This is a genomic window from Streptomyces sp. NPDC002577 (genome assembly GCF_053594815.1).
Genome location: NZ_JBSFWK010000005.1, coordinates 228661 through 284543, shown reverse-complemented (window position 1 = coordinate 284543; position 55883 = coordinate 228661). Strand labels below are relative to the sequence as shown.

Here is a 55883-nt window from a genome sequence, read left to right as displayed (position 1 = left end):
TGCAGTGTGGTTTCTGCGTACCGGGCATGGCGATGACCGTCCACGACCTGCTCGAAGGAAACCCCGCACCGTCCGAGCGCGAGACCCGCCAGGCGCTCTGCGGCAATCTGTGCCGCTGCTCCGGCTACCGGGGTGTCCTGGACGCCGTACGCGAGGTCGTCGCCGAGCGAGAGGCGTCCGCCAGGGCCGCGGAGGCGGAGGCAGAAGCGGAGGCGGAGGCGGAGGCCGAAGCCCAGGCAGAGGCAGACGCGGAAGCCGCGGCCGGCGCCGCGGAGGTGCGCATCCCGCACCAGGCGGGCCCGGGCGCCGGCGGCGTCAACCCGTCGGCACACGAGGCGCAGGTCCGGTACGACGACCAGGCGCAGGGCCCGTACGACGAGCAGGCACAAGGGCCGTACGACGACCAGGACGGAAGCACGGCATGAGTAACGACGCCGCAGCCGCGACCGCCACCACCCCTGCCGGCACGAGCGTGAAGCCCGCCGCGAACCCCGAGGCGCGGCAGCACGGCATCGGCGCCTCGCTCGCCTCCGCGCACGGCCGCGCCAAGACGGAGGGCACCTTCCCGTTCGCGGCCGACCTGTGGGCCGAGGGCCTGCTCTGGGCCGGCATCCTGCGCTCCCCGCACCCGTACGCCCGTATCGTCTCGATCGACACCACCCACGCGCGCGAGATGCCCGGTGTCCGCGCGGTCGTCACGCACGAGGACGTGCCGGGCGCCGCGGTGCACGGCCGCGGCAGCACGGACCGCCCCGTCTTCGCCTCCGAGGTCGTACGCCACCACGGCGAGCCCATCGCCGCCGTCGCCGCCGACCATCCGGACACGGCCCGGATGGCCGCGGCCGCCGTCATCGTCGAGTACGAAGTACTCGACCCGGTGATCGACCCGGAGAAGGCCTTCGAGGCCGAACCCCTGCACCCCGACGGCAATCTGATCCGCCATATCCCGCTGCGCCACGGCGACCCGGAGGCGACGGGCGAGATCGTCGTCGACGGCCTGTACCGCATCGGCCGCCAGGACCCCGCGCCGATCGGCGCGGAGGCCGGGCTCGCGGTGCCCCGCCCGGACGGCGGCGTCGAGCTGTACGTGGCCTCCACCGACCCGCATGCCGACCGCGACACGGCGGCCGCGGTCTACGGCATCGAACCGGAGCGCGTGAAGGTCGTCGTCACCGGCGTGCCCGGCGCGACCGCCGACCGCGAGGACCCGGGCTTCCAACTGCCGCTCGGTCTGCTGGCGCTCAAGACCGGCTGCCCGGTGAAGCTCACCGCCACGCGCGAGGAGTCCTTCCTCGGGCACGCGCACCGCCACCCCACCCTGCTGCGCTACCGCCACCACGCGGACGCCGAGGGCCGCCTCGTCAAGGTCGAGGCGCAGATCCTGCTCGACGCGGGCGCGTACGCGGACACCTCGTCGCAGGCGCTCGCCGCCGCCGTCTCCTTCGCCTGCGGGCCGTACGTCGTCCCGAACGCGTTCATCGAGGGCTGGGCGGTCCGTACGAACAACCCGCCGTCCGGCCATGTGCGCGGCGAGGGCGCCATGCAGGTGTGCGCCGCGTACGAGGCGCAGATGGACAAGCTCGCCAAGAAGCTCGGCATCGACCCGGCGGAGCTGCGGCAGCGCAACGTCATGTCGACCGGCGACGTCCTGCCGACCGGCCAGACGGTCACCTGCCCGGCCCCGGTCTCCGAACTCCTCACCGCCGTACGGGACTTCCCGCTGCCCCCGCTGCCCAAGGACTCCCCGGAGGACGAGTGGGTCCTGCCGGGCGGCCCGGAGGGCGCGAGCGAACCGGGGGCCGTGCGCCGCGGCGTGGGCTACGGCCTGGGCATGGTGCACATGCTGGGCGCCGAGGGCGCCGACGAGGTCTCCACGGCCACCGTGCGGGTCCAGGACGGCGTCGCCACGGTCCTGTGCGCCGCCGTCGAGACCGGCCAGGGCTTCTCGACGCTCGCCCGGCAGATCGTCCAGGAGACGCTCGGCATCGACGAGGTGCACGTCGCGTCCGTCGACACCGATCAGCCGCCTGCCGGGCCCGGCTGCCGCGGGCGCCACACCTGGGTGTCGGGCGGTGCGGTGGAGCGGGCGGCCAAGATGGTCCGTACGCAGCTTCTGCAGCCCCTCGCGCACAAGTTCGGGATGTCGACGGAGCTGCTCCAGATCACCGACGGCAAGATCACCTCGTACGACGGGGTGCTGTCCACGACCGTCACGGAGGCGATGGACGGCAAGGAGCTGTGGGCCACGGCCCAGTGCCGCCCGCATCCGACGGAGCCGCTCGACGACTCCGGCCAGGGCGACGCGTTCGTCGGTCTCGCGTTCTGCGCGATCCGCGCGGTGGTGGACGTGGACATCGAACTGGGCTCGGTGCGCGTGGTCGAACTGGCCGTCGCGCAGGACGTGGGCCGCGTCCTCAACCCCGCCCAGCTGAAGGCCCGTATCGAGGCGGGCGTCACGCAGGGCGTCGGCGCGGCGCTCACGGAGAACCTGCGCACCCCGCGCGGCCTGGTCCGCCACCCCGACCTGACGGGCTATGCGCTGCCCACCGCGCTCGACGCCCCGGACATCCGCATCGTGAAGCTGGTGGAGGAGCGCGACGTGGTGGCGCCCTTCGGTGCCAAGTCGGTCAGCGCGGTGCCTGTGGTCACCTCGCCGGCGGCCATCGCCTCGGCCGTACGGGCCGCGACCGGACGCCCCGTGAACCGGCTGCCGATCCGGCCGCAGGCCGCGGTGGTGACGGACCGATGACCGCACCGGAGCCTCCTCGGTACGAACCGCCGCCCAGCGTCGGGAAGTTGCTGGTGTGGATCCTGGTGTTCGTACTGGCGGCGATCGCCGTCGTGCTCGGTGGCGTGTACCTCACGTGATGCGGGGACCTCTTCCGCCGTCTGGTGCAGTCGACCCTGGCGGGAGGGGAGGAGGCGCGGGTGGGGTGACGGCGCCTGGGCGGGGCGTTGTCAGTGGTGGGTCGTAGGGTTCTTGAGCAGGGGGGAACGGCCGTGGGGCGGCCGTGGCCGGATGCCGTCTGCACGGGAGCATGGGGGAGTCATGAGCAAGACCGTTACGACCGCTAGGACGACCGCTATCACGTCCGCTATGACGACTGCTGTCACGACCGATGGGAGTGCTGCGACCGACGTGATCGCCGAGCTCGAAGGACAGCTGCGTCAGGGCTCGGACCTCGCGCTCGACCTGCCGCAGCGGCTCCTGGAGGAGGAGTTCGGGCACGGCGCGGTGATGCGCTTCGAGGACGTCGACTTTCCGCGGGCCCTCACCCACGAGCCGACCCGCCGCTTCCTGAAGGACGTCGGACTGCCCGAGGACGGCTTCGTGTTCCAGCTGGACACGGACGTGCCGCTGCCGACGCTCGCCGAGTACTACGCGGACGACCGTCTCGGCGCCGACACAGATGCCGTCCTCCCGGAGCGGGCGTCGCAGCTGATCCGCCTCGGGCGCCTCGTCGAGGGCACGGACCTCGTCGTCGACGGACCCACCGGCACGATCCTCGGCTGGAGCGCCCAGGACGGCACTCCCCGCCCGCTGGACGCCGACATATCCACGCTCGTCTGGACCCTGTGGCTGATGCACCGGGGTGACGGTGACGAGTCCGGGAGCCGCTTCGATCTCTCGTGAGCGGCCTACTCGGGGCGGCGACCCCAGCAGGTGATGAGCGGGGCGGTGGTGACGTCCAGCTCCTCTCCGCGGAGATTGGCCAAGTGCTGGTCGATCTCGGCGTCGGTGGCCAGCCCGCCCGCCACCAGCTGCTCGCGCAGCTGACGCACGGTCGCGGCCTCCAGCTCCCGGCAGGGCGGAGAGGTGAGGGGAAAGTAGCCCTCGGCCCGGACATCGCGCAGCCCGGCGCCGCGCAGCAGGGCAGGCAGGGAGCGGCCGAAGGCGAGGTCCGCGCCGCGCTGGGCGAGCAACGCGCGAAACCCGCGGCGGATCCGGTTCGCCAGCTCCTCGGCCGGACCGCGCTCGTCGGGGCAGGCGAGGGGCTGGAGCGCCGGGTCGGCGTCCTCCACCACCAGCCAGCCGCCGGGCCGCACCGCTGCGGCCATCCGGCGCAGCGCCTCAGCCCGGTCGGGCAGGTGCACCAGCACCAGTCGCGCGTGCACCAGGTCGAAGCCGCCGGCCGGCGGCTCGTCCCGGACCACGTCGTGACGCATCACCTCGACCGGGCCGGTGGTGGCGGTCAGGCCGGTCAGCCAGGAGGTGTCGATGTCCGTCGCCAGCACCTGCCCGGTGGGCCCGACTCGCCCGGCAAGCGCAGTGGGCACCGAGAGCCCGCCCGCTCCCACCTCCCAGCAGCGCCACCCTGCCGCCGGCCCCAGTCGGTCGAGGTGGTCGAGCGTCCAAGGATCGAAGAGCTCCGCAAAGGCGTCGAAGCGCCGACCGGCCTCGCGTTGCCGGTTGACCAGCAGGTATCCGTCCTCAGCTGTCATGCGCCTCATCCTCGCACTCGACCGTCGCCGGTCCCTGACGGCCCCACTCGCCGCGCGATGAAGACGGACGGTCAAGGCGTCAGAAGCCGTGATCGGTCACACGGTGGGACGCCATCGATCACGCATGCCCTGGACTCCACGCGGGCGGCCACCGATCTCGTGTCCGCCCGGGCATCGCCGAGTTGCGCCATCGCACGTAACAGGGGGTTATCCCCACCTCCGATCCGGATGATCACCCCATCGCCGCGCCCCTACCGCTTCGACATGCTGAACCTGCCTGCGCAGAGCGGGGGTTGAAGGCTCTGCGTCACGGGCCACCGTCATCCGCGGTGATCTTGCCGGCTGTCAAGGAGGAACACGTGATCAAGTACAAGCGTTCGCTGGGTGGGGCACTCACTCTGGCCGTGGCAATCGGTGCCGTGGCAGGCGCGCTGCCGGCAGGCGCCGCCACCGCCGCGACCACGGCCGAGTCCACCGCCGCACAGCCCGCCACCACCGGCGACGACGCGCAGCTGCGTGCGCTCATGCACCGGCTGACCACGGCCGACGGTGCGCCCGGCGCGCTCCTGCAAACGCGGGATCGGCACGGCTTCAGGGTGCTGACCAGCGGCGTCGCGGACGTGAACAGCAACGCCCCGGTGGCGCCCGACAGCAGATTCCGGATCGGCAGCATGACCAAGCCCTTCGTGGCCACGGTCGTGCTCCAGCTGGTGGGAGAACATCGCGTCGCCCTCGACGCGCCCGTAGCGCGCTACCTGCCCGATCTCCTCCGCGGCCACGACAACGACGACCGGAAGATCACCGTCCGTCAGCTGCTCCAGCACACCAGCGGCCTGCCCGACTACCTCACCTTCCTCAGCCCCGCGGAGATCCTCGAGGACCCGCTCGCCCACCACGACACCCGCGACCTGGTCAACCTCGCGCTCGCCCAACCCCGGACGTTCAAGCCCGGCGAGAGCTGGCGCTACTCCAACACCAACTATCTGATCGCCGGGATGCTCATCGAAAAGGTGACCGGCCACCCCTACGGCGAGGAAATCCGCCGACGCATCATCGAGCCGCTGCACCTGCGCCAGACATCTGTGCCGGGCGACGCCACCGCGATCAACGGCCCGCACCCGCGCGGCTACGTGCGCCCCGGTGAGGGCGCGCCGCTGATGGACCTCACCGCGATCAACCCGTCGATCGCGGGAGCCTCCGGCGAGATGATCTCCAGCGCCGGCGACCTCAACCGCTTCCTCGGCGCACTGGTTGGCGGCAGGCTGCTGCGCCCGGCCCAGCTCAAGGCGATGATGACGACCCACCCGACCGGCGACAAGGGCCGGGAGTACGGCCTCGGTCTGGAGAGCAAGGAGCTAACCCCCTGCGGCGGCGTGTACTGGGGCCACGGCGGCGACATCTTCGGCTACCAGACCGCGGGCGGCGCCACCACCCACGGCAGGCAGGCCACGGTGATGGCCAACGTCGACCCGGGCGGCACGGACGCGCAGGACGACGACATGGAGGCCGCCGTCCAGACGGCCCTGTGTGAGGGCCGCCCCTCACACTCCCGGTAGCGCAACCCCTCGATGACGGAGGCAGCATTGATGCCGGCCGCCCCGCCGCAACGCGCGCCGCCGTCACCTCGGCGACGCGGCGCCAGACAGCAACCGCATTGACGAGATTGTCCCGCCGGGAACCGACGTCCTTCTCCACCAACTGCTGGGCCAGCGCCTCGGCCAGGCGGGCCGCGATCTTCACCAGCGACGACGCGATTCCCCTCCCGAACGGCGCGACCCCCTCGTGCCCGGGATCGAAGGAACCCCGCCGCCCGCGGCGCGGCCGAAGCGGGAAACCCCATCCCTCCCGTGTCGGATGATCTACGCTCCAGCCTCCCGCCCCCGACCAGGGCAAGTACGCCACCGGTCTCCCATGCCAGTACCACTGACCTGCAGGGATTCAGGTTGTGCAGTACTCACTCAGTTACGGCAGGCGTCGGTGTCACCTGTCCCGTCTCAGATGATCTGGTCCATGGCTAGGGCCGTGACCTGCGGTGACCAGAAGAAGAGAGATGCCAGGTCGGCGGAATTCTCAGTTGGCCCCGCCCGGGTTCAACTGCGTGCTCGCCGACTCCGAATCATCTGAGACGACGAGTGAATAACTGAGACGGAAACTGAGACGGACGAACGAAGGGGCGGCACCCTGCGAGGGTGCCGCCCCTTCGTTTTGCCTGTTCAGGTGATAGAAGCCGTGATCGGAATCGAACCGACGTAACCCGCTTTGCAGGCGAGTCCCTAATCCACTCGGGCACACGGCCTTGTCTCGAACTCGATGCCTCCAACTTGATGCCTCGAACTCGATGTCTCGACGGTAGGCGGCCGGTCACGGCGGGCTCAAGGGATGCGCACGGTCTGCAATGGGACTGCCATACGGCGTTCATGGAGCGACACATTCCGGAAGGGAGGGGGATCGGGATGGGCGGGATGGGTGCGGTCGAGAAGGTCGTAGGACCAAGGAACCAGCCGGTCATGGTCTCCAGACAGGAGCCAACCCGGGCTGTGACCCTTACTGTTGCCGCCATGACCGTCCCGGAACCGCGCGACACCGACGTCGCCCAGGCTGTCGTAGCCGCTGCAGACGCCGCCGCTGGAGACGCCACTCCGGCCCGCGCCGCTACGGCCCGCGCCGCTACGGCCCGCGCCGCTACGGCCCGCGCCGCCACGGCCGGTGCCGTCGGTGGGGGAGGCGGAGACGGCGGGGCCGAGGGTGTGCTCGGTCGCGCTCACCGGGCCCTCAGCGTCGGCGTCGTCTCCGTCGTCCTGCTGATCGCCTTCGAGGCGACCGCGGTCGGCACCGCGATGCCCGTGGCCGCGGCGGACCTGGACGGCGTCTCGCTCTACGCGTTCGCGTTCTCGGGGTACTTCACGACGAGCCTGTTCGGGATGGTGCTGTCCGGCCAGTGGGCCGACCGGCGCGGGCCGCTGGCGCCGCTGACGGCCGGTATAGCCGGGTTCGCGGCCGGGTTGCTGCTCTCCGGCACGGCGGGCGCGATGTGGCTGTTCATCCTGGGCAGGGCGGTGCAGGGGCTCGGCGGCGGGCTGGTGATCGTCGCGCTGTACGTGGTCGTGAGCCGCGCCTACCCGGAGCGGTTGCGGCCGGCGATCATGGCGGCGATCGCGGCGAGCTGGGTGGTTCCGTCCGTGGTCGGCCCGCTGGCCGCAGGAGCGGTGACCGAGAACCTCGGCTGGCGCTGGGTGTTCCTCGGTATCCCGGTACTCGTCGTGTTTCCTCTGGCGCTCGCCCTGCCGCAGATACGGCGCAAGGCGTCAGGGCCCCCGGAAGGGGCCGTCCCTGCGCCCTTCGACGGCCGGCGCATCCGGCTGGCGCTCGGCATCTCGCTCGGCGCGGGGCTCCTCCAGTACGCCGCCCAGACCGCGTCCGGCCGGCGGGTGGAGTGGTGGTCGCTCGCCCCTGCCGTGGCGGGTGCGGCGCTTCTGGTCCCGGCCGTCCTCGGCCTCCTTCCGCGCGGCACCTGCCGTGCGGCCCGCGGCCTGCCGTCCGTCGTGCTGCTGCGCGGGGTAGCGGCCGGGTCCTTCATCGCGGCCGAGTCCTTCGTACCGCTGATGCTGGTCACCCAGCGGGGGCTGTCGCCCACGCTGGCCGGGATGTCGCTCGCGGCGGGCGGTGGGACCTGGGCGCTGGGCAGCTGGGTCCAAGCGCGGCCGCGCGTGGAGCCGTACAGGGAGCGGCTGACGGTGTTCGGCATGGTGCTGGTCGCGGCCGGGATCGCGGTGGCGCCGAGCGTGCTGATACCGGCTGTGCCGGCCTGGACCGTCGCCGTGGCCTGGGCCTTCGGATGCTTCGGCATGGGGCTCGTGATCTCCTCCACCAGCGTGCTCCTGCTGAAGCTCTCACCGCCGGAGGAGGCAGGCGCGAACTCCGCGGCGCTGCAGATCTCGGACGGCCTGTCCAACGTGCTGCTGCTCGCGGCGGGCGGCGCCGCCTTCGCCGCGCTGGGCGGCGGCGCGGTGGGCGCCGCGGCCTCGGTCGCCCACGGGGCGGCCGAGGCGGCGCAGGGTTCGCATCCGGCGGCGTTCGCGGCGGTGTTCCTGCCGATGGCGGTGGTGGCGCTGGCGGGGGCATGGGTGGCGACCCGGCTGCGGCAGCCCGAAGCGCGGTGACACTGCGTGGGACCGCGCGGTACCAAAGATCGCTGAACAGCTCCCCAGGTACGCACACTGAGATCACCGCTGTGACCCATGTCGCAACCGACGCAAAAGCGGCGTCATTGACCCATGGGGCGGGTGGGGTCACCGGTAGGGTGGCCCGGTTGTCATACGTAGCCGAGCCGCCCAACCCCCGAACCGGAGACCGTGACTACCACCGCCGCCGCCACCAACTCCTCCTCACACCACCTCTCTCCCGCCTTCCCCGGCCGCGCCCCCTGGGGCACGGCCGGCAAGCTGCGTGCCTGGCAGCAGGGGGCGATGGAGAAGTACGTCCAGGAGCAGCCGCGGGACTTTCTCGCCGTCGCCACGCCCGGCGCCGGCAAGACGACGTTCGCGCTCACCCTGGCGTCCTGGCTGCTGCACCACCATGTCGTGCAGCAGGTCACGGTGGTCGCGCCGACCGAGCATCTGAAGAAGCAGTGGGCCGAGGCGGCGGCCCGGATCGGGATCAGGCTCGACCCGGAGTACAGCGCGGGCCCGCTCGGCCGTGAGTACCAGGGGGTCGCCGTCACGTACGCGGGCGTGGGCGTGCGGCCCATGCTGCACCGCAACCGCGTCGAGCAGCGCAAGACCCTCGTCATCCTCGACGAGATCCACCACGCCGGCGACTCCAAGTCCTGGGGCGAGGCGTGCCTCGAGGCCTTCGAGCCGGCGACGCGGCGCCTCGCGCTGACCGGTACGCCGTTCCGGTCCGACACGAACCCGATCCCCTTCGTGACGTACGAGGAGGGGAACGACGGGATCCGGCGGTCGGCGGCCGACTACACGTACGGATACGGGAGCGCGCTCGGCGACGGCGTCGTGCGGCCCGTCATCTTCCTCTCCTACAGCGGCAACATGCGCTGGCGCACCAAGGCCGGTGACGAGATCGCCGCGCGGCTCGGCGAGCCGATGACCAAGGACGCGATCTCGCAGGCCTGGCGCACGGCCCTCGACCCGCGGGGCGAGTGGATGCCCAGCGTGCTGCGCGCCGCCGACCAGCGTCTGACCGAGGTCCGCAAGGGCATACCGGACGCGGGCGGGCTCGTCATCGCCTCCGACCAGGACTCGGCCCGCGCGTACGCGAAGCTGATCCGCGAGATCACCGGCACCAAGGCCACGCTGGTCCTCTCCGACGACACGGGTGCCTCGGACCGGATCGACGAGTTCAGCAGCAACCGGGACCGCTGGATGGTCGCCGTCCGCATGGTGTCGGAGGGCGTCGACGTGCCGCGGCTGGCCGTCGGCGTGTACGCGACGACCATCTCGACGCCCCTCTTCTTCGCCCAGGCCGTCGGACGCTTCGTGCGCTCCCGCCGCCGCGGCGAGACCGCGTCCGTCTTCCTGCCCACCATCCCCGACCTCCTCGGCTTCGCCAACGAGATGGAGGTCGAGCGCGACCACGTGCTCGACAAGCCGAAGAAGGAGGGCGAGGAGGACCCGTACGCCGAGTCCGAGAAGGAGATGGACGAGGCGAACAAGCAGCAGGACGAGGACACGGGGGAGCAGGACATGCTCCCGTTCGAGGCGCTGGAGTCCGACGCCGTGTTCGACCGAGTGCTGTACGACGGCGCCGAGTTCGGCATGCAGGCCCATCCGGGGAGTGAGGAGGAGCAGGACTACCTCGGCATCCCCGGGCTGCTCGAGCCCGATCAGGTCCAGATGCTGCTGCAGAAGCGGCAGGCACGGCAGATCGCGCACAGCCGCAAGAAGCCCGCCGAAGAGGCCGATCTCCTCGAACTCCCCGCCGAGCGGCGGCCCGTGGTCTCCCACAAGGAGCTGCTGGAGCTGCGCAAGCAGCTCAACACGATGGTGGGCGCGTACGTCCATCAGAGCGGCAAGCCGCACGGAGTGATCCATACGGAGCTGCGCCGGGTCTGCGGCGGGCCGCCCAGCGCGGAGGCCACGGCGGGGCAGCTGCGGCAGCGGATCGCGAAGGTGCAGGAGTGGGCTACGCGGATGCGGTGACGCCCCCGCTGGGCTCCTCTGTGATGAGTTCGGTGAGGACATCCGTCGTTGTGAGCCGCACCCGAGTTGTCCGACATTTCGGGCAAATCTGGCGTAGATGTGCAGTTCATGACCGGATTCTGGACGGCATCTTCCGCTCACCGAACTGTCTCGCTACTGTCCCGGCAACGCGCACGCTTCGTGGCAGCGCCGCCGCGGAGTGCAGCCGGTGCCCGCCCGGGTCGACCCCGGGCCGCTTGCCGACCGGCGGCTCCTGACTGCGTCGCCGAGGGACCGGTGGCGTATCCGCCGTGAGGGGCCGTCGACCCTCACCACTAAGGAGTGGGCGTCGTGACCGCGGAGACCTCTCAGACGCTCGACCGGGGACTTCGTGTCCTCAAGCTGCTCGCCGACACCGACCACGGCCTCACCGTCACCGAGCTTTCCACCAAGCTCGGCGTGAACCGCACGGTCGTGTACCGGCTGCTCGCCACGCTCGAGCAGCACGCCCTCGTACGCCGTGATCTCGGCGGCCGGGCGCGCGTCGGCCTCGGTGTGCTGGGCCTGGGGCGCCAGGTCCACCCGCTGGTGCGCGAGGCGGCGTTGCCCGCGCTGCGCTCGCTCGCCGAGGACATAGGCGCGACCGCCCATCTGACGCTCGTGGACGGCGCCGAGGCGCTCGCCGTCGCGGTCGTCGAGCCGACGTGGACCGACTACCACGTGGCGTACCGCGCCGGGATCCGGCACCCGCTGGACCGGGGGGCGGCCGGGCGGGCGATCCTCGCGGCGCGTCAGGGGGCGTCGGCCGGGCCCGGGTACACGGTCGCCCTCGGGGAGCTGGACGCGGGGGCGAGCGGGGCGGCCGCGCCGCTTACCGGGGTTACCGGGATCGAGGGCAGCGTCGGTGTCGTGATGTTGTCGGACTGTGTGCCGGAGCGGGTGGGGCCGCGTGTTGTGGACGCGGCGCGGGAGGTGGCGGACGCCCTGCGCTGACGGTTCCCTCCGGGGCCGCAGTCTTGGTCCGGTGCCCGGCGTCGGCTTTGGCTGAATGGTCAAAGCCTGGGCTTCGATTCTGGCCGATCTCCCCACCGACTCTCCGTTCTCCTTTCGCATCATCAGGGCCTGGCGGCCGAACGGGCGGCGGAGTGGTGGAGGGAGCGGTGCTGTGGAGACGGTCCGTACGCGTCCGGGTGCGGGGGAGCGAGGCGGGCTGGCGGCGCGGTTGACGCGGCGTCAAGGGCTCGGCGAGCTGATCGCCGAAGCCTCAGGCAGTCCGCTGCGGCGGACGATGGGGCTGAGCCAGCTGACCCTGCTCAGCGTCGGCGCCACCCTCGGCACAGGCATCTTCGTCGTGCTCGGCGAGGCGGTTCCCGAGGCCGGTCCCGCGATCATCGTCTCCTTCGTGCTCGCCGGAGTGACCGCCCTGTTCTCCGCCCTGTCGTACGCCGAGCTGGCCGGCATGATCCCCGGCTCCGGCTCCTCGTACAGCTACGCCTACGCCACGCTCGGCGAGCTCGTCGCCTGGGTGTGCGGCTGGTGTCTGATCCTGGAGTACGGCGTCTCGGTCGCGGCCGTCGCGGTCGGCTGGGGGCAGTACGTCAACGAGCTGCTGGAGCTGACCGTAGGGGTCACGCTGCCGGACTCGCTGAGCGCTCCGCCGGGCGACGGCGGCGTACTGAACATCCCGGCCGCGCTGATCGTCGTACTCGCCATGGTGGTGCTGCTGCGCGGGGCGCGGGAGAGCGCGCTCGCCAACACGATCATGGTGGCGGTGAAGATCGCCTCGCTGGTGATGTTCTGCGCGGTCGCCTTCACGGCGTTCCACGCGGGCAACTTCCAGCCGCTGTTCCCGCTCGGCGCGGCCGGTATGAGCGCGGGCGCGGCCTCGCTCTTCTTCTCGTACATCGGCTTCGACGCGGCCTCCACGGCAGGTGAGGAGGCGAAGAACCCGCAGCGGGACCTGCCCCGCGCGATCATCCTCTCGCTGGTGCTGGTCACCGCCCTGTACTGCCTGGTCGCGGTGGCGGCGCTGGGCGCCATGCCGTGGCAGAAGTTCGAGGGCACCGAGGCCACGCTCAGCGAGGTGCTGGTGCAGTCGGTCGGCGGCGGGAACCTGTGGCCGATCCTGCTGTCCGTCGGCGCGGTCATCGCGACGACGAGCGTCGTGCTCACCGTGCAGTACGGGCAGATCCGCATCCTGTTCGCGATGTCGCGGGACGGTCTGGTGCCGCCGCTGTTCGCCAAGGTCCACCCGAGGACCGGGGTGCCGCGCGCCAACACCGTGATCGTCTCCGGCTTCATCGCCGTGCTCGCCGCGCTCGTCCCGCTCGGCAGTCTCGCCGACGCCACCAGCATCGGCACCCTCTTCGCCTTCGCGCTGGTCAACGCGGCCGTGATCCTGCTGCGCCGTCGCAACCCCGACGCGCCCCGCAGCTTCCGCGTGCCGTTCTCGCCGGTGGTGCCGGTCCTCGGCGTGGCCTTCTGCGGCTACATGCTCTTCAGCCTCGGCGCGGACACCTGGATCGCCTTCGGTGTCTGGATGGCGGTCGGGCTGGTGATCTACTGGCTGTACGGGATCAAGCACTCGAAGCTCGACCGCGGTGGCGCCGCCCGCCCCCAAAGCGCCGCCGACCTGCAGGAAAAGGATGGTGAACTCGCCTGATGGCCGTCGCGCTCGACCTCACGTCCGACGTGGTCGCGCTCACCCGCGCCCTCGTCGACATCCCTTCGGAGAGCGGCGACGAGGCACAGCTCGCCGACGCCGCCGAGACGGCACTGCGCGCCCTGGAGCACCTGACGGTCGAGCGCGTCGGCAACTCCGTCGTGGCCCGCACCCACGTGGGCCACGACGAGCGAGTGATCATCGCCGGGCACCTCGACACCGTCCCGGCCGCCGGGAACCTCCCGTCCCGTCTGGACGGCGAGCTGCTGTACGGGCTCGGGGCCTGCGACATGAAGGGCGGCGTCGCCGTCGCCCTGCGGCTCGCCGCCACCGTGCCCGCACCCGCCGCGCGCGACGTGACGTACGTCTTCTACGAGTGCGAGGAGGTCGAGGGCGACCGCAACGGCCTGCACCGGATCGCCGCCGAACGCCCCGACCTGCTGGGGGCCGACCTGGCGATCCTCATGGAACCGTCCGACGCGGGTGTCGAGGCGGGTTGCCAGGGCGTGCTGATGGTCGACATCACCGTGCGCGGGGAGCGTGCGCACACCGCGCGCGCCTGGATGGGCGTGAACGCCGCGCACCGCGCCGCCGCCGTTCTGCAGCGCCTGGCCGACCACACCCCCGAGCGGGTCGAGATCGACGGCCTGGAGTACCGCGAGGGGCTCAACGCGGTCGCCGTACGCTCCGGTGTCGCCGGCAACGTCGTCCCGGACGAGTGCGTGGTCACGGTCAACTCCCGCTTCGCGCCGAGCCGGTCGGCCGAGCAGGCCGAGGAGTACGTGCGCGCCCTCTTCCCGCGGGACGAGTTCCCCGAGGCCGACTACGCGATCGAGGTCACCGAGGTCGTACCCGGCGCCCTGCCCGGCCTCGCGCAGGACGCGGTCGCCTCGCTCGTCGGCGTCCTCGGGGCCGAGCCGCGGCCCAAGCTGGGCTGGACCGACGTCGCCCGCTTCGCGTCGCTCGGCACCCCCGCCCTCAACTACGGCCCGGGGGACCCGTCGCTGGCGCACACCGCGGGGGAGTACGTGCCGGTCGCCCAGCTGCGGGAGTGCGAGACGCGGCTGCGGGACTGGCTCACCGCTCCGTAGCGCACCGCTCCTGGGTTCACCGCTCCTGGTTCACCGCTCCGAGGCCCTGAGCCTGCCCAGCGTCCGCAGCTGCAGCCACAGCACCAGGCGTTCGTCCGGGTCGTCCAGGTCGATGCCCACGTGCTGCTGGGCCTGCCTGAGCCGGTAGCGGCAGGTGTTGGGGTGCACTGCGAGCAGCCGGGCCGCGCCCGCCATGTCGCAGCCGGCATCCAGCCAGCAGATCAGGGTGCGCGCGTAGTCGGTGCCGTGGGCCACGTCGTACGACGTCACGCGGCGCCACGCGCCCGCGGCCAGCTCCCGCCGCTCGCCCATGACGTCGGCGAGCCGCAGCAGCGTGACGAGCGGGCGCACCTCGTCCACGGTGGCCACGGGGAGGTCCGGGCCGAGGACCCGCAGGACCAGGTCCGCGTCGTCCCGTGACGCCGCGACCTCCGCGAGGCCCGGCACCACCTCGCCGAGTCCGGCCCGCACCGGCACCCGCAGGGCCTGCCCGGCCTGCCGCACGATGTCCTCGACGAGCCGCTTGTGTCGCCCTCCGGCCCGTCCCGCGACCCGCTCCCCGCCCTGCCCTTCGCCCGGTTCCCCGCCCGCCGGCAGCAGCGCGTACACGACACCGTCCACGAGCACACACGCCCGCCTCCCGTAGCGGGCCTGGCACTGGAGGCGTACGAGATCCAGCAGCCGCAGCGCCGTCTGCTCGCCGTCGGGCGGTGAGACCGTGCCGTCCAGGACGAACGCGGCGACCCGTACCGGGTTGTCCGACTCCGCGCCGAAGCCCAGCCGGTGGGTGGCGGTGGCGGGGTCGGCGGTGCCGTCGAGCAGGCGGCGCAGCAGCTCGCCGTGCTGGTGGCGGGCGAGTTCCTGGGCGGCCCGTGCGCGCAGCAGAAGCAGAGCCGCCGTGGACGCGCCCTGGGCGAGGGTCTCCTCGGCGTCGGGGGCGAGCGTGCCCTCGTCGACGACCCACAGCGAGCCGAGTGTCTCGCCGCCCGCACGTACGGCGACGGCGAGCCGGGGCAGGCTGCCGGCGTCCAGCGCGGGCAGGCGGACGGGCCCGTCCGCGGCGAAGAGGGTGCGGTACTGCTCGGTGTTCTCCGGGCTGTCCGGTACCTGCAGGCCGAGGATGCCCTGGCGGCGGTCCTCGTCGACGGCCTGCCCGGTCACCGTCGAGTAGGCGAGGATGCGCTGACGCGGGTCCTCGATGGCGGTGGCGCCGCCCGCGGCCGCGGCCACCGCGTCGGCGAGCGCGAAGAGATCGCCCAGCGGGGCCCCGCTGCCGGCGGCCGGAGGGCGGGCGGCGCCGACGGCGGCGGCGAGCAGCAGATGGACCTGGTGCCAGGCCATGTCGTCGGCCACGGACAGCAGCGCCACGCCATGGGCCTGCGCCTGAGCGACCGGGCCGTCGTCACCGCGTACGACGACTCCGGTCATGCCCGCGTCGGCGGCCGCGCCCATCAGCGGCCCGGCCGCGGGCGCGCGCACCCCGACGGCCAGCAGCAGGGCACCCGGGGCGCGGCCGGGCAGCGGTGTGTGGGCGTCGTACAGCAGGACCTCGGTGACGGGCACGGTCATCCCGCCCGCGGGCGCGGTGAGCAGCCGCACGGTGGACCCGCCGAGCGTGTCCAGGAGATCGCCGAGCGTGTAGACGTCCATGGCAGCTGCCGCCTTCCTCTTCGCCGGATATGTCGGCTGACTGTTTGGCCGATCGCATCAGGACCATACGTATGTCTTGTTCCGGCGGACAACACGATGGCGGCCAGGACGTTCGACACTCGGAGTCATGACACGAGCGACGCCGACCCCCGCTGCTTCCGTGAAACCGGCGGAAGCCGGCACGTCCCCCGAGACGGTCCTGCCCGCGGTACGCGACCTCGCGGCCGCCGCGGCGCACGCGGCCGGGGTCACGGTGCGCACCGTCGACGACGTGGCCGGCATCGCCGCCGTCGCCGACTTCTTCTGCGACGTCTGGAAGACGCCGCGCAGCACCCCGCCCTACCCGGCCGAGGTGCTGCACAGCCTGGTCCACGCCGGGGGGGCCGTGCACGCCGCGTACGACGGGGAGCGGCTGACCGGGGCGGCGGTGGCCGTCTTCGGGCCGCCCGACGCGCGGGACGTGTACTCGTTCGTGGCCGCGGCCGCCGCATCCGACCGCGGTGTCGGCCACGCGGTGAAGCAGGCCCAGCGGGTGTGGGCGCTGGAGCGCGGTGCCCGCACCATGCGCTGGACGTTCGACCCGCTCGTGGGCCGTAACGCCCGCTTCAACCTGGCCAAGCTGGGCGGCACCGGCACCGAGTACCTCGTCGACTTCTACGGGCCCATGGCCGACGGCGTGAACGAGGGCGACGAGAGCGACCGGCTCACGGTGACGTGGGACCTGGTGGCGCCCGGCCGTATCCAGGCCGGTGACGACGCGGACGACATGGCCGCCGAGGTGACCTCTCGCGCCCCGGACGGCGCCCCGCTCGCCACCCGCGCCCCCGACGGCAGCCGGATCCGGTGCCGCGTCCCGCACGACATCGTGGCCCTGCGCGCCACCGACCCCGCACTGGCGCTGCGCTGGCGGCACGCCGTGCGCGAGGTCTTCACGGCCGCCTTCGCCGAGGGCTTCACGGCGACGGGGATGTCCCGCGACGGCTGGTACACACTCACCCGCACCACCAGGGAGGCACCGCAGACATGAAGCTCGAACGCGTCGAACTGCTCCATGTGGCGATCCCGCTCGTCACCCCCTTCCGCACCTCCTTCGGGACGATGACCAGCAAGGACACGTTCCTGCTGCATGTCGTCACGGACGAGGCCGAGGGCTGGTCCGAGTTCGCGGCCGACCCCGAGCCGCTGTACTGCTCGGAGTTCGTGGCGGGCGCCGAGATCGTGATCCGTGACTTCCTGCTGCCGCGGGTCGCCGCACTCCCCGAGCTCACGGCCGCCGCGCTCGCCCCCGCCATGGCCAAGATCAAGGGCCACGAGCTGGCGAAGGCCGCCGTCGAGACCGCGGTCCTGGACGCCGAGCTGCGGGCCCACGGCATGCCGCTGGCGACCTTCCTCGGCTCCGTCCACGACCGGGTGCCCGCGGGCGTCTCGGTCGGCATCAAGAACTCGGTGCCGGAGCTGCTCGACGACGTGGAGCGCTATCTCGCCGAGGGCTACGTACGGATCAAGCTGAAGATCGAGCCCGGCTGGGACCTGGAGCCGGTGCGGGCGGTGCGCGAACGCTTCGGCGACGATCTTCCGCTGCAGGTCGACGCCAACACGGCGTACACCCTCGCGGACGCCGAACAGCTGCGGAGGCTCGACGAGTTCGGACTGCTGCTCATCGAGGAGCCGCTGGAGGAGAACAACCTCCATGCGCATGCGCAGCTGCAGCGGCGGATCGCGACGCCCGTGTGCCTGGACGAGTCGCTGCACTCCGCCCGCGACACCGCGTCCGCGATCGCGATGGACGCCTGCCGGGTCGTGAACGTCAAGCCCGCCAGGGTCGGGGGGTATCTCGAGGCCCGGCGCATCCATGACGTCGCGGCCGCGCACGGGGTGCCGGTGTGGTGCGGCGGCATGCTGGAGACCGGTATCGGGCGGGCGCCCAATCTGGCGCTCGCCGCGCTGCCGGGGTTCACGCTGCCGGGGGATACGTCCGCCTCCAGCCGGTACTTCGCGGAGGACATCACCGAGCCGTTCGTCCTGGAGGACGGGCATCTGCCGGTGCCGCGTACGCCCGGCATCGGCATCGAGCCGTTGCCGGACGCGTTGCGTCGCTTCACCACGGGGCGGCGGGAGCTGTACGGGACGGGGCGCTGAGCCGACCCGGCACCCGCGTTAGATTTGCCTCGTGCTCTCTCGTCTCTCACGTTCCAAGGCCGTCGCCGTCTGTGCCGCTCCCGTGGTGGCCCTGCTCGCGACCGCGGTCCTCGCGCCGCTGCCGTTCGCCGTGGCGCAGCCCGGGATGACGGCCGACGTGCTCGGCGAGAACAAGGGCAAGCCGGTGATCACCATCACGGGTGCGCCCACGCGCGACACCACCGGGCAGCTGCGCATGACGACCATCGCGGCGACCGCCCCGGACGCGGACGTGAGGCTCGGCAACGTGCTCGACGGCTGGTTCCGCACGGACCAGGCCGTGATGCCGCGCGACGCGGTCTATCCGAGCGGGGAGAGCACCAAGGAGATCGAGCAGCACAACGCCGAGGAGATGCGGAAGTCGCAGAACGCGGCGACCGACGCTGCCCTGTCCTACCTCGGCAAGGACCCGGACGACGTCCATGTGAAGCTGGAGCTCGCCGACGTCGGCGGCCCCAGCGCGGGGCTGCTCTTCACGCTCGGCATCATCGACAAGCTCGACGGCGACGGCGCCGGAGGCGATCTCACCGGCGGCCGCACCATCGCGGGCACCGGCACGATCGACGCGCAGGGCGCGGTCGGCGCGGTCGGCGGCGTCGCCCTCAAGACGCAGGCCGCCAAGCGCGACGGCGCCACGGTCTTCCTGGTGCCCAAAGCGGAGTGCGCGGACGCGAAGTCCGAACTGCCGAAGGGGCTGCGGCTCGTCCCGGTGACGACCTTGAAGAGCACGGTCGAGTCCCTGCGCACCCTGGAGAAGGGCGGCTCGGTCCCGAGCTGCTGAGGCCCGGCCCCGAGCGAGGGACGGCGCGCCCCGGCGGCGCTCATCCCTGTTTGACGAACCCCTGCTGCTCCATCCACTCCAGCGCCACCAGATGCGGGTCCTGGCCCTCGACGTCCACTTTCGCGTTGAGCTCCTGCGCCACCGTGTTGTTGAGCTTCTTCGTGATCGGGTCGAGGAGTCCGGCGATGGCCGGGTACTTCTCCAGGGTCTTGGTGTTGATCGACGGCGCCGCGTTGTAGTTCGGGAAGAAGTGCTTGTCGTCCTCCATCACCGCCAGGTGCATCGCCTTGATGCGGCCGTCGGTGGTGAAGACCTCGCCGAAGGTGCACGTCCCCTTGGCGACCTGGGTGTAGATGATCCCGGTGTCCATCTTGGTGACGTTGGACGAGGGGATCTCCATGCCGTATGCCTTCTCCATGCCGACGAGCCCGTCCTGGCGGGAGGCGAACTCGCTCTCCACGCACAGCGTGACGGCCTTCGGGTCCTTCTTCGACAGCGCCGCCACGTCCGAGAGCGTCTTTGTGCCGTACTTCTTCAGGTTGGCCTGGTTCGTCGCCAGCGCATAGGTGTTGTTGAGCTCGGCGGGCGGCAGCCAGGTCAGTCCGTTCTTCACGTCGGCGTCCCGCACGGCCTCCCACTGCTTCTGGGGGTCGGGGATCGGCTCGGAGTTGCCCTGGTACGTGATCCAGGCGGTGCCCGTGTACTCGTACATCCCGTCCGCGTCGCCGTTCTTGACGGCCTCGCGGGCGCCGATCGAGCCCTGGATGCCGGTGCGGTCGAGCACGTGCGCGCCCGCCGCCTGGAAGGCGATGCCCATGATGGCGCCGAGGATCAGCTGCTCCGTGAACTCCTTCGAGGTCACGGTGAGATCGGCGCCCTTGAGCGGCTCGCCCTGCCCGATCGAGCCGGGCACGACGTCGTCCGCCATCGGAGAGCCGCTCGACAGGCCGCACCCCGCGAGCAGCGCACCGGCCACCAGGACGGCGGCCACCCCACGCATCCTCCGGCGCCCCCCTGCGCGTACGCGTCGCCGCATCACCGTCGTACCTCCAGACCCCGCGGCCGCAGCACCAGTTCGGCCAGTGACGCCAGCCAGTCGACGAGCAGCGCCAGCGCGACCGTCAGGACCGAGCCGAGGATCAGCACCGGCATCCGCTGGTTGGTGATGCCGGTGGTGATCAGGTCGCCGAGCCCGCCGCCCCCGCCGAACGTGGCGAGCGTCGCCGTGCCGACGTTCAGCACCAGAGCCGTGCGTACGCCCGCGAGGATCAGCGGGACGGCGAGCGGCAGTTCGATTCTCCGCAGCACGCCGAGCGGCGACATGCCGATGCCGCGTGCCGCCTCGATGAGCGTCGGATCGTTGGCCTTCAGGCCCGCGATGGTGTTGGACAGCACCGGCAGCACGGCGTAGATGATGATGCCGATCAGCGCCGCCTTCTGGCCGATGCCCAGCCAGATCACCAGCAGGGCGAGCAGGCCGATCGCGGGGGTCGCCTGGCCGATGTTGGCCAGCGCGATGGCGAAGGGGGCCGCTTTGCGCATCCTTCCGCGGGTCAGCAGGATGCCCAGCGGGATGGCGATGATCAGTACGAAGAAGGTGGAGATCGCGGTCAGCGCCACGTGCTGGCGCAGGCGCAGCCACACCACGCCCTCGGCCAGCGCGTTCCTGGAGATCGGGTCCAGGTGCGCGGTGGCGAACCAGATCCAGGTGGCGAGGAGCACGGCCGCGACCACCGCGGGCAGATAGATCAGCTTCTGCCAGCTCACCCGGGCCGGCTCGCGGGCCCGTACCGCCGCCGCGCCCAGCGTCTGCTCCTCGGCGGCACGCTCCTCCCGCTCCAGGAGGTGTTCGACCTCGAGCTCACCGTCGGGCAGCCCCGTGCCGGGCGCCTCGTCCTTGGGGAGCGTCGTGTCGCGGTCCTTCGGGGGCCTCGGGCCGCGCTCCCTGGGAGGCTTCGTGCCGCGGTCGCCGGGAACGCGCTTCACGCCCTCGTCCCTCCGCCGTCGCCCTCCTGGTCCGCCAGCGTCTGCTGGGCGCGGACCTCTTCCAGCTGGTGCTGGTGCTCGATGGCGTCGAGCCGGTCGGCCTCGAGGAGTTCGTGGACGGAGTTCATGAGCGTCTCCATGTCGACGACGCCGGTGTACTCGCCGCGCCGCCCGGTGACGGCGACGCGGCCGGTGTTGTCGGTGAGGACGGCCTCCAGCGCGTCCCGCAGCGTCGCGTCCCGCGTCACCGTGTCGGCGACGAGCGTGCCCGCCCGGGCCAGCGACCCCTTCGCGCGCATCAGGTCGCCGCGGCGCAGCCACTTGTACGGGCGGCCGCGCCGGTCGAGCAGGAGGATCTCGTTCGTAGTGCCCGAACGGAGCTTGTCGAAGACGTCCTGCAGCGGGTCGTCGATCTTCACCGTCGGATAGTCGGTGATCTCCACATCCCGTACGCGCGTCAGGTTGAGCCGCTTGAGCGCCGCGCCCGCGCCCACGAAACCGGACACGAAGTCGTCCGCCGGGTTGGTCAGGATCGCCTCCGGCGTGTCGAACTGCGCGATGCGCGAGCGCTCCCGCAGCACCGCGATGCGGTCGCCGAGCTTGATGGCCTCGTCGAAGTCGTGGGTGACGAACACGATCGTCTTGTGCAGCTCGCGCTGGAGCCGGATCAGCTCGTCCTGGAGGTGGTCGCGGGTGATCGGGTCGACGGCGCCGAACGGCTCGTCCATCAGCAGTACGGGCGGATCGGCCGCCAACGCCCGTGCCACGCCCACGCGTTGCTGCTGGCCGCCGGAGAGCTGGCGCGGATAGCGGCCGTGGAACTCGCCGGGGTCGAGCCCGACGAGGTCCAGCATCTCCGCGACCCGGGCGTCGATCTTCGACTTCGGCCAGCCGACCATCTTCGGTACGAGCGCGATGTTCTGGGCGACCGTCATGTGCGGGAAGAGGCCGGAGGACTGGATCGCGTAACCGATCTTGCGGCGCAGCTTCACCGGGTCCATGTCGGTGACGTCCTCGCCGGCGATCCGGATCCGGCCGCCCGTCGGCTCGATCAGCCGGTTGATCATCTTGAGCGTCGTGGACTTCCCGCAGCCCGACGGGCCGACGAAGATGACGATCTCGCCGGCCTTGATCTCCATGTTGACGCTGTCCACGGCCGGGGCTGCGCTGCCGGGGTAGTGCTTGGTCAGGTTCTCCAGCTCGATGGTGGCGCCCGCCTTGCCGTGCTCGGAGGCCCCGCCCGGCCGGACCGGTTCATCGGCCGCCCCGGGGTCCGTGACGGTACTGGAAGTCTCAGGCACGGATCCCCCTCGGGATGGTCAGCCGTCCGATGAGTACGTACGCGGCGTCGAACAGCAACGCGAGGACGATGATCCCGAGCGTGCCCGCGAGCACCTGGTTGAGCGCGTTCGCGCTGCCCAGGGACGCGATGCCGCGGAAGATCTCGTTGCCGAGACCGGGCCCCGAGGCGTACGCGGCGATGGCGGCGATGCCCATGAGCATCTGCGTGGAGACCCGGATGCCGGTCAGGATCGGCGGCCAGGCCAGCGGCAGCTCGATCCGCAGCAGCCGGGCCGCCCGCGACATCCCGATGCCCTTCGCGGCGTCGACGAGCGTCGGGTCGACGCCCCGCAGCCCGACGATCGCGTTGCGCACCACCGGCAGCAGCCCGTACAGCGTCAGCGCGATCACCGTCGGCGCGACACCCAGGCCCACCACCGGGATCAGCAGACCGATCATGGCGAGGGACGGGATGGTGAGAATCGTGGACGTCGTGAGCGTGGCGACATTGCCTGCCCATTCGCTGCGGTACGTGGCGACGCCGATCAGCACCCCGAGGACGGTCGCGACGACCATGCACTGGAAGACCGCGGAGGCGTGCTGGTACGCGTCCGCGAGCAGCTGCTGGTGGGTGCTGCGCACGAAGTCCCAGAAGTTCACTGATCTCACCCTGCCCTGGCACCGTCCGGTGCCCGCGTCAGGAGTCTCCCGACGCCTGCTCCACAAGCGGGATGATCCGCAGCGGAACGGGATTTTCCATGACGATCGCCGTGGAAGCCCGGACGATGCCATCAAAACCCACAACCCGGTCGATCACACGTTGGAGGTCCGCGTTCGACCGGGCCACCAGCCGGCACAGCATGTCCCCGGTGCCCGTCGTCGTATGCAGCTCCAGCACCTCCGGGACGGTCGCCAGATGCGCCCTGACCTCGGCTCCTTGCCCCTGCCGGATCTGCAGGGTGGCGAACGCCGTGACCGGGTAGCCGAGCGCCGCCGGGTCCACCGCCGGGCCGAATCCGCGGATGACTCCATTCGCCTGAAGACGGTCCAAACGGGCCTGTACGGTGCCGCGCGCGACCCCCAGCCGCCGCGAGGCCTCAAGGACCCCGATCCGGGGTTCCCGCGCGAGCAGCACGATGAGCCTGCCGTCCAGATGATCGATCGCCATGCCGGCCTCCGATGATGGTCATCCTGTACAGAACGCCCGGCCATCGTGGCGCCTTGCTGAGCAGATTGACCAGCAGAACTGCGAACTGTTGCGCACCTTGTGGGGCGGGAGGAGTCTGCTGCCATGGCAGCCACTTCCGCACCTCTGCACTCCATTCCGGCCACCGCACGCGACGCCGACCCCTTCCCGGTGAAGGGCATGGACGCGGTCGTCTTCGCCGTCGGCAACGCCAAGCAGGCGGCCCACTACTACTCCACGGCCTTCGGCATGAAGCTCGTGGCGTACTCAGGACCGGAGAACGGCAGCCGCGAAACGGCGAGCTACGTCCTGGAGAACGGCTCCGCTCGCTTCGTCCTCACCTCGGTCGTCAAGGCGTCCACGGACTGGGGCCGCTTCCTCGCCGCGCATGTCGCCGAGCACGGCGACGGCGTGGTCGACCTCGCCATCGAGGTCCCGGACGCGCGCGCCGCCTTCGCGTACGCGATTCAGCACGGCGCCCGCTCGCTCGCCGAGCCGTACGAGCTGAAGGACGAGTACGGCACGGTCGTGCTCGCCGCCATCGCCACCTACGGCAGCACCCGCCACACCCTCGTCGACCGATCCGGCTACGACGGCCCGTACCTGCCGGGCTTCGTCGCCGCCGACCCGCTCGTCGAGCCCCCGGCCCGCCGCACCTTCCAGGCCGTCGACCACTGCGTGGGCAACGTCGAACTCGGCCGGATGAACGACTGGGTGGCCTTCTACAACCAGGTCATGGGCTTCACGAACATGAAGGAGTTCGTGGGCGACGACATCGCCACCGAGTACTCGGCGCTGATGTCGAAGGTCGTCGCCGACGGCACCCTCAAGGTCAAGTTCCCGATCAACGAACCGGCCGTCGGCAAGAAGAAGTCGCAGATCGACGAGTACCTGGAGTTCTACGGCGGCCCCGGCGTCCAGCACATCGCGCTCGCCACGAACGACATCGTCGAGACGGTACGCACGATGCGGGCCGCGGGCGTCCGGTTCCTGGACACCCCCGACTCGTACTACGACACCCTCGGCGAGTGGGTCGGCGACACCCGCGTGCCCCTGGAGACCCTCCGCGAACTGAAGATCCTCGCCGACCGCGACGAGGACGGCTACCTCCTGCAGATCTTCACCAAGCCGGTCCAGGACCGCCCGACGGTGTTCTTCGAACTCATCGAACGCCACGGCTCGATGGGCTTCGGCAAGGGCAACTTCAAGGCCCTGTTCGAGGCGATCGAAAGGGAACAGGCACGAAGGGGCAACCTGTAACTGAAACCGCTGTGCCCACGACGCACAGCACCGTTCACTTCGGGGGAGCCGTAAGCGGCGGCTCCCCCAACTCCTGCAGCACCGCCTTGGCTCGAGGCACCAGCAAGGGCGAGAAGTAGGGATTGATCCGCAACGCCTGCTGCAGATGCCGCCGCGCGGCCCCGTACCGCCCCAGAGCCCGCTCGATCTCCCCCTGGTGGTAGGCGAACACCGCACTGATCTGCCCCTGGTCCATCGCCTTGAGCGCGTACTTCAAGGCCTCCTCGTCGTCCCCGGCCTTGTGCAGCGCCCACCCCAACGCGTCCGCGACCTCGGCGCTCTCGTGCCGTCCCCACTCCGCCCGCAGCCGCCGGACGGCATCGGCCGGGTCGTCCCCGTGGTCGGCCTCGAAGAGCCCGAAGACCGGTTCGTCGTTGACGCCGCCCGCGCTGTCGCGCCGCACCCGGTCGCGCAGCTCGTCGTACTGGGCCAGGGCCCCCGCGTCGTCGTTCAGGGACTCGTACAACTCGCCCAGCTCCAGGAGGTATTCGGGCGCGGGCTGCTGCGCGATCGCGGCCTTGTAGGCCTGCATCGCCTCCGCTGTCCGGCCCAGTGCCGCCAGCGCCCGCCCCTCACCGGCGAGAGCCGCGTGGTTGCCGGAGTCGGCGCGCAGCGCGGCCTCGAAGTACCGCAGCGCCTGGGCCGGATCACCCCGCTCCCACACCAGCTCGCCCGACCGGTACAGGCTCACGGCCTCCTGCGCCGGCGACCCGGCGAGCACGGTCGCGTCCGACAGCGACGCGGCCGCGTCCTCGCGCCACCCGCGGTCCCAGTAGACCTGCCCCGCACTGAGCAGCACCGCTGCCCTGGACGGCCCGGAGGTGCCGAGGCCGCGCATGGTGTCCAGCGCCTTGGCCGCGGCCTGCTGGTCGCCGAGCTGCCCGTACGCCTCGATCAGCGCGGGATACGTCGTCCACCGCTTGGGCGCCAGCTCGACCGCCTGCTCGCCCCACCGCTTCGCCGCACCGAAGTCATGGCGGGCGTCGGCCAGCGCCGCCAGCCCGGCGAGCGCCTGGACGTTGTCCTCCGGTTTCGCCTTCAGCGACGTACGCAGCGCCTTGTCGGCCTTCGGGAAGTAGGCGGCGTCGGCGGTCTGCCGCCCCTGCTCGACGTACGCGGCGCCGAGCACAGCCCAGGACTCCTGATCGCGGGGGTGCGTGCGCAGATGCGCCACGCGGTCGTCGATGAGGGCGGTCAGATCGGCCGTGGAGGCGGGCATCCCCACGCCCAGGGCGGTGGCCGCCCGCGCGAGGGGCCCGGGTCCGGGTGCGGGCTGCGGAGCCTCGTACCGCTCTCCTGGCAGCCACGGGTGCAGTACCAGCACACCGCCGGTCACCACGCCGCCGACGACCGCGACGGCCAGCGCGCGTTTCACGGCACGGGAGAGGTGCCGGCCCCGGCCCCGCGACAGCTGCGCCGAGGTCCCTGGAGCGGCCCCGGGCTCCGCCTCGGGCGCGGCCGGAACCTGCTGCCGCCCGGCCTCGGACGGCGGACCCTGCTGTGCCTTTTCGATCTCCATGACGCAACTGTGCGCCAATAGGAACATCGCATCGCCGCCACACGAACGGCCTCGCCGACGGGTTCACACCGATGGCTGCGAGTGTCACGCTGTGATCATGAGCCGTACTCTCGTCGAACACCTCAGCGCAGGTCTGCCGGCCGAGGCGATCCTCACCGACCCCGACATCACGGCCTCCTACTCCCACGACATGGCCAGCTTCTGCGCGGCGGGCGAGCCCGCCGTGGTGGTGCTGCCGCGCACCGTCGAAGAGGTGCAGCACGTCATGCGCACCGCGACCGAGCTGCGCGTCCCCGTCGTGCCCCAGGGCGCCCGCACCGGCCTGTCCGGCGGCGCCAACGCCACCGACGGCTGCATCGTGCTGTCCCTGGTCAAGATGGACCGCATCCTGGAGATCAGCCCGGTCGACCGGATAGCGGTCGTCGAGCCGGGCGTCGTCAACGCCGCGCTCTCCCGCGCCGTCGGCGAACACGGCCTGTACTACCCGCCGGACCCCTCCAGCTGGGAGATGTGCACCATCGGCGGCAACATCGGCACCGCGTCGGGCGGCCTGTGCTGCGTGAAGTACGGGGTGACCGCCGAGTACGTCCTCGGGCTCGACGTCGTCCTCGCCGACGGCCGCCTCCTGCACACCGGCCGCCGCACCGCCAAGGGAGTGGCCGGATACGACCTGACCCGGCTGTTCGTCGGCTCCGAGGGCAGTCTCGGCATCGTCGTGCGGGCCGTCCTCGGCCTGCGGCCGAAGCCGCCCCAGCAGCTGGTGCTCGCCGCCGAGTTCGCCTCCGCGGCCGCCGCCTGCGACGCGGTCTGCAAGATCATGGCGGGCGGCCATGTCCCGTCCCTGCTCGAACTGATGGACCGTACGACCATCCAGGCCGTCAACGCCTTGGCGAACATGGGTCTGCCCGCCACCACCGAGGCCCTGCTGCTCGCCGCCTTCGACACCCCCGACCCGGCCGCCGACCTGACGGCCCTCGGGGCGCTGTGCGAGGCCGCGGGCGCCACCCAGGTCGTACCGGCCGAGGACCACGCCGAGTCCGAACTGCTCCTCCAGGCCCGCCGGTTGTCGCTCACCGCCCTGGAGGCCGTCAAGGGCACGACGATGATCGACGACGTCTGCGTGCCGCGCTCCCGGCTCGGCGAGATGCTCGAAGGGGTCGAGCGCATCGCCGACAAGTACGGGCTGACCATCGGGGTCTGCGCCCACGCCGGCGACGGCAACACCCATCCCACGGTCTGCTTCGACTCCGCCGACCCCGACGAGTCCCGGCGCGCCCGCGAGTCCTTCGACGAGATCATGGCCCTCGGCCTGGAACTGGGCGGCACCATCACTGGTGAACACGGTGTCGGGATCCTGAAGAAGGAGTGGCTGGCGCGCGAGATCGGACCTGTGGGAGTCGAGATGCAGCGCGCGATCAAGCAGACGTTCGACCCGCTGGGCATCCTCAACCCGGGCAAGCTCTTCTGACGCCCCGAGTGCGGGCAAGTGTCCTCCGACGCCCTGCCGGTGTGGCGAGAGAGTGCCCGAAAAGGGGTGCTTCCCGCGGGACCCGCCCGGGGGCGTGCGCCGGTCTGATAGATGTGGACCCCAACTCCAGCCCCCGAGCAGATACGGGACGACGGACATGAGCGCCCCAACCCCGGCCCCCGGCGACGACAGGCCCCGCGAAGGCTACTACCCGGACCCGTCCATTCCCGGCTACGTCCGGTACTGGAACGGTGCTGCCTGGGTGCCCGGTACGAGCCGTCCGGCGCCCAGCGACGGCGAGCCCCTGGCCCCGCCCCCGGGCGTGTCCCGGGCCGCGGTGCCCCGGGCGGTGGAGGAGACCGGCCCGGTCTTCTTCGACGAGGATCCGGCCGCCCCCAGGGCGATGTCCGGAGACACACAGCACGGCACCAAGCCGGAGCCCGCCTCGGCGTGGGGCGCCGACGTGTCCCGGCAGACCGGCTTCGGCGGCGACCAGGATCGCCGCGTCTCCTGGGGCTCCCAGCAGCCGCAGCCGGCCGATGCGCAGCCGCCGCGGCACACCGATGAGTCCCTGGACGGCGCGGGAGGGAACCCCGGCACGGTGCGGATGCGCGCCATGCAGCCCGGTCCGGCGGCGGGCTCGGGCCCGGCCGCGGCGGGCGGCGCCACCGAGCCTCCGGCCGACGGCACCGTGAGGTTCCGCCGCCCCACCGCCGCGGGGCACCCGGCCGGTCCTGGCGACGGGAGCATCCCCGCGCCCGCCGACGGCGCACCCGGTGCGGCCTCCGGCCCGAACGCGGCAGCCGCCGCGGGCACCGACGGCACCATGGCCATCCGGACGTTCAACGGACCGGCAGGGCAGGGCGCGGCCCAGGCCGCCGCCCCGGCGGCCCCGGCCGCTCCCCGTCAGCCCGCCTCCCAGCAGGCCTCCGGCCCGGCCACGCAGTACTCCGAGCCGCAGCCGGGCGTCGCGCCCGGAACGCCCGCGGTGCCCCGTCAGCCGGGCACGCCCGCACCGTCCCCGATGACCTCAGGACCCGGCGGCGGACAGCCGTCCTGGGCGCAGCAGGTACATCAGCTGGCGCAGCCCGAGTCCGCCCCGACGGCCACCGCGGGCGGGGGCGAGCAGCCGGTCGCGCCGTGGAAGCCGCCGGTCCTCGACCCGTTCCTCGCCGCGGCCCAGGCCCAGGCGGCGGCTCGCCCCGCGGGTCTCGGAAAGCGGCTCGCGGCACGACTGATCGACACCGTCGTCCTCGCCGGCGTGACCGCCGCGGTCGCCGTGCCGCTCGCCACCAAGGCCATCGACCACGTCGACGCCAAGATCGACGCCGCGAAGCTCTCGGGCGAGACGGTCACGGTCTGGCTGCTCGACGGCACCACCGCGGGCTACCTCGGCATCGTCCTGGGCGTCCTTCTGCTCTTCGGCGTCGTCTACGAGACGCTGCCGACCGCCAAGTGGGGCCGCACGCTCGGCAAGAAGCTGTGCGGGCTCGATGTGCGGGACATCGAGGGGCACCAGCCGCCCTCGTTCGGCGCCGCGCTGCGCCGCTGGCTGGTGTACAGCGTGCCGGGCGTGCTGGTGGTCGGTGTCGTGGGTGTCCTGTGGTGTGTGTTCGACCGGCCGTGGCGCCAGTGCTGGCACGACAAGGCGGCGCGTACGTTCGTGGCCGGTTAGGCCCTGTCGGGCGGGCCGGGACCCGCGGACGGGCGGTTCGGCGTCCGGGTACTCCGTACGGCGGCCCGCCCGTTGCGGACCCGATGGGTTCGGGTTCGACTCGGCCCATGAGCACCCAACCGCCGTCCTCCGGCTCCGGCGAGCCGCCGGAAGAGGACCCGTTCAGGAAGAAGCAGCCGCCTTCGGGGGCCGAGACCCCGCAGGGCGGTTCCCCGTACGACACTCCGCAGGGCGGCTCTCCGTACGACACGCCCCAGGGAGGCGGCCCGTACGGCGCTCCGCCGCCCGGCGGCGGCTCCCCGTACGGTGGCGGGCAGGAGCCCCCGCCGCCCTACGGAGGCGGCGGTCCCTACGGAGGCGGTCCCTACGGCGCGGAGGATCCGCTGGCGGGCATGCCTCCGCTGGCCGACAGCGCCAGGCGCACACTGGCCCGCATCATCGACATGATCATCGTCGGCATCGTGGTGGCGCTGCTGTCCTGGGCGTTCGGGCTGAGCCAGGCGTACGTGAGCGAGACCGAGGTCGACGCCGGGCCGTTGTACGGCCGGGCGGTGCTGGTGGCCGTGCTCTACATCGCGTACGACACGTTCATGACCGCCAGGACGGGTCAGACCCTGGGCAAGCAGTGGATGAAGATGCGCGTGGCGAACCTCAGCGACGGCTCGACGCCCAGTGTCCAGACCTCGCTCGTCCGGGCGGCCGTGCTGTGGCTGCCGTTCGCCTTCTGCTGCTACTGCATCTGGACGGCGATCTGCGGCGGCTGGAGCTTCTTCGACAAGCCGTACAAGCAGGGTCTGCACGACAAGGCGGCCAAGACGGTGGTGGTCAGTACTCCTTGAGCTTCACCGGCACCCGCACCCGGCCGACCTGAGGCCCGCGGCCGGGGCGACCCGAGCCGGCGGCGGGCTCAGGGCTGGTGTACCCGCTCGGCGCTCGCGTGCGCGGCGACGTGGCGCACGGGCACGCGCCCCGCGGACGCGGGCGCTGCCGTCGGCACCGGCGCCGCTTCGGCCTCCACTGCGGAAGCGACCGCCTTCGACTGCGGCATGGTCAGGGCGACCAGAAGGCCCAGTCCGAGTGAGACGACGGCGATGACCGCCACCCCCACGCCCGAACTCGTCTGTGACAACAGCAGCATGGCCAGGGTGCAGAGGACGACGGTTGCGGAACCGTAGGCGAGCTGTGCGGCGGTCGGACGAGGCATGACGTATTCCGTCCTCGGGATGGGTTCCCCCGTGCCCTCGCGTCATGGGGGAGGATGCGGAAATCAACGAGGGTGCGTAACCATGTCGACTTGTCTGTAACGCGCCGTCGAATGACTCTAATCGGCTGCATGCCCGAGTGGAACGCCGGTAAGCGTGACCTTACCCACGACGCCGGTGCACAGGGGGCGCACGGAGTCATCGAGTCCATCAAGTGGACGGTCCGACGCGCCCGTTAAGTCCGCCGCGCCCGTTGGGGGGCAGGTCGTCCCCACGCCGGTAGTCCGGTTACCGAACTCGCCATGATGCATAGTGCAGTTGGCGTGCTCAAGTCAAGATCTGTTTTTTCTCTCGTAACTCCGGTCCAATAACGGCACTGTTGACGCGCGTATATCCGCGCCGCGTGGCCCCTCCATGTACCGAGAGCGTGACGTCGCCGCGCCCAGCCGGACCTACGCGGGGGAAAGGACGGACAGTCAGGTGACCAGCAGACGACGGACGTTCAGAGCCACTGCGGTGGCCGTGGCGCTGGCCACGGCCACCGCGGCGTTCTCAGCCGGCGCCACAGCGCAGGCCGAGAACGGGCCGGGCTCGGGAGCGGCGGCCATCGACCGCCACGACCCGGCCGCGGCCAAGGCTCAGGTGGACCACGACCTCAAGGGCCCGCTGTCGGACCGCCAGGCGGCGCAGCGCCAGGAGGCCCTGAAGCAGGTGATATCCGGCGACGCCGAGGTGAAGGACCGCGACGGCTCGCAGGTGGTGAAGCTCGACGACGACAAGTACGTCGAGCTCGGCCGGGAGAAGACCGACCAGATCTTCACGATCCTGGTCGATTTCGGTGACCAGATCGACAGCAGGTACGGCGGTACGGCGGGCCCGGCGCACAACGAGATCGCCGAGCCGGACCGCACCCAGGACAACAGCACGGCCTGGCAGGCGGACTACAACCAGCAGCATTTCCAGGACCTCTACTTCGGCACCGGCGACGGCGTCGAGTCGATGAAGAAGTACTACGAGAAGCAGTCCTCGGGCCGCTACTCGGTCGACGGCGAGGTCACCGACTGGGTCAAGGTGCCCTACAACGAGGCCCGTTACGGCTCCAACTACTGCGGCAACAGCACCTGCTCGAGCGTCTGGAACGTCGTCAAGGACGGCGTCACGGCCTGGGTCGCGCAGCAGGAGGCCGCAGGCAAGTCCGACGCGGACATCAAGGCCGACCTCGCGAAGTTCGACCAGTGGGACCGCTACGACCACGACGGTGACGGCGACTTCAACGAGCCCGACGGGTACATCGACCACTTCCAGATCGTGCACGCGGGCGAGGACGAGTCCGCGGGCGGCGGCGTCCAGGGCGAGGACGCCATCTGGGCGCACCGCTGGTACGCGTACGGCACCGACGCCGGGGCCACGGGCCCGGACGGCAACAAGCTGGGCGGCGCCCAGATCGGCGACACCGGCATCTGGGTCGGCGACTACACCATCCAGCCGGAGAACGGCGGGCTCGGCGTCTTCGCCCACGAGTACGGCCACGACCTCGGCCTGCCGGACGAGTACGACACCAACGGCGGCGAGAACTCCACCGGCTTCTGGACCCTGATGTCCTCCGGCTCCTGGCTGGGCCGCGGCGAGGAGGCCATCGGCGACCTGCCCGGCGACATGAACGCCTGGGACAAGCTGCAGCTGGGCTGGCTGAACTACGAGACGGCCAAGGCCGCGACCCGCTCCACGCACACGCTGGGCGTGGCCGAGTACAACACCGACAAAGCCCAGGCCCTGGTGGTCGAGCTGCCCCAGAAGGCGGTCACCACCGAGATCGTGACCCCGGCCCAGGGCGCCACCCAGTGGTGGAGCGGCAGCGGCGACGACCTGAAGAACACCCTCAGCCGGTCCGTGGACCTCACCGGCAAGTCCTCCGCCACCCTCAGCCTCGACGGCTGGTGGGACATCGAGGCGGGCTACGACTACCTCTACACCGAGGTCTCCACCGACGGCGGCGCGAACTGGACGGCGATCGACGGCACGGCGAACGGCCAGCCGATCAGCCGCGACGGCAGCGACAAGCCCGCCCTCGACGGCACGGTCGACTCGTACCAGAAGCTCGTCTACCCGCTGGACGCCTACGCGGGCCAGAAGATCGACCTCCGCTTCCGCTACGCGACCGACGGCGGCCTGGCCAAGAAGGGCTTCGCGGCCGACTCGATCACGGTCACCGCGGACGGCTCGGCGGTCTTCTCCGATGACGCGGAGAGCGCGGACGCCGCCTGGACGGCGAACGGCTTCTCGCGCGTCGGGGCGTCCTTCACCAAGGACTACGCGCAGTACTACATCGCGGAGAACCGCCAGTACGTGTCGTACGACAAGACCCTGAAGGTCGGCCCGTACAACTTCGGCTTCTCGACCACGCGCCCCGACTGGGTGGAGCACTTCCCGTACCAGAACGGCCTGCTGATCTGGAAGTGGGACTTCTCCGAGAAGGACAACAACACCAGCGAGCACCCGGGCACCGGCCTGGTGCTGCCGGTCGACGCCCACCCGACGGCGCTGAAGTGGTCGGACGGCACGCTGATGCGCAACCGCATCCAGACGTACGACGCGCCGTTCACCGAGTACCGGACGGACGGCTTCACGCTGCACCGGGCGGACGTCGCCACGGTGGTCAGGTCGCAGCCGGGCGAGCGGATCTTCAACGACCGGCTGAACACGTACTACGACGAGACCAACCCGACGGGCGGTGTCAAGATCACTGACACCAACACCAAGATCGCGATCGTGAAGGAGCCCTCGAGCGGCTCGACGATCACGGTCAAGGTCTCGGAAGCCACCAAGTAGCACGCATCTTTGCAGGTCAGAGCATGATCGGCCGTTGCCCTCTGGCGGGCGGCGGCCGATCGTGTTTAGGTGCCTCCTGTGGGTCCGTTATTGACACGACGTCTTACGGGGGTATGACACGTATGGCCGCAGGAGGCTTCTGCAAGCTGCCGGACGGAAGCGTGGTCGTCGCACTGACACTGCCGAACCCCGCCGCCCGCGGGGACGGCGAGAACGTGCGGGTGGTCGTGCAGGCGGGCAACCGGGCCCGCGCCCTGACGCGGTTGCGCAACCTCGGTCTGCGCGCGGTGTACCTCCGCGGGAACCTCGCGCCGCCCACGCCGGACGAGATAACGGCGGTCCTGCACCATCCCGACAACCTGGTGTGGCGCACGGCACCGGACGACGTCAGGGAGCTCTACCACCCGATCAAGGCGCTCTTCCGCGGCCCGGTGGCACAGAGGACGTGAGCGGGGCGCGCGGGCGGACCAGAGTGCGAGAAGGGGCCACCAGGGCGCGAGGAGCGGGCCCGCTACACGACGGGCTTGCCCGTGAGCTCCACGCCCGCCTCGCGCATCTCCTCGAGCGCCAGCTCGGTCGTCTGCTCGTCGACCCCCGCGGTGAGCTCCAGCAGGACCTGGGTGCGGAAGCCCGCGCGGGCCGCGTCCAGGGCGGTCGCGCGCACACAGTGGTCCGTGGCTATGCCCACCACGTCGACCTCGGTGATCTGGCGCTCGCGCAGCCAGTCGGCCAGCGGCGTCCCGTTCTCGTCGACGCCCTCGAAGCCGCTGTACGCAGCCGCGTAGGCGCCCTTGTCGAAGACCGCGTCGATCGCTCCCGAGGCGACCGCGGGCGCGAAGTTCGGGTGGAAGCCCACGCCCTCGGTGCCCGCCACGCAGTGCGCGGGCCAGGAGTGGCGGAAGTCCGGCCGGTCCGAGAAGTGGTCGCCGGGCGCGATGTGGTGGTCGCGGGTGGCGACGACATGGCGGTACCCCGCGGGGGCCTGGCCGATCAGTTCGGTGATGGCGGCAGCGACGTCGGCACCCCCTGCGACCGCGAGGCTGCCGCCCTCACAGAAATCGTTCTGCACGTCTACGACGATCAAGGCGCGGCGCATGGTGGCTGTCCTTCGGCTGGCTGTGACGTCCCGGGGAGGGCTCCCCGGGCCCCCGGCCGGGGGTCTCGGATGGCGCGGCTCGGCCTGTGGAACCGAGCCTAGAGACTTCAAGTGCGTTGCGGGAGGGGGTCCTTGCCCGCCTGCGGATTCGGGTCTGCGCTGTCGTTGCATTCCCGCTCACCTCGCGTTCATGCGCGGGCCTTCCCAGCCGTGGCGTTGCGCCCCGGCAGCACCAGAAGTTTCGAACGCACGTGCCTGACCGGGGCATGCGGGGCCGACGTATTCAGACGTACTCGGTCGGGATGACCGGCTCCCCGCGGGACAGCTGGGTCGCCGACAGCGGCAGCCGGGCGCGGGCCTCGAAGTGCCGCTCGCGGACCACGTCGAGCGGCTCGCGGGTGACCACATCCCCGCCCTTGACGAGCTCGACCAGCAGCTGCTGGTCCTCGAGCCCGGCCGGGACCGGGCCGGAGCCGATCACCTCGGCCTCCGCGACCCCGTACTCGTCGAGCCGCCGCGCGGCCCACTTGCGGCCGCCGATCGACGTCTTCCCGCCCGTCGCCCTCTTCGCCACGGGGACGAGCGGAGCCGCCGGGCCGTCGCTGTCGGCGCGCGCCACCAGCTTGTAGACCATCGAGCAGGTGGGGTGCCCGGAGCCGGTCACCAGCTGGGTGCCGACGCCGTACGCGTTCACGGGGGCGGCCCGCAGCGACGCGATCGCGTACTCGTCCAGGTCCGACGTCACGACGATCTTCGTGTTCTTGGCGCCCAGCTCGTCCAGCTGCTGGCGCACCCGGTGCGCGACCAGCAGCAGGTCGCCGGAGTCGATGCGCACGGCGCCCAGCTCGGGGCCCGCGACCTCGACGGCGGTGCGCACCGCCTCGGCCACGTCGTAGGTGTCGACCAGCAGTGTCGTACCGGTGCCGAGCGAGGCCAGCTGGGCCTGGAACGCGTTGCGCTCGCTGTCGTGCAGCAGCGTGAAGGCGTGCGCGGACGTGCCGACCGTCGGGATGCCGTACCGGAAGCCCGCGGCCAGGTCCGAGGTGCTGGTGAAGCCGCCGATGTAGGCGGCCCGCGATGCGGCCACGGCCGCCAGCTCGTGGGTGCGGCGGGCGCCCATCTCGATCAGCGGGCGGTCGCCGGCCGCCGACGACATGCGCGACGCGGCGGCGGCGATCGCCGAGTCGTGGTTGAGGATCGACAGGATCACGGTCTCGAGCAGCACGCACTCCGCGAAGGAGCCCTCGACGCGCAGGATGGGGGAGCCGGGGAAGTAGACCTCGCCCTCGGGATAGCCCCAGACGTCGCCGCTGAAGCGGTACTCGGCCAGCCAGGCGAGGGTGGGCTCGTCCACGACGCCGCGCTCGCGCAGGAAGCCGAGGACGTCCTCGTCGAACCGGAAGTTCTCCACCGCGTCCAGCACCCGGCCGGTGCCGGCCACCACTCCGTAGCGGCGCCCCTCGGGCAGTCTGCGCGTGAAGACCTCGAAGACCGACCGGCGGCCGGCCGTGCCCGCGCGAAGGGCGGCCTGGAGCATCGTCAGCTCGTAGTGGTCCGTGAAGAGGGCCGTGGACGGGACGTCCACCGGCAGGCGCAGGTCCGCAGCGTTCACTGTGGATCTCCTCGCGATGACTCGTGACTCGTGGGGCACCCCGGTCGCAGGCCGGGGGTCCGGGGGGCGTGCCCCCGGAATTGGGGCATACGAGCGATGCTACCCCTAAATCTCGTCACTCTGACGATTTCCGTGGTTCATTTGTGGCGGGCACCGCCGGGCCGTTTGTGCGGTCCCCCACCCCAAGTGGCAGCATGGGCCCTGTGACGGCCCCAGCACCCCTAGAAGTCGAACGCCCCGAGTCCGCGGAGGAGTCCTTCGCCGTACCCGAGCCCGACGTCCCCTGGGTCACGATCGTCCACAACGACCCGGTCAATCTGATGAGCTACGTGACGTACGTCTTCCAGGCCTACTTCGGGTACTCCAAGGACAAGGCCACGAAACTGATGCTCGACGTCCATCACAAGGGCCGGGCGGTGGTCTCCAGCGGGACGCGCGAGGAGATGGAACGCGACGTTCAGGCCATGCACGGCTACGGTCTGTGGGCCACCCTCCAGCAGGACCGGAAGTAGCGACTCTCCTTCGGACCGCAAGCACCGCAAGCAGCGACTCTCCCCAGGACCGGAAGCAGACGACTCTCCCTCATGCCAGGACACTTCGAACCGATCTCCGGGGGCGGCGCGGCCGTCGCACTCGACGAGGTCGAGATCTCCATCATCCGGTCGCTGGCGGTCCAGCTTCTGGAACTCGTCGGACCGGGTCCGGGCGGTGACGCGTCGGACGACCCGCTCGCCGAGCTCTTCGCGGAGGGCCCGAGCGAGCCGCCGTCCGACCCCGTACTGCAGCGGCTCTTCCCGGACGCCTACGGCGGGCCCGGCGGGCATGAGGCCGCGCCCGGCGAAGCCGAGGAGCTGCGGGCGCACTCCTCGGAGTTCCGCCGCTTCACCGAGAACGACCTGCGGGCGAAGAAGCGCGAGGACGCCCTCGCGGTGATCCGCTCCCTGGACGCGCTGACGGTCGCGGGCCATGGCGGCGCCGTGCTCGAGCTGTCGCCCGACGAGTCCCGGCAGTGGCTCGGCGCGCTCAACGACCTGCGCCTCGCGATCGGCTCCCGCCTCGACATCACGGACGAGGAGGACACCGACGTGCTCTACCGGCTGCCGGACGAGGATCCGCGCAAGCCCATGGTGATGGCGTATCTGTGGCTGGGCGGTCTGCAGGAGACGCTCGTCGACACCCTGATGCCCTGACGCGCCACCCGAACCCATCCCCCATGTCACGACATGGGGGATTTGCTATCGGCAGGGCCGACATAGGGGTGTTCGCTCAACGGACGCTCAAATCCGAATAACGATCCAGTCACCAAAACGGTGGCTTATGGCGTGTTGAGCACACTTTTGTCCGCTTCTTCCTGTGGCGTGTGCCATATCCGCCTCAGTCGATCACCTCAGCGGCCGTGATAGATCTTCACGACCACCCGGCGGGAGCCACCCATGCCCCGGCGGGGGCGCCCACGCCGGCAGACCGCCGGCCGGCACAACTCCATCACATCCAGGGGGATCGAGATCCGATCCGAAGCCGGGACGGCTCGGATCGGCGTGGAGAAAGGCGCACACCATCATGACCTCTGCGCAGGTCGACAAGAACTACGCCGGCAATGAGGCCGTGGGCGGCGACGCCCCCGAAGAGGGGTACGAGCGAGGGCTCGGCAGCCGCCAGGTCCAGATGATCGCCATCGGCGGCGCCATCGGCGTCGGCCTCTTCCTGGGCGCCGGGGCGAACATCGCCAAGGCCGGTCCCAGCCTCATCCTGATGTACGCCCTCGCGGGCGTGATCATCTTCTTCATCATGCGGGCGCTGGGCGAGCTTCTGCTGTACCGCCCGGTCTCGGGCTCCTTCGCCGAGTACTCCCGCGAGTTCCTCGGCCCGTTCTTCGGCTACTTCACCGGCTGGACGTACTGGCTGATGTGGGTCGTCACCGGCATGGCGGAACTCACCGCCGCCGCGATCTACGTCCACTTCTGGTTCCCGTCGATCCCGCGGTGGGTCACGGCCCTCGTCTTCCTGGTCGTCCTGTTCGTGGCCAACCTGATCTCGGTGAAGCTCTTCGGCGAGATCGAGTTCTGGTTCTCGATGGTCAAGGTCACCGCGCTGCTCGGCATGATCATCATCGGCCTCGGCGTCCTCACGTTCGGCTTCAGCTCCGCGGGCGACACCGCCGCCGTCTCCAACCTCTGGGCCTTCGACGGCTTCTTCCCCAAGGGCATCGGCTCCTCGCTGATGACCCTGCAGGGCGTCATGTTCGCCTACCTCGCCGTCGAGCTCGTCGGCGTCACGGCCGGTGAGTCCGAGAACCCCGAGAAGACCCTCCCCAAGGCGATCAACACCCTGCCCTGGCGCATCGCACTCTTCTACGTCGGTGCCCTCACCGTCATCCTCTGCGTCGTGAAGTGGACCGAGTTCGCGCCCGGCGTGAGCCCGTTCGTCGCGGCCTTCGCCAAGATCGGCATCCCCGCCGGTGCCGGCATCGTGAACTTCGTGGTGCTCACCGCGGCCCTGTCGTCCTGCAACTCCGGCATGTACTCCACCGGCCGCATGCTGCGCACCTTGGCCGACAACGGCGAGGCCCCGAAGGTCTTCAACAAGCTGTCCGCCTCCAAGACCCCCGCGTTCGGCATCACCGTCTCCGTGCTCTTCATGGGCATCGGCGTGGTCCTGAACTACATCGTCCCGGAGAAGGCGTTCGGCTACGTCACCTCGGTCGCCACCGCGGCCGGCATCTGGACCTGGCTGATGATCCTCGTCAGCCACATCCTGTACCGCCGCGCGGTCGGCGCCGGGCGCCTGCCCGCGTCCTCCTTCCCCGCCCCGGGCGGCTCGGTGTGCAGCTGGATCGCGGTCGTGTTCCTGCTCTTCGTCACCGGCATCATCGCGTACGACGCCGACTCCCGGATCTGCCTGTACGTCATGGCCGGCTGGGCCGCCGCGCTGGCCGTCGGCTGGTTCGTCCTGAAGGCCCGGAACCCCGAGGTCACGGAGCGCCGCGAGCCCAGCCTCGAGAAGGTCGGCTGAGCCGCACCCGAGAAGGCCGGCTGAGCCGCACCCGCGCCCACGGCGTCCAGCATGCGGGCCGCCCGTACCACCCTTCGGTACGGGCGGCCCGCATGCATATCCTGAGCGTCATGCTCACCATCACCCAGGCCCTCCACGACCAGATCGTCGCGCACGCGCGCCAGGACCACCCCGACGAGGCGTGCGGCGTCGTCGCGGGCCCCGTGGGCTCCGGCCGCCCCGAGCGGTTCATCCCGATGCTGAACGCCGCCCGCTCCCCGACGTTCTACGAGTTCGACTCGGGCGACCTCCTCAAGCTCTACCGCGAGATGGACGACCGGGACGAGGAGCCCGTGATCGTCTACCACTCGCACACGGCGACCGAGGCCTACCCGTCGCGCACCGACATCTCGTACGCCAACGAGCCGGGCGCCCACTACGTGCTGGTGTCCACGGCGGACACCGACGACGCGGGACCCTTCCAGTTCCGCTCGTTCCGCATCGTCGACGGCGAGGTCACGGAGGAGGAAGTGAAGGTCGTCGAGGCCTACGCCTGAGGCGCGGCCGACCCGGAACCCGCCGAAGAGCGCGGCCCCGGCGGAGCCGGTCCGGCTGGCGAACGGCAATCGTCCAGTGCATGAGATGCCATTCCGGAACCCGGACCGGGAATCGATACGATGACCCCATGGTTATCGACGACGTGAGCGACAAGACGCCGGGCGTGCTGCTCGTGGCGCGGCTGCACGTCGACCTGTGCAGGCTGGCGAGCGCCATCTGTCGGCGCTGAGCCGCCCCGCCGTACGGCCGTGAGCCGCGGCGCCCCACGCTCCACCGCACGCAACGCAACCGCATGCAGCGCAGCCGCGCGCCCACCGACCAGAAACCTTCCGACAGGAGCCCAGTCCATGGCCATCGAGGTCCGCATCCCGACCATCCTCCGCCAGTACACCGACGGTGCGAAGGCCGTCGAGGGCAGCGGGGACACCCTCGCCGCGCTCTTCGCCGACCTCGAGACCCGGCACGCCGGAATCCAGGCCCGGATCGTCGACGGCGGCCAGCTGCGCCGCTTCGTCAACGTCTACCTGAACGACGAGGACGTCCGTTTCCTCGACGGCATCAACACCAAGGTGGCCGACGGCGACAGCGTGACGATCCTGCCGGCCGTGGCCGGCGGTATGGCCTGATCGGCATGCGGTACGACTCCCCCCTCGCAGCCGTCGGCAACACGCCGCTCGTACGGCTGCCCCGGCTCTCCCCGTCCGAGGACGTCCGGATCTGGGCCAAGCTCGAGGACCGCAACCCGACCGGCTCGGTCAAGGACCGCCCCGCGCTGCACATGATCGAGCAGGCCGAGAAGGACGGCCGGCTCACGCCCGGCTGCACCATCCTCGAGCCCACGTCCGGCAACACCGGCATCTCGCTCGCCATGGCCGCGAGGCTCAAGGGCTACCGCATGATCTGCGTCATGCCCGAGAACACCTCGCAGGAGCGGCGCGACCTGCTCGCCATGTGGGGCGCGGAGATCATCCCCAGCCCGGCCGCGGGCGGCTCCAACACCGCCGTGCGCATCGCCAAGGAGCTGGCCGAGCAGCACCCGGACTGGGTGATGCTCTACCAGTACGGCAACCCGGACAACGCCGGCGCGCACTACGCGACCACCGGCCCCGAGATCCTCGCCGACCTGCCGTCCGTCACGCACTTCGTGGCGGGCCTCGGCACGACGGGGACGCTCATGGGCGTCGGCCGCTACCTGCGCGAGCACAAGCCGGACGTCAAGATCGTCGCCGCCGAGCCGCGCTACGACGACCTCGTCTACGGCCTGCGCAACCTCGACGAGGGCTTCGTACCCGAGCTGTACGACGCGTCCGTGCTGACCACCCGCTTCTCGGTCGGCTCCGCAGACGCCGTGACCCGCACCCGGGAACTCCTCCAGCAGGAGGGGATCTTCGCGGGCGTCTCCACGGGCGCCGCGCTGCACGCCGCGATCGGCGTCGGCAACAAGGCGGTCAAGGCGGGCGAGTCCGCGGACATCGTCTTCATCGTCGCCGACGGCGGCTGGAAGTACCTGTCGACCGGCGTCTACACCGCCGCCACGACGGAAGAGGCCATCGAGACGCTGCACGGCCAGCTCTGGGCCTAAAGCCGCCCGCCGCACCGCCCACAGGCAGGCGCCTAACGCGCGAGATGGCGGACCTGGTCCCACAGGACCGGGTCCGCCACCCCGGCCCGCCGCCGGAACTCCCACACGGCCACGTTCCGCAGCTCGTCCGTCTCCAGGAAGCTGGGGCGGCCCTGCGCATCCCCCACAGACCCCGGCGGCAGCGGGATCACACCCGGGCGTTCGTCGCGATACTTGCTGGTGATCTTCGCGACGAGCGCGGTGTCACCGTGCACCGACAGCACCAGACACGGCCGGTCCTTGGCCCGCACGGCACCACGCGCCGCCCCACCCGGACGCCCCGGAGCAGCGCCCTCCTGCTCGTACGGCACGTTCGCCCACCAGATCTCCGCCGGCTTCGGCCTGGGGCGCCCCGCCGCCCACCGCCGCGGCGGCCCCGGCCGCTCACCGGGCCGTCCCGGCGCCCGGGTCCTGCCGCCGGGGCGGCGCCCACCGCGCGGCCCCCAGCCGTCGGCCAGCGCCGCGACCAGCGCGAGCAGCACCACGGCGGCCAGGGCGAGCCACCAGGACGTGTCCATGTACCGACGGTACCGGCGCGCCCGGCCCGCTGCGCGCCCCGCCTCCGTACCCCGCGGCCGCTCCCGCGATCAGCGTCGGCGGGCACCGGCCGCACCGCCATCCGATCCGGTGACACAGCAGGTGAGTTCGCCCACAACAGCCCGTGACGGAGAAGCGACGAAGGCTTTTGCGCCTTACGCTCGACGCACCGCACGACCCCCGTTTTCTCATCCTGCCAGCGGAGGTTTCTGCTCCATGAAGCTCACCGTCGTCGGCTGCTCGGGGTCGTTCCCGTCCGCGGAATCGGCCTGCTCGAGCTACCTCGTCGAGGCCGACGGCTTCCGGCTGCTCCTCGACATGGGCAACGGCGCCCTTGGCGAGCTGCAGCGCCACTGCGGTCTCTACGACCTCGACGCGATCTTCCTCAGCCATCTGCACGCCGACCACTGCATCGACATGTGCGCCTACTTCGTGGCGCGCTACTACCGGCACGACGGCGGCCGCGCCGCTCCCCTCCCCGTCCACGGACCCGAGGGCACCGAGCAGCGACTGACCACCGCCTACGGCGACACGCCCTCCGCGTCGTCGATGAGCGAGGTCTTCGACTTCCACACCGTCAAGCCGGGCACCTTCGACATCGGCCCGTTCACGGTGCACACGGAGAGGGTGCGCCACCCCATCGAGGCGTACGGCATCCGCCTCGAGCACGGCGGTTCCTCACTGACGTACTCCGGGGACACCGGGATGTGCGACTCCCTGGTCGAACTCGCCTTCAACACCGATCTGTTCCTGTGCGAGGCCGCGTTCACGCACGGCAAGGAGAGCATCCCCGACCTCCATCTCAACGGCCGCGAGGCGGGCGAGCTCGCCCAGCGCGCCGCGGTCCGGCGCCTGGTGCTGACCCACATCCCGCCGTGGACCGACCCCGAGGTCAATGCCGCCGACGCGCGGGCCGTGTTCGACGGCCCGGTGGACCTGGCGGCGGCCGGGGTGTCGTACGAGATCTAGACGTACGAGGGTCCGGCCCGCACGAGGCCGTACGGGATCCAGCCGCGTAGAACGATATTGCGCCCCGCAGAACATGGCAGAGGCCCCCGGAGCTCGCTTGCTCCGGGGGCCTCCGTGCTGTCCAGGGCCTGTTTACACCCTGGTGAGGTTACGCCTTGGTGAGGTCCTCGACCTCCGCCTCGGGCTCGCGGCCCGGCGTCGGCAGGTCGAACTTGGCGATCGCGAAGCGGAAGACCACGTAGTAGATCACCGCGAAGACCAGGCCGATCGGGATGATCAGCCACGGCTTGGTGGCCAGGTTCCAGTTCAGCGCGTAGTCGATGAAGCCCGCCGAGAACGTGAAGCCGGCGTGGACGCCGAGCATCCAGGTCACGGCCAGCGAGATCGCCGTGAGCACCGCGTGGATCGCGTACAGCACCGGCGCGATGAACATGAACGAGAACTCGATCGGCTCGGTGACACCCGTGACGAAGGAGGTCAGGGCGAGGGAGATCATCATGCCCAGGACGGCCTTGCGGCGCTCGGGACGGGCAGAGTGCGCGATGGCCAGGGCGGCGGCCGGGAGACCGAACATCATGATCGGGAAGAAGCCGGACATGAACATACCGGCGTGCGGGTCGCCCGCGAAGAAGCGGTTCAGGTCGCCGTGGACGACCTGGCCGGCGGAGTTGGTGAAGTCGCCGAGCTGGAACCACGCGACGGTGTTCACGAACTGGTGCATGCCCACCGGGATCAGCGCACGGTTGATGGCGCCGAAGAGACCGGCACCGACGGCGCCGAGACCCGTCATCCACTCGCCGAAGCTGCTGATGCCCTCACCGATGGGCTCCCAGACCAGACCGAAGACGACGCCGACCAGGGTGCCGACGAAGGCCATGATGATCGGGACGAGCCGGCGGCCGTTGAAGAAGCCGAGCCAGTCGACCAGCTTGGTGCGGTGGAACTTCTGCCACAGCATGGCGGCCAGCAGACCCATCACGATGCCGCCGAGCACACCCGGGTTGTTGTAGGTCGCGGCTATGTCCGCGCCCTTCTGGATCTTGGCCTCGGTGACCGGGAACGCCTTGAGCACGTTGCTGTAGACCAGGAAGCCCACCAGCGCGGCGAGCGCGGTGGAGCCGTCGGCCTTCTTGGCGAAGCCGATGGCGACACCGATACAGAAGAGCATCGGCAGGTTGTCGAAGACCGCGCCACCGGCGGTGGCAAAGACCGATGCGACCTTGTCCCAGCCGAGCCCGTTGGCGCCGAAGACGTCCGGCTGGCCGAGGCGCAGCAGGATGCCGGCGGCGGGCAGCACGGCGATCGGCAGCTGCAGGCTGCGCCCGATCTTCTGCAGACCCTGGAACAGGCTCGCCCCCGCTTTCTTCTTCGCGGGGGCCGCGGGGGCCGCGGTTTCGGTACCGGTGCTCATGAACGTCCTCCGTGTGCCGGGTGCTGCCGGGGGCATGGGGGAATGAGGAATGGCAGCAGGGGATGTGGTCTACACCACTGACTGGTGTAGACCTGTTGTAGCACGGTGAAGGCTGGATAAGGAACCCACGAATTTTGTGCCACTGGACATATCGGGAAATCGTGCCATAAAGCAGTTCTCAGTGGTCGCGATGGCCGTGTGGCGTTCGTTATAGGGGACGGCGAGGCTGTAGCGATCAGTCCCGAATGAGGCATGAGCCGGGCTTGGCGGCGGTGGGAATACTGGTGTAGACCAGTGGATGCGGCGAGTGACATGACCGCCCGTGGAGACGGCCCGACCGTGAGTTACCGTGACAAAGCGGGTCAAGGTGAACGGAGCAAGAAATGGCCACCAAGGCTGAGAAGATCGTTGCCGGGCTCGGCGGCATCGACAACATCGAAGAGATCGAAGGCTGCATCACCCGCCTGCGGACCGAGGTCATCGACCCGGACAAGGTCGACGAGGCCGCACTCAAGGCCGCCGGAGCACACGGCGTCGTCAAGATGGGCACAGCGATCCAGGTCGTCATCGGCACCGACGCCGACCCCATCGCGGCCGACATCGAAGACATGATGTGAACCGAGGGTGAGGCTTCGCCCCAGCGAAGCCACCCGCCAGCCCCCGTTCCGCACCCACACCGGAACGGGGCCTTCACCATTCGGGCTAGGCTCGGCAGCATGTCACGAATCGACGGCCGCACGCCCGAACAGCTCCGCCCCGTACGCCTCGAACGCGGCTGGAGCAAGCACGCCGAGGGCTCGGTCCTCATCTCCTTCGGCGACACCAAGGTCTTCTGCACCGCATCCGTCACCGAAGGCGTCCCGCGCTGGCGCAAAGGCAGCGGCGAAGGCTGGGTCACCGCCGAATACGCGATGCTGCCCCGCTCCACCAACACCCGCGGCGACCGCGAGTCCGTCAAAGGCAAGATCGGCGGCCGCACCCACGAGATCTCCCGCCTCATCGGCCGGTCCCTGCGCGCCGTGATCGACTACAAGGCACTCGGCGAGAACACCATCGTCCTCGACTGCGACGTCCTCCAGGCCGACGGCGGCACCCGCACCGCCGCCATCACCGGCGCATACGTCGCCCTCGCCGACGCCGTCGCCTGGGCCCAGAAGAAGAAACTCGTCAAGGCCGGCCGCAACCCCCTCACCGGCACCGTCTCCGCCGTCTCCGTCGGCATCGTCGGCGGCGTACCACTCCTCGACCTCTGCTACGAGGAAGACGTACGCGCCGAGACCGACATGAACGTCGTCTGCACCGGCGACGGCCGGTTCGTCGAGGTCCAAGGCACCGCCGAAGCCGAACCCTTCACCCGCGACGAACTCAACTCACTGCTCGACCTGGCCGTTTCCGGCTGCACGGAACTCACCGCCATCCAGCGCGCCGCCCTCGAACAGCAGCAGTAGCCGCGCCCCCGGCCCCGGTCAGCTTCTCGGCCTCCGACCCGCCACCGTGGTGCCCGGCAGGCAAGGGCCACGAGGAGACAGAGTAAAGAAGCAACCAAGAAGGCCCCTCCCGGCGTTACTACAGGTGCGGGCGCACGGGCAAAACCGTGCGCCCGTCCGCAACTCCCGGGAGGAACCGCCGACATGGCACCGCGCCGCCGACGCATCAGCACCGCCATCGCCCTGGCGAGCCTGGCACTCGCCACGCCGCTCGCCGCCGGCTGCAGCGCCGTCGACAAGGCACTGGACTGCGTACAGACCGCCGACGCCATAGCCGACAGCGTCACGGAACTCGACCAGGCCGTCGAGAACGCCGCCAACGACCCGACCCAGACCGCCGAAGCACTCGACTCCATCGACCAGAACCTCGACGAGATCGGCGACAAGACCGACAACGCCGACGTCAACAAGGCGGTCGACGACCTCGGCAAGGCCGTCACCAACGTCCGCAAGGCCGTCGACAACGGCGACCAGACACCCGACATCAGCCCCGTCACCGACGCGGCGGGCGAACTGACGAAGGTCTGCACGCCGTAAAACGGCCCGCACGGGGACCGCGGGCGGGCCGCCCCTCCCGCCCCGCGATACTGGTGGGCATGACCCGCCTGATCCTCGCCACCCGCAACGCCGGAAAGATCACCGAACTCAAGGCCATCCTCGCCGACGCCGGACTCACCCACGACCTCGTCGGCGCGGACGCCTACCCGGACATCCCCGACGTCAAGGAGACCGGCGTCACCTTCGCCGAGAACGCCCTGCTCAAGGCCCACGCACTGGCACAGGCCACCGGCCTGCCCGCCGTCGCCGACGACTCCGGCCTCTGCGTCGACGTACTCGGCGGCGCCCCCGGCATCTTCTCCGCCCGCTGGGCCGGCCGCCACGGCGACGACCAGGCCAACCTCGAGCTCCTCCTGGCCCAGCTCGGCGACATCTCCGACGAACACCGCGCCGCCCACTTCGCCTGCGCCGCGGCCCTCGCCCTCCCGGACGGCACGGAACGAGTCGTCGAGGGCCGCCTGACCGGCACCCTCCGCCACACCCCGGCCGGCACGAACGGCTTCGGCTACGACCCGATCCTTCAGCCGGAGGGCGAGACGCGGACGTGCGCGGAGCTGAGCCCTGAGGAGAAGAACGCGATCAGCCACCGGGGGAAGGCGTTCCGGGCGTTGGTGCCGGTGGTGCGGGAGTTGTTGGGCTGACATACGAGAGAGGGGCCGCCCAACCGGACGGCCCCTCTGTGTGCGTGCGGCCGGTGGGATTCGAACCCACACGGGCTTTCGCCCACTGCGATCTAAACGCAGCTCGGCTGCCAGTTACGACACGGCCGCGTGCACGGCCATGGTACCGGTCATGAGGCGTTCGCTTGAGAGGAACGTCCACGCCCGCCTCGGCACCACGTAGTGGTGATCGCGTGGCAGTTCGGGCACAGCAGCCGCAGATTCTCCCGCCGGTCATCGCTCCAGTCACCGCTGATGTGATCGACCTCCAGTGTCATTGGCTTGCCGAGCCATTCCGGGCCGACTCCGCACCTGGCGCACTCCTCGGGTACGCCGATGCCGCAGAGCGCACGGCGCAACCGCGAGGTCCCTGTTCGGTGCTTGCGGTCGTGTCGGACCAGGATCTCTTCGGGGCGCTGCGCGTTGGTGCCCGGCTTTCCTCGCTGGTGCGCCTGCCCCAGGAAGTGCGCGGGCGTGAGGCTTTCCTCGGCGATCCACTGACGCAGTAGTGTGCGCTGCCGGCCGTTGTTCGGCCGATGCAAGTGGCGAAGTACTCCCGCCAGGGAGGCCGATTCGGCGACCGCCCTACGCAACTCTTCGTGCGTGGGGCGCGGGCGTCTGCCGGAAGGGCGGAAATGCGAGATGTTGATGTCGAAGTGACGAAAACGCTTCACGAGGTATCGCCGGAGATTGTCGTACGGCCGGGTGTCGAAGAAGGCGATAACCTCGTCGATGCTGGAACACTGTTCGGCGGCTTCCGCCAGTTGCTCGCGGGTGTACTGCACGCCGTTGCTCATGAGGCGCAATTCCCGGCCCGGCTCTTGCCGCGCCCTCGGTAACTGTCCGTTGTCGAATGGCAGTTGGGGCACAGGAGCCGTAGGTTTTCGATCCGGTTGTTCCGCCAGTTGCCGTCGATGTGGTCGACCTCAAGCGGCAGGGGTTCCCCGAGCCACACCGGCTCCATTCCGCAGAGGGTGCACCGCTCCTCCAGACCGAGTTCGCGCATCGCCCTCTTGAGACGACTGCTCGGTGTGCGCTTGGGGTGTGTCGTCGAGGTGTCCTCGACGAGGATCTCCTCGGCGGTCCGGCGGCGCTGGTTGTATCTCATGCGCTCCGTGCGGACCACAGGCGTGAAGTGCGAGGTGTCGATCCCGTACGACTTGATGCGTCGGGCGATGTTGGTCTGGTGACCGCCCACAGAGTCGAGTCCGAGTCGGCGTACGACGTCGTTGACGCTCGTGGACTGGGCGACTACGGGCTCGAGGATCTCCCTCGTCCACTTGGCCCCCTCGCGCTCGAAGTGCGACGTGTCCACCCCCAGCTTCTTCATCCGCTCGGACACATACCGCCGTGTCGAGTTCCTCGGATCCACCCCCAACCTCTCCAACGCCTCCGACATCGTCCGCGCCCCGCGAGCCGCGTCCTCCGCCGCTCCTTGGCGTACGCACTGGCCCCCATTGATTCCCCTCCGTCTCCGGCCACATGTTCGCGGCTCGTACGGAGTAACGAGCTGCTTATCGGACAGTCACGACCGGAATGTGGAACGGCCCGTACCGGATCAAGCCGGTACGGGCCGTTCGAGTAGGGGTGGGAGTGGGTCTCAGATGCCCAAATCCTTGATGATCTTTGCCACGTGGCCCGTGGCCCGCACGTTGTACAGGGCCCGTTCGACCTTGCCCTCCTCGTCCACGATCACCGTGGAGCGGATGACGCCCATGTACGTCTTGCCGTAGTTCTTCTTCTCGCCGTACGCGCCGTAGGCCTCGGTGACCGTCTTCTCGGGGTCGGCCAGCAGGGTGACCTTGAGGGACTCCTGCTCGCGGAACTTCGCGAGCTTCTCCGGCTTGTCGGGGGAGATGCCGATGACGTCGTAGCCGGCGCCGGCGAGGACCTCCAGGTTGTCCGTGAAGTCGCAGGCCTGCTTGGTGCAGCCGGGGGTGAGGGCGGCCGGGTAGAAGTAGACGATGACCTTGCGGCCCTTGTGGTCGGCGAGGGAGACCTCGTTGCCGTCGGCGTCGGGCAGGGTGAAGGCCGGGGCGGTGTCGCCGGGCTGGAGTCGCTCGCTCATCTTCTTCGGTCTCCTCGCAAGGGGGACGGCAAAGGGGGCGTACCCCCCGTGACTGGTTACGGAACGAGGGTAATAGGGGGGCGCCGTGGGGTGCGGCGGGCGGGAAGCTGACAGACTGTCGACCAGTACGTAGGACTCAAGACCATCAAGACCATCGGATACGACCACGGAGGCGGCGCGGTGTCGGATGCCAGGACCCCTGCGCAGATCGAGGCGGACATCAGGCTCCGGCGTGACCGGCTGGCCGAGACCCTCGATGAGATCGGGATGCGGGTGCACCCGAAGACGATCGTCGGGGATGCCAGAGCGAAGGTCGTCTCCAGTGTCGATCACACGCTCGGGCGGGCGTATGTCGGCGTCAACCGGGCCGTGAGCGGTGTGCGGGCGGGGTTGGTGTCGGAGCAGGGGGCGCCGCGTTTCGAGCGGATCGTGCCCGTGGCGATCGTCGTCGTCGGGGTCGTGGGGCTGCTGGCCATGAGCTCGCGCAAGCGGAAGCGCTGACCCTCCGGGGTGCGGGTGGGGTGGAGACAGGTAGGTTCGGAGCGTGAGCGAGAAGACCCACCACGACAAGTTGCCCATCCGGATGCTGCACGACCGTGTGCTGGTGCGGCAGGACGCCAATGAGGGCGAGCGGCGTTCCGGCGGCGGCATCCTGATCCCCGCGACCGCGGCCGTCGGGCGGCGGCTGGCCTGGGCCGATGTGGTCGCGGTCGGACAGAACGTGCGGACCGTGGAGCCGGGCGACCGGGTGCTGTACGACCCCGAGGACCGGGCCGAGGTCGAGGTGCGGGGTGTGGCGTACGTGCTGATGCGCGAGCGTGATCTGCATGCGGTGGCCGCGGACCGTTTCGAGGGTTCCCAGGACTCGACCGGTCTCTATCTCTGACAGTGATGTGCGTAAGGCCTGGTGACTGCTGTCACCAGGCCTTACGTGTGAGCGCCGGGTCCACCGGGCGGGGTGGCTCGTCCTCAGTCCCGCCGCGGTGTGGTCTGGCCCTGGGGGCCGGCCGCGCCGCCTGCGGGTGGTGCCTGGGGCCGGATGTCTCCGGTGCCGCCCTGGGGGAGGCGGGGCCTTTGGGGCTGTGTGCCCTGAGCCGGGCCCTGGGTGCGGCCGCCGGGTGTCTGCCCCGGATTCTGCGGGGGGCGGCCCTTGCCGCCGGTCTTCTTGTCTCCGGGCTTTCCGCCCTGCGCGGTGCCCGGCTTCTTGCTCGGCTTGGCGCCGGGCTTCTTGCTCGGCTTCGAGCCCGGGAGGCCCTGGCGGCGCCGGTACCACTCCTCCTCGGCCCAGTCCTCGTACGGGTCGCGTTCGTCCGCGCCCTCGGCCAGCTGCAGGTCGAAGTCGTGGACGTCCCTGCCGACCAGCGCGGCGTCCGTGTACTGCGCCCAGATGCGTGCCGGGTATCCGCCGCCGTTGAGCCGTGACTCGCCGAGCGCCCCGTACAGGGGTGTGTGTTCGCCGGTGACCGGGTTCTGGCCCATGACGACGACGACCGTGGCGAGGTCCGGCGTGTAGCCCGCGAACCATGCCGCGGTGTCGTTCTCGGCGGTGCCCGTCTTGCCTGCGGCGGGGCGCCCGGCGGCCTGGGCGGCGGAGCCTGTGCCGTCCTCGACGACGCTCTGCAGCATGTAGGTCGTCGTGTCGGCGGACTCGCGGCTGACGGCCTTCTGGGTGTGCTGCTTGGGCAGGCCGATGGACTCGCCCTGCCGGGTGACCTTCTCGACGAGTGTGGCCGCGCCGTATCTGCCGTGGTTGGCGAGGGTCGCGTACGCCTGCGCCATGTCGAGGACGCTGGCGGTGGCCGTGCCGAGCGCGATGGACGGTGAGGCGCTGAGGTCGGGGGTGTCCTGGGGGATGCCGAGGTGGACGGCGGTCGCCTTCACCTTGTCGGGGCCGACGTCCGCGGCCATCTGTGCGTAGACGGCGTTGACGGAGTTGTCGGTGGCGTCTCGTACGGTGATGGGGCCGTAGTCGGTCTTGTCCTCGTTCTCGGGGGCGTAGGGCTTGCCGCGCCAGCCCTCCACGCGGTGCTTGCTGTCGCCGTCGTAGATCGTGTTGGGGTTGATGGGGCGGCCGTCCTGGGTCCTGGACCGGTTCTCGACGGCGGCCGTGAAGACGAAGGGCTTGAACGTCGAGCCGACCTGGTAGTCGCGGCGCGTCGCGTTGTTGACGTACTGCTGCGTGTAGTCGATGCCGCCGTACATCGCGATGACCTTGCCGGTGTCGGGGTCGACGGACGCGCCGCCCACGCGGACGTTGCGGTCCGCGGTCCGGGTGTCCTTCTTGACCTGGGACATCACCTGGTCGTCCACGGCGTCGACGAAGGCCTGTTCCTGCTTCTTCTCGATGGTGGTCGTGATCCGGTAGCCGCCGACGGATTCCAGCGCGTCCTCGTCGAGGATCTTGTGGCTGATGAGGTAGTCGTTGACGGCCTGGACGATATAGCCGCGCTGCCCGGACATCGCGGCGGCGGGCTTGGCCTCGTGGGGGACGGGGAAGCGCATGCCGTCGCGTTCGGCGGGGGTGAGCCAGTCCTCCTTGACCATGCCGTCCAGGACGTAGTCCCAGCGGGCGATGGCCTTGGTCATGTTCTGGGGGTGGGCCACGACGTCGTAGGCGCTCGGGGCGTTGAGGAGGGTCGCGAGGTAGGCGCCCTGCCCGGTGTCGAGGTGCTGCACGTCGACGCCGTAGTAGGCCTGGGCGGCGGCCTGGATGCCGTAGGCGTTGCGGCCGAAGTAGCTGGTGTTCAGATAGCCCTCGAGGATCTTGTCCTTGCTCACCTCGCGCGCCAGTTTGATCGAGATGAAGAACTCCTTCACCTTCCGGGTGACCGTCTGCTCCTGGCCCAGGTAGTAGTTCTTCACGTACTGCTGGGTGATGGTCGAGCCGGACTGCTTGCCCTTGCCGATGAGGGTGTTCCAGGCGCCGCGGATCATCGCCGCGGGATCGACTGCGGGCTCGGAGTAGAAGTCCCGGTCCTCGGCGGCGAGAACGGCGTGCTGCACGGACTTGGGGATGCTCGCGAGGGCGACGTTCTCGCGGTTGACGTCGCCGTCGCGGGCGAGCGGGGAGCCGTCGGAGTACAGGTAGACGTTGCTCTGCGCCACCGCGGCCGCGTTCGCGGGCGGAATCCGTACGAGCAGATAGCCGGCGACGAAGCCGCCGATGCACAGCGCCGCCAGGCCGAGGCAACCGCCGAGGACCATGCGCCAGGTGGGCACGGCGCGGCGCCAGCCGGTGCGGTTCGGCTGCCGGGGGCCGCCGGCGGTCGGCGCGACCTCCGGCTGCGTGCCGGGGGTGCCCGCGGCGGCGGGCCCGGGCCGGCCTGACGCGCCGTCCAGAACCAGGGCCGCGCCGGTGCCCGGGGCCGGGCCCGCGGCCGGGGCCCCTGGAGACTTGGGCCCGGCGTCCCGCGGCGCCCAGCCTCCTTTGTGCTGCTGCGGCTCGTCGCTCATTTTGTGCCGTACTCCCGTTTCACGTCGTACGCGCCCTTCATACGCCTTTGCACACTTTCGCATCATGAGTTCCGCGCCGGGGGGTGGCGCGCACCGCGTGCCGTAATCAAGTGGCAGGCACCCGGGTATGCCCGTTAGGCTCTTGCGCTTTGGCCCGGAGCACCCGGAACGGGCTGGCCGGAGGCCGGCCGGCGGCCGGATGTGTGCGGCGCTCGGGGGAGGTTTTTCGTGGGCAAGGGGCGGTTGTACGCGGCCGTCGCGGTGAGCGGGTTCCGGCGGTACGCCACGTACCGAATGGCCACGGCTGCGGGGGTGTTCACCAACACCGTCTTCGGTCTGATCCTGACGTACACCTACATCGCGCTGTGGGATGAGCGGCCGGGACTCGGCGGCTACGACCAGGCGCAGGCGCTCACGTATGTGTGGCTCGGTCAGGGGCTGCTCATGGTGGTGGCGGTGATGGGCCGTGGCATGGAGGTGGAGCTGATCGGGCGGATCCGTACGGGCGACATCGCCATCGATCTGTACCGGCCGGCGGATCTGCAGACGTGGTGGCTGGCCAGTGATGTGGGGCGGGCCGCGTTCCATCTGCTCGGCCGGGGTGTCGTGCCGATGGCGATCGGCGGGCTGCTGTTCGATTTGGTGATTCCCGCGGACCCGTTCCGATGGGTGGCGTTCCTGGTCGCCGTCGCGCTCGGTGTCGTCGTCAGCTTCGCGATCCGTTATCTGGTGGCGCTGTCCGCGTTCTGGCTGATGGACGGCGCGGGCGTGGTGCAGCTGGCGGGGCTGGCGGGGATGTTCTTCTCGGGGATGCTGCTGCCGCTGAACGTCTTCCCGGGCACGCTGGGCGAGATCGCGCGGGCGCTGCCGTGGTCGGCGCTGCTGCAGGTGCCCGCCGATGTGTTCCTTGGGACGTACACGGGCCTCGGCCTCCTGCGGGTGTACGCCTTCCAAGGGGCTTGGGCAGTGGCGCTGCTCGGGGCCGGGCGTCTGCTGCAGTTGGCGGCGACCAGGCGGGTGGTGGTGCAGGGTGGGTGATCTTGCTGCTGGTTCCCGGCTCACGGACGGGCTGCGCGCCTACCGGATGATCGCCGGCATGTGGATCCGCTCCACGATGGCGTACCGAGCGTCGTTCGCGATGACGGCGCTCGGGGACCTCGCGGTGACCGCGCTGGACTTCGTCGCGATCCTGCTGATGTTCTCGCAGGTGGACGAGCTCGGCGGCTACACCCTGCCGGAGGTCGCGTTGCTCTACGGAGGGGCGAGCACCGCCCTCGGCCTCGCCGATCTGGTGCTGGGATCGATCGAGCGGCTGGGAGAGCGGGTGCGTGATGGCACGCTGGACGTGTTGCTGGTGCGTCCGGCGCCGGTGCTCGCCCAGGTTGCCGCGGACCGGTTCGCGCTTCGCCGCCTCGGCCGGGTCACCCAGGGGCTGCTGGTGCTCGGATACGCGGTGGCCGTCCTCGACATTGCCTGGACGCCGCTGAAGGTGCTGTTGATCCCGCTGATGCTGCTCAGCGGGGCCGCGATCTTCGCGGCCGTGTTCGTGGCGGGAGCGGCCTTCCAGTTCTTCGCGCAGGACGCCGCCGAGGTGCAGAACTCCTTCACGTACGGCGGTAACACGCTCCTGCAGTATCCGCCGACGGTCTTCGCCAAGGACCTGCTGCGCGGCGTCACCTTCATCCTGCCGCTGGCCTTCGTCAACTGGCTGCCCGCGCTGTACGTGCTGGGGCGGCCCTATCCGCTGGACCTGCCGCAGTGGGTGGCGTTCGCGCCGCCGCTGGTGGCCGTCGCGTGCTGTGCGCTGGCCGGGGCGGCCTGGCGCGTGGGACTTCGTTCGTACCGCAGTACAGGGAGTTGAGCCGTGAACGACAGCAGTGGCGTGAGCGACGCGAGCGACGACGCGTTCATCCGCCTGGAGGGCGTGGAGAAGATCTTCGACGTACGGCGCAGAAGCGGCTTCCTGCGCCGGGAGAAACAACAGGTCCGCGCCGTCGACTCGATCTCCTTCACGGTGGCGCGCGGCGAGATGGTCGGCTACATCGGGCCGAACGGCGCGGGAAAATCGACGACGATCAAGATGCTCACCGGCATCCTGACGCCCAGCGGCGGCCGTCTGCGCGTCGCGGGTATCGATCCCTCACGGGAGCGTACGAGACTGGCGCGGCACATCGGCGTCGTGTTCGGGCAGCGCACCACCCTGTGGTGGGACCTGCCGCTGATCGACTCGTACCGGCTGATGCACCGCATGTACCGCATCCCCGACGCCCGATACCGCGCCAACCTCGACCGCTGCGTCGAACTCCTCGAGATGCGCGACCTGTTGGACGTTCCCGTGCGGCAGCTGTCCCTCGGTCAGCGTATGCGCGGCGACATCGCGGCCGCCCTGCTCCACGACCCGGACGTGCTCTACCTCGACGAACCGACCATCGGTCTCGATGTCGTCAGCAAGGCGAAAGTACGGGAGTTCCTGCGCGAGTTGAACGCCGAGCGCGGCACGACCGTGCTGCTCACCACTCACGATCTGACCGACATCGAGCAGCTGTGCCGGCGCGTGATGGTCATCGACCACGGGCGGCTGATGTACGACGGCCCGCTGTCCGGGCTGCACGAGGTGGGGGAGAGCGAGCGGACGCTGGTGGTGGACCTGGCCCGCGAGCTGCCGCCCGTCGACATCGGCCCGCCCGCGCGCGTGGTGAAGGTCGAAGGGCCGCGCCAGTGGCTGGCGTTCCCCGCGTCGGAGTCGGCGGCACCTCTGGTGGCACGTATCGCGGCGGAGTATCCGCTGGTGGACCTGTCCGTGCGGGAACCCGACATCGAGGCCGTCATCGCAAACATGTACGCAACTGGGGGCGACCTCCTGCAGCCGCAGGCGGAGAACTCGTAGGCTGCTCCGTATGACGGACGCTGTGCCTTCTCCCGGGGCGAACCCGGGACCCGAGGACCCCGATCTGCGAGTCTCCGCCCCCGATCTGCGAGCCTCCGACACCGATCCGAGAGTCCCCGACGCCGACCTGCGAGCCTCCGACGCCGACCGCGAGCGGGTCGCCGAACACCTCAGGGACGCGCTGGCCGAGGGCCGCCTCGACATGGCGGAGTTCGAGGAGCGGCTGGAGGCCACCTACAACGCCCGTACGTACGGGGAGTTGGTGCCCATCACGCGCGACCTGCCGGCCGGCGCGGCGGCGGTGCCTCTCGTGAAGCCGTCCGCCGACTCGCCTGCGGAGGCGGGTGAATGGGCCCCGCGGATCGGCGGCGAGGGCACGTCCTCGTGGGCCGCGGCGATCATGGCCGGTTTCCAGCGCAAGGGGCGGTGGACCGTGCCGCGGCGCTTCACGGCGGTCGCGTTCTGGGGCGGCGGTGAGATCGATCTGCGCGAGGCGCGGTTCGCCGAGCGCGAGGTCGTCATCGACTGCTACGCGATCATGGGCGGCCTGAACGTCATCGTGCCGCCCGGCGTCGAGGTCGTCGTCCGCGGC

The 55883-nt window shown here is 70.6% G+C and carries 53 protein-coding genes, 2 tRNA genes and 1 pseudogene (2 of these 56 only partly in view); 37 read left to right on the top strand and 19 right to left on the bottom strand.

Annotated features, from left to right (window positions below; genetic code table 11):
- The 4 genes from ACWD4J_RS10530 to ACWD4J_RS10515 form a co-directional block, all read left to right on the top strand.
- A protein-coding gene (locus tag ACWD4J_RS10530; protein ID WP_451394931.1) for a 2Fe-2S iron-sulfur cluster-binding protein crosses the window boundary here: on the top strand, positions 1-425 show its final stretch. The gene continues 1612 nt to the left of window position 1, outside the view; 425 of the gene's 2037 nt are visible here — the last part of the coding sequence; its start codon lies off the left edge, out of view; it ends in the stop codon at positions 423-425.
- Complete coding sequence (locus tag ACWD4J_RS10525; RefSeq protein WP_451394930.1) at positions 422-2749, top strand: xanthine dehydrogenase family protein molybdopterin-binding subunit; 2328 nt, start codon at positions 422-424, stop codon at positions 2747-2749. The genes ACWD4J_RS10530 and ACWD4J_RS10525 overlap by 4 nt, the downstream gene beginning before the upstream one ends.
- Entirely contained in the window at positions 2746-2868 is a 123-nt protein-coding gene (locus tag ACWD4J_RS10520) for a hypothetical protein (RefSeq protein WP_351287787.1), read from the top strand. The genes ACWD4J_RS10525 and ACWD4J_RS10520 overlap by 4 nt, the downstream gene beginning before the upstream one ends.
- A 229-nt stretch (positions 2869-3097) precedes the next feature.
- Positions 3098-3634: an SUKH-4 family immunity protein gene (locus ACWD4J_RS10515; RefSeq protein ID WP_451394929.1), complete on the top strand. Its 537-nt coding sequence runs from the start codon at positions 3098-3100 to the stop codon at positions 3632-3634.
- Positions 3635-3639: 5 nt separating this feature from the next.
- Here ACWD4J_RS10515 and ACWD4J_RS10510 read toward each other — a convergent pair whose 3' ends face one another.
- Positions 3640-4443, bottom strand: coding sequence for a methyltransferase domain-containing protein (locus ACWD4J_RS10510; RefSeq protein WP_451394928.1), 804 nt, complete (start codon positions 4441-4443; stop codon positions 3640-3642).
- A gap of 359 nt (positions 4444-4802) precedes the next feature.
- Between ACWD4J_RS10510 and ACWD4J_RS10505 the strand changes: the two genes are divergently transcribed.
- On the top strand, positions 4803-5999 hold the full coding sequence (locus ACWD4J_RS10505) for a serine hydrolase domain-containing protein (protein ID WP_451394927.1): 1197 nt from the start codon (positions 4803-4805) through the stop codon (positions 5997-5999).
- 668 nt (positions 6000-6667) lie between these two features.
- Here ACWD4J_RS10505 and ACWD4J_RS10500 read toward each other — a convergent pair.
- Positions 6668-6739, bottom strand: a tRNA-Cys gene (locus ACWD4J_RS10500).
- Between the two features lie 262 nt (positions 6740-7001).
- Here ACWD4J_RS10500 and ACWD4J_RS10495 point away from each other — a divergent pair.
- From ACWD4J_RS10495 to dapE, 5 genes are all read left to right on the top strand, one after another.
- Entirely contained in the window at positions 7002-8603 is a 1602-nt protein-coding gene (locus ACWD4J_RS10495; protein WP_451394926.1) for an MFS transporter, read from the top strand.
- Positions 8604-8795: 192 nt separating this feature from the next.
- A complete protein-coding gene (locus ACWD4J_RS10490; RefSeq protein ID WP_451394925.1) occupies positions 8796-10598 on the top strand; it encodes a DEAD/DEAH box helicase in 1803 nt (600 codons plus the stop codon).
- Positions 10599-10928: 330 nt separating this feature from the next.
- Positions 10929-11570: an IclR family transcriptional regulator gene (locus tag ACWD4J_RS10485; protein WP_451394924.1), complete on the top strand. Its 642-nt coding sequence runs from the start codon at positions 10929-10931 to the stop codon at positions 11568-11570.
- 172 nt (positions 11571-11742) lie between these two features.
- Positions 11743-13239 (top strand): amino acid permease, encoded by a 1497-nt coding sequence (locus ACWD4J_RS10480; protein ID WP_451394923.1) that lies wholly within the window; start codon positions 11743-11745, stop codon positions 13237-13239.
- Positions 13239-14330: a succinyl-diaminopimelate desuccinylase gene (gene dapE, locus ACWD4J_RS10475; RefSeq protein WP_451394922.1), complete on the top strand. Its 1092-nt coding sequence runs from the start codon at positions 13239-13241 to the stop codon at positions 14328-14330. Before ACWD4J_RS10480 ends, dapE begins: the two co-directional genes overlap by 1 nt.
- A 30-nt stretch (positions 14331-14360) precedes the next feature.
- Here the strand turns inward: dapE and ACWD4J_RS10470 are convergent, their stop codons facing one another.
- On the bottom strand, positions 14361-15980 hold the full coding sequence (locus ACWD4J_RS10470) for a PucR family transcriptional regulator (protein WP_451394921.1): 1620 nt from the start codon (positions 15978-15980) through the stop codon (positions 14361-14363).
- A gap of 127 nt (positions 15981-16107) precedes the next feature.
- Here ACWD4J_RS10470 and ACWD4J_RS10465 point away from each other — a divergent pair, with 127 nt between their 5' ends.
- Genes ACWD4J_RS10465 through ACWD4J_RS10455 form a run of 3 tightly spaced genes read left to right on the top strand, consistent with a single transcriptional unit; the run spans position 16108 to position 18939 of the window.
- Positions 16108-17007 carry a chorismate synthase gene (locus ACWD4J_RS10465; RefSeq protein ID WP_451394920.1) on the top strand — a complete coding sequence of 300 codons (900 nt, stop codon included), beginning with the start codon at positions 16108-16110 and terminating at the stop codon, positions 17005-17007.
- A complete protein-coding gene (gene menC, locus ACWD4J_RS10460; protein ID WP_451394919.1) occupies positions 17004-18119 on the top strand; it encodes an o-succinylbenzoate synthase in 1116 nt (371 codons plus the stop codon). The genes ACWD4J_RS10465 and menC overlap by 4 nt, the downstream gene beginning before the upstream one ends.
- Before the next feature lie 31 nt (positions 18120-18150).
- Positions 18151-18939 carry a S16 family serine protease gene (locus ACWD4J_RS10455; RefSeq protein WP_451394918.1) on the top strand — a complete coding sequence of 263 codons (789 nt, stop codon included), beginning with the start codon at positions 18151-18153 and terminating at the stop codon, positions 18937-18939.
- Between the two features lie 40 nt (positions 18940-18979).
- Here the strand turns inward: ACWD4J_RS10455 and ACWD4J_RS10450 are convergent, their stop codons facing one another.
- The 5 genes from ACWD4J_RS10450 to ACWD4J_RS10430 form a co-directional block, all read right to left on the bottom strand.
- Entirely contained in the window at positions 18980-19939 is a 960-nt protein-coding gene (locus tag ACWD4J_RS10450; protein ID WP_451394917.1) for a glycine betaine ABC transporter substrate-binding protein, read from the bottom strand.
- 35 nt (positions 19940-19974) lie between these two features.
- On the bottom strand, positions 19975-20745 hold the full coding sequence (locus ACWD4J_RS10445; RefSeq protein WP_451394985.1) for an ABC transporter permease: 771 nt from the start codon (positions 20743-20745) through the stop codon (positions 19975-19977).
- A gap of 176 nt (positions 20746-20921) precedes the next feature.
- The gene (locus ACWD4J_RS10440; protein ID WP_451394984.1) at positions 20922-22130 is read right to left on the bottom strand and encodes a betaine/proline/choline family ABC transporter ATP-binding protein; all 1209 of its coding nucleotides are present in this window, start codon (positions 22128-22130) and stop codon (positions 20922-20924) included.
- Positions 22131-22218: 88 nt separating this feature from the next.
- Positions 22219-22866 (bottom strand): ABC transporter permease, encoded by a 648-nt coding sequence (locus ACWD4J_RS10435; protein ID WP_451394916.1) that lies wholly within the window; start codon positions 22864-22866, stop codon positions 22219-22221.
- A gap of 37 nt (positions 22867-22903) precedes the next feature.
- Positions 22904-23374: an Lrp/AsnC family transcriptional regulator gene (locus ACWD4J_RS10430; protein ID WP_451394915.1), complete on the bottom strand. Its 471-nt coding sequence runs from the start codon at positions 23372-23374 to the stop codon at positions 22904-22906.
- A gap of 123 nt (positions 23375-23497) precedes the next feature.
- On the opposite strand from ACWD4J_RS10430, the gene hppD reads away from it, so the two are divergent.
- Positions 23498-24652, top strand: coding sequence for a 4-hydroxyphenylpyruvate dioxygenase (gene hppD, locus ACWD4J_RS10425; RefSeq protein ID WP_451394914.1), 1155 nt, complete (start codon positions 23498-23500; stop codon positions 24650-24652).
- Positions 24653-24686: 34 nt separating this feature from the next.
- Here hppD and ACWD4J_RS10420 read toward each other — a convergent pair whose 3' ends face one another.
- Positions 24687-26210 carry a tetratricopeptide repeat protein gene (locus ACWD4J_RS10420; RefSeq protein ID WP_451394913.1) on the bottom strand — a complete coding sequence of 508 codons (1524 nt, stop codon included), beginning with the start codon at positions 26208-26210 and terminating at the stop codon, positions 24687-24689.
- 97 nt (positions 26211-26307) lie between these two features.
- On the opposite strand from ACWD4J_RS10420, the gene ACWD4J_RS10415 reads away from it, so the two are divergent.
- From ACWD4J_RS10415 to ACWD4J_RS10405, 3 genes are all read left to right on the top strand, one after another.
- Entirely contained in the window at positions 26308-27678 is a 1371-nt protein-coding gene (locus tag ACWD4J_RS10415) for an FAD-binding oxidoreductase (protein ID WP_451394912.1), read from the top strand.
- Positions 27679-27835: 157 nt separating this feature from the next.
- Positions 27836-29353 carry an RDD family protein gene (locus tag ACWD4J_RS10410; RefSeq protein ID WP_451394911.1) on the top strand — a complete coding sequence of 506 codons (1518 nt, stop codon included), beginning with the start codon at positions 27836-27838 and terminating at the stop codon, positions 29351-29353.
- Between the two features lie 107 nt (positions 29354-29460).
- The gene (locus tag ACWD4J_RS10405; protein WP_451394910.1) at positions 29461-30192 is read left to right on the top strand and encodes an RDD family protein; all 732 of its coding nucleotides are present in this window, start codon (positions 29461-29463) and stop codon (positions 30190-30192) included.
- A gap of 68 nt (positions 30193-30260) precedes the next feature.
- Here the strand turns inward: ACWD4J_RS10405 and ACWD4J_RS10400 are convergent, their stop codons facing one another.
- Positions 30261-30557 carry a hypothetical protein gene (locus ACWD4J_RS10400; RefSeq protein WP_451394909.1) on the bottom strand — a complete coding sequence of 99 codons (297 nt, stop codon included), beginning with the start codon at positions 30555-30557 and terminating at the stop codon, positions 30261-30263.
- A 478-nt stretch (positions 30558-31035) separates the two neighbouring features.
- Between ACWD4J_RS10400 and ACWD4J_RS10395 the strand changes: the two genes are divergently transcribed.
- Together ACWD4J_RS10395 and ACWD4J_RS10390 are read left to right on the top strand one after the other, a co-directional pair.
- Entirely contained in the window at positions 31036-33384 is a 2349-nt protein-coding gene (locus ACWD4J_RS10395) for an immune inhibitor A domain-containing protein (protein WP_451394908.1), read from the top strand.
- Between the two features lie 122 nt (positions 33385-33506).
- Positions 33507-33833: a hypothetical protein gene (locus tag ACWD4J_RS10390; RefSeq protein ID WP_451394907.1), complete on the top strand. Its 327-nt coding sequence runs from the start codon at positions 33507-33509 to the stop codon at positions 33831-33833.
- 62 nt (positions 33834-33895) lie between these two features.
- On the opposite strand, the gene ACWD4J_RS10385 is transcribed toward ACWD4J_RS10390, so the two are convergent.
- Together ACWD4J_RS10385 and ACWD4J_RS10380 are read right to left on the bottom strand one after the other, a co-directional pair.
- A complete protein-coding gene (locus ACWD4J_RS10385) occupies positions 33896-34480 on the bottom strand; it encodes a nicotinamidase (RefSeq protein WP_451394906.1) in 585 nt (194 codons plus the stop codon).
- A gap of 283 nt (positions 34481-34763) precedes the next feature.
- Entirely contained in the window at positions 34764-36092 is a 1329-nt protein-coding gene (locus tag ACWD4J_RS10380) for a nicotinate phosphoribosyltransferase (RefSeq protein ID WP_451394905.1), read from the bottom strand.
- A gap of 194 nt (positions 36093-36286) precedes the next feature.
- Here ACWD4J_RS10380 and clpS point away from each other — a divergent pair, with 194 nt between their 5' ends.
- The 7 genes from clpS to ACWD4J_RS10345 all read left to right on the top strand — a co-directional run bounded on the left by clpS (position 36287) and on the right by ACWD4J_RS10345 (position 41223).
- Positions 36287-36604 carry an ATP-dependent Clp protease adapter ClpS gene (gene clpS / locus ACWD4J_RS10375; protein WP_451394904.1) on the top strand — a complete coding sequence of 106 codons (318 nt, stop codon included), beginning with the start codon at positions 36287-36289 and terminating at the stop codon, positions 36602-36604.
- Between the two features lie 72 nt (positions 36605-36676).
- Positions 36677-37282, top strand: a complete 606-nt coding sequence (locus ACWD4J_RS10370) for a DUF2017 domain-containing protein (RefSeq protein WP_451394903.1) — start codon at positions 36677-36679, stop codon at positions 37280-37282.
- 370 nt (positions 37283-37652) lie between these two features.
- The gene (locus ACWD4J_RS10365) at positions 37653-39104 is read left to right on the top strand and encodes an amino acid permease (RefSeq protein WP_451394902.1); all 1452 of its coding nucleotides are present in this window, start codon (positions 37653-37655) and stop codon (positions 39102-39104) included.
- 110 nt (positions 39105-39214) lie between these two features.
- Complete coding sequence (locus ACWD4J_RS10360) at positions 39215-39640, top strand: Mov34/MPN/PAD-1 family protein (RefSeq protein ID WP_451394901.1); 426 nt, start codon at positions 39215-39217, stop codon at positions 39638-39640.
- 128 nt (positions 39641-39768) lie between these two features.
- Positions 39769-39870 carry a putative leader peptide gene (locus ACWD4J_RS10355; RefSeq protein WP_451394900.1) on the top strand — a complete coding sequence of 34 codons (102 nt, stop codon included), beginning with the start codon at positions 39769-39771 and terminating at the stop codon, positions 39868-39870.
- A gap of 118 nt (positions 39871-39988) precedes the next feature.
- Positions 39989-40267, top strand: coding sequence for a MoaD/ThiS family protein (locus ACWD4J_RS10350; protein WP_451394899.1), 279 nt, complete (start codon positions 39989-39991; stop codon positions 40265-40267).
- Between the two features lie 5 nt (positions 40268-40272).
- Positions 40273-41223 (top strand): PLP-dependent cysteine synthase family protein, encoded by a 951-nt coding sequence (locus ACWD4J_RS10345; protein ID WP_451394898.1) that lies wholly within the window; start codon positions 40273-40275, stop codon positions 41221-41223.
- Positions 41224-41255: 32 nt separating this feature from the next.
- Here ACWD4J_RS10345 and ACWD4J_RS10340 read toward each other — a convergent pair whose 3' ends face one another.
- Complete coding sequence (locus tag ACWD4J_RS10340) at positions 41256-41780, bottom strand: type II toxin-antitoxin system PemK/MazF family toxin (RefSeq protein ID WP_451394897.1); 525 nt, start codon at positions 41778-41780, stop codon at positions 41256-41258.
- 235 nt (positions 41781-42015) lie between these two features.
- Here ACWD4J_RS10340 and ACWD4J_RS10335 point away from each other — a divergent pair, with 235 nt between their 5' ends.
- Positions 42016-42768, top strand: a complete 753-nt coding sequence (locus ACWD4J_RS10335; RefSeq protein ID WP_451394896.1) for an MBL fold metallo-hydrolase — start codon at positions 42016-42018, stop codon at positions 42766-42768.
- Between the two features lie 148 nt (positions 42769-42916).
- On the opposite strand, the gene ACWD4J_RS10330 is transcribed toward ACWD4J_RS10335, so the two are convergent.
- A complete protein-coding gene (locus ACWD4J_RS10330) occupies positions 42917-44179 on the bottom strand; it encodes a PTS transporter subunit EIIC (protein ID WP_451394895.1) in 1263 nt (420 codons plus the stop codon).
- Positions 44180-44562: 383 nt separating this feature from the next.
- Between ACWD4J_RS10330 and ACWD4J_RS10325 the strand changes: the two genes are divergently transcribed.
- The 4 genes from ACWD4J_RS10325 to rdgB all read left to right on the top strand — a co-directional run bounded on the left by ACWD4J_RS10325 (position 44563) and on the right by rdgB (position 46865).
- Positions 44563-44796: a glucose PTS transporter subunit EIIB gene (locus tag ACWD4J_RS10325; RefSeq protein ID WP_451394894.1), complete on the top strand. Its 234-nt coding sequence runs from the start codon at positions 44563-44565 to the stop codon at positions 44794-44796.
- Positions 44797-44895: 99 nt separating this feature from the next.
- The gene (gene rph, locus ACWD4J_RS10320; protein WP_451394893.1) at positions 44896-45627 is read left to right on the top strand and encodes a ribonuclease PH; all 732 of its coding nucleotides are present in this window, start codon (positions 44896-44898) and stop codon (positions 45625-45627) included.
- A gap of 183 nt (positions 45628-45810) precedes the next feature.
- Positions 45811-46203: a hypothetical protein gene (locus ACWD4J_RS10315; protein ID WP_451394892.1), complete on the top strand. Its 393-nt coding sequence runs from the start codon at positions 45811-45813 to the stop codon at positions 46201-46203.
- A gap of 59 nt (positions 46204-46262) precedes the next feature.
- A complete protein-coding gene (gene rdgB / locus ACWD4J_RS10310; RefSeq protein WP_451394891.1) occupies positions 46263-46865 on the top strand; it encodes an RdgB/HAM1 family non-canonical purine NTP pyrophosphatase in 603 nt (200 codons plus the stop codon).
- A 45-nt stretch (positions 46866-46910) separates the two neighbouring features.
- Here rdgB and ACWD4J_RS10305 read toward each other — a convergent pair.
- The 4 genes and pseudogenes from ACWD4J_RS10305 to bcp form a co-directional block, all read right to left on the bottom strand.
- Positions 46911-46994: transfer RNA gene (locus ACWD4J_RS10305), tRNA-Leu, on the bottom strand.
- 20 nt (positions 46995-47014) lie between these two features.
- Positions 47015-47680 (bottom strand): HNH endonuclease, encoded by a 666-nt coding sequence (locus ACWD4J_RS10300; RefSeq protein WP_451394890.1) that lies wholly within the window; start codon positions 47678-47680, stop codon positions 47015-47017.
- Positions 47677-48341, bottom strand: a pseudogene (locus tag ACWD4J_RS10295) (HNH endonuclease signature motif containing protein). The gene ACWD4J_RS10300 and the pseudogene ACWD4J_RS10295 overlap by 4 nt, the downstream one beginning before the upstream one ends.
- A gap of 142 nt (positions 48342-48483) precedes the next feature.
- On the bottom strand, positions 48484-48951 hold the full coding sequence (bcp, locus tag ACWD4J_RS10290) for a thioredoxin-dependent thiol peroxidase (protein WP_451394889.1): 468 nt from the start codon (positions 48949-48951) through the stop codon (positions 48484-48486).
- 180 nt (positions 48952-49131) lie between these two features.
- Here bcp and ACWD4J_RS10285 point away from each other — a divergent pair, with 180 nt between their 5' ends.
- Positions 49132-49452: a DUF3618 domain-containing protein gene (locus ACWD4J_RS10285; protein ID WP_451394888.1), complete on the top strand. Its 321-nt coding sequence runs from the start codon at positions 49132-49134 to the stop codon at positions 49450-49452.
- 43 nt (positions 49453-49495) lie between these two features.
- Entirely contained in the window at positions 49496-49837 is a 342-nt protein-coding gene (locus ACWD4J_RS10280) for a GroES family chaperonin (RefSeq protein ID WP_451394887.1), read from the top strand.
- 83 nt (positions 49838-49920) lie between these two features.
- Here the strand turns inward: ACWD4J_RS10280 and ACWD4J_RS10275 are convergent, their stop codons facing one another.
- Complete coding sequence (locus tag ACWD4J_RS10275) at positions 49921-52404, bottom strand: transglycosylase domain-containing protein (RefSeq protein ID WP_451394886.1); 2484 nt, start codon at positions 52402-52404, stop codon at positions 49921-49923.
- A 294-nt stretch (positions 52405-52698) separates the two neighbouring features.
- Between ACWD4J_RS10275 and ACWD4J_RS10270 the strand changes: the two genes are divergently transcribed.
- The 4 genes in view from ACWD4J_RS10270 to ACWD4J_RS10255 are tightly spaced (at most 46 nt apart) and all read left to right on the top strand, a layout consistent with a single transcriptional unit that may run on beyond the window.
- Positions 52699-53442 (top strand): ABC transporter permease, encoded by a 744-nt coding sequence (locus tag ACWD4J_RS10270; protein WP_451394983.1) that lies wholly within the window; start codon positions 52699-52701, stop codon positions 53440-53442.
- A 46-nt stretch (positions 53443-53488) separates the two neighbouring features.
- The gene (locus ACWD4J_RS10265) at positions 53489-54265 is read left to right on the top strand and encodes an ABC transporter permease (protein WP_451394982.1); all 777 of its coding nucleotides are present in this window, start codon (positions 53489-53491) and stop codon (positions 54263-54265) included.
- Between the two features lie 3 nt (positions 54266-54268).
- Entirely contained in the window at positions 54269-55291 is a 1023-nt protein-coding gene (locus ACWD4J_RS10260; protein WP_451394885.1) for an ABC transporter ATP-binding protein, read from the top strand.
- A gap of 10 nt (positions 55292-55301) precedes the next feature.
- On the top strand, positions 55302-55883 hold the 5' portion of the coding sequence (locus ACWD4J_RS10255) for a DUF1707 SHOCT-like domain-containing protein (protein ID WP_451394884.1). Its footprint extends 363 nt past the window's final position; the window shows 582 of its 945 coding nt (coding positions 1-582); it begins with the start codon at positions 55302-55304; its stop codon lies off the right edge, out of view.

Coding starts and splice junctions, on each gene's coding strand:
- ACWD4J_RS10355 (WP_451394900.1), top strand. CDS start 39,769: ATGGTTATCGACGACGTGAGCGACAAGACGCCGGGCGTGCTGCTCGTG.
- ACWD4J_RS10465 (WP_451394920.1), top strand. CDS start 16,108: ATGACACGAGCGACGCCGACCCCCGCTGCTTCCGTGAAACCGGCGGAA.
- rph (WP_451394893.1), top strand. CDS start 44,896: ATGTCACGAATCGACGGCCGCACGCCCGAACAGCTCCGCCCCGTACGC.
- ACWD4J_RS10495 (WP_451394926.1), top strand. CDS start 7,002: ATGACCGTCCCGGAACCGCGCGACACCGACGTCGCCCAGGCTGTCGTA.
- ACWD4J_RS10510 (WP_451394928.1), bottom strand. CDS start 4,443: ATGACAGCTGAGGACGGATACCTGCTGGTCAACCGGCAACGCGAGGCC.
- ACWD4J_RS10330 (WP_451394895.1), bottom strand. CDS start 44,179: ATGAGCACCGGTACCGAAACCGCGGCCCCCGCGGCCCCCGCGAAGAAG.
- ACWD4J_RS10270 (WP_451394983.1), top strand. CDS start 52,699: ATGGCCACGGCTGCGGGGGTGTTCACCAACACCGTCTTCGGTCTGATC.
- ACWD4J_RS10350 (WP_451394899.1), top strand. CDS start 39,989: ATGGCCATCGAGGTCCGCATCCCGACCATCCTCCGCCAGTACACCGAC.
- ACWD4J_RS10470 (WP_451394921.1), bottom strand. CDS start 15,980: ATGGACGTCTACACGCTCGGCGATCTCCTGGACACGCTCGGCGGGTCC.
- ACWD4J_RS10430 (WP_451394915.1), bottom strand. CDS start 23,374: ATGGCGATCGATCATCTGGACGGCAGGCTCATCGTGCTGCTCGCGCGG.
- ACWD4J_RS10365 (WP_451394902.1), top strand. CDS start 37,653: ATGACCTCTGCGCAGGTCGACAAGAACTACGCCGGCAATGAGGCCGTG.
- hppD (WP_451394914.1), top strand. CDS start 23,498: ATGGCAGCCACTTCCGCACCTCTGCACTCCATTCCGGCCACCGCACGC.
- ACWD4J_RS10420 (WP_451394913.1), bottom strand. CDS start 26,210: ATGGAGATCGAAAAGGCACAGCAGGGTCCGCCGTCCGAGGCCGGGCGG.
- ACWD4J_RS10415 (WP_451394912.1), top strand. CDS start 26,308: ATGAGCCGTACTCTCGTCGAACACCTCAGCGCAGGTCTGCCGGCCGAG.
- ACWD4J_RS10515 (WP_451394929.1), top strand. CDS start 3,098: ATGACGACTGCTGTCACGACCGATGGGAGTGCTGCGACCGACGTGATC.
- ACWD4J_RS10410 (WP_451394911.1), top strand. CDS start 27,836: ATGAGCGCCCCAACCCCGGCCCCCGGCGACGACAGGCCCCGCGAAGGC.
- ACWD4J_RS10370 (WP_451394903.1), top strand. CDS start 36,677: ATGCCAGGACACTTCGAACCGATCTCCGGGGGCGGCGCGGCCGTCGCA.
- rdgB (WP_451394891.1), top strand. CDS start 46,263: ATGACCCGCCTGATCCTCGCCACCCGCAACGCCGGAAAGATCACCGAA.
- ACWD4J_RS10325 (WP_451394894.1), top strand. CDS start 44,563: ATGGCCACCAAGGCTGAGAAGATCGTTGCCGGGCTCGGCGGCATCGAC.
- dapE (WP_451394922.1), top strand. CDS start 13,239: ATGGCCGTCGCGCTCGACCTCACGTCCGACGTGGTCGCGCTCACCCGC.
- ACWD4J_RS10315 (WP_451394892.1), top strand. CDS start 45,811: ATGGCACCGCGCCGCCGACGCATCAGCACCGCCATCGCCCTGGCGAGC.
- bcp (WP_451394889.1), bottom strand. CDS start 48,951: ATGAGCGAGCGACTCCAGCCCGGCGACACCGCCCCGGCCTTCACCCTG.
- ACWD4J_RS10450 (WP_451394917.1), bottom strand. CDS start 19,939: ATGCGTGGGGTGGCCGCCGTCCTGGTGGCCGGTGCGCTGCTCGCGGGG.
- ACWD4J_RS10345 (WP_451394898.1), top strand. CDS start 40,273: ATGCGGTACGACTCCCCCCTCGCAGCCGTCGGCAACACGCCGCTCGTA.
- ACWD4J_RS10390 (WP_451394907.1), top strand. CDS start 33,507: ATGGCCGCAGGAGGCTTCTGCAAGCTGCCGGACGGAAGCGTGGTCGTC.
- ACWD4J_RS10405 (WP_451394910.1), top strand. CDS start 29,461: ATGAGCACCCAACCGCCGTCCTCCGGCTCCGGCGAGCCGCCGGAAGAG.
- ACWD4J_RS10525 (WP_451394930.1), top strand. CDS start 422: ATGAGTAACGACGCCGCAGCCGCGACCGCCACCACCCCTGCCGGCACG.
- ACWD4J_RS10265 (WP_451394982.1), top strand. CDS start 53,489: ATGATCGCCGGCATGTGGATCCGCTCCACGATGGCGTACCGAGCGTCG.
- menC (WP_451394919.1), top strand. CDS start 17,004: ATGAAGCTCGAACGCGTCGAACTGCTCCATGTGGCGATCCCGCTCGTC.
- ACWD4J_RS10300 (WP_451394890.1), bottom strand. CDS start 47,680: ATGAGCAACGGCGTGCAGTACACCCGCGAGCAACTGGCGGAAGCCGCC.
- clpS (WP_451394904.1), top strand. CDS start 36,287: ATGGGCCCTGTGACGGCCCCAGCACCCCTAGAAGTCGAACGCCCCGAG.
- ACWD4J_RS10385 (WP_451394906.1), bottom strand. CDS start 34,480: ATGCGCCGCGCCTTGATCGTCGTAGACGTGCAGAACGATTTCTGTGAG.
- ACWD4J_RS10360 (WP_451394901.1), top strand. CDS start 39,215: ATGCTCACCATCACCCAGGCCCTCCACGACCAGATCGTCGCGCACGCG.
- ACWD4J_RS10335 (WP_451394896.1), top strand. CDS start 42,016: ATGAAGCTCACCGTCGTCGGCTGCTCGGGGTCGTTCCCGTCCGCGGAA.
- ACWD4J_RS10400 (WP_451394909.1), bottom strand. CDS start 30,557: ATGCCTCGTCCGACCGCCGCACAGCTCGCCTACGGTTCCGCAACCGTC.
- ACWD4J_RS10340 (WP_451394897.1), bottom strand. CDS start 41,780: ATGGACACGTCCTGGTGGCTCGCCCTGGCCGCCGTGGTGCTGCTCGCG.
- ACWD4J_RS10520 (WP_351287787.1), top strand. CDS start 2,746: ATGACCGCACCGGAGCCTCCTCGGTACGAACCGCCGCCCAGCGTCGGG.
- ACWD4J_RS10275 (WP_451394886.1), bottom strand. CDS start 52,404: ATGAGCGACGAGCCGCAGCAGCACAAAGGAGGCTGGGCGCCGCGGGAC.